Origin of the sequence: Caulobacter sp. AP07, assembly GCF_000281955.1 — a bacterium.
Lineage (GTDB): Bacteria > Pseudomonadota > Alphaproteobacteria > Caulobacterales > Caulobacteraceae > Caulobacter.
Window position 1 is genome coordinate 1 of record NZ_AKKF01000123.1, and the last position, 54,314, is coordinate 54,314.

A 54,314-nucleotide genomic window follows, 5' to 3' on the forward strand; every position below is an offset into this window, starting at 1 on the left:
GGGGTCGATGGTCGGTTCAGCCGCGAGGCGCGGTCAGATCCGCGCGACCCCTCATCCGGCGCTTCGCGCCACCTTCTCCCGCAAGGGGAGAAGGAACAGGGGTCAGGAACTCACCCCCTCATGCGCCAGCAGCCAGCGCTTGCGCGCGATCCCGCCGCCGTAGCCGGTCAGCGATCCGTCGGCGCCGATCACCCGGTGGCAGGGCACGACGATGGCGATCGGGTTGGCGCCGTTGGCCGCGCCCATGGCCCGTATCGCGTTCGGTCGGCCAATGCGCGCGGCGAGGCGGGCATAGGTCGTCGTCTCGCCGGCGGGGATGTCGACCAGGGCGTTCCAAACCTCGCGCTGGAAGACCGTGCCGCCGATCGTCCAGGGGATGGTCTTCAGCGCGCCCAGCTGGCCGGTGAAATAGGCCGCCAGCCCCTCGCGCACCGCCGCCGGCGCCATGCCGGTCTCCACCGCCTGGTCGCGATGGTGCAGGCGCAGGGCCCGGGCCAGGCGCTGGGGCTCGTCATGGAACTCCAGCACCCGCAGCCGCCCCTCGGCGTCGGTGACCACGTCGATCTCGCCGATCGGCGTAGCCAGGCGATCCAGCCTCAGGCGCTCAGGCCGCACGCGCCGTCCTCCGAACCGGCGGCGCCCCTTCGTCGGCCAGCGAAGCCCAGAGGTGCAGGGCGGCGTAGGCCCGCCACGGCCGCCAGGCCTCGGCGCGGGCCAGCAGCTGTTCGGCGGTCGGCCGCACGCCGTCGGCGTCGGTCAGGGCCCGCATCAGGGCGACGTCGGCGGCCGGGAAGGCGTCGGGCTCGCGCAGCTGGCGCATGGCGATGTACTGGGCTGTCCATTCGCCGACGCCCGGCAGGGCGCGCAGCCGCTTGACCATGTCGTCCAGGCCGGCGTTGGGGCTGAGCAGGTTGGGGTCGTCGGCGATCGCCCGGGCCATGGCCGACAGGCAGCGGATGCGGGCCCCGGGCATCTTCATGCCGGTCAGGTCGGCGTCGGCCAGCCGGGCGGCCGCGGGGAAGGTGTGGGTCAGGCCAGGTTCCGCCCAAGGCGCGGCCAGGGGCTCGCCGTGGACGGCCACCAGGTCGCCGGCCAGCTTGCGGGCCGCCACCACGGTGATCTGCTGGCCCAGGATCGCCCGCACCGCCAGCTCGAAGCCGTCCCAGGCGCCCGGCACCCGCAGGCCAGGCCGGGCGGCGACCATCGCGGCCAGGTCGGGGTCACGCGACAGCACCTCGCCGATGCCCACCGGGTCGGCCGACAGGTCGAACACCCCGCGCACCCGGGCCAGGATGCGCGGCAGGGCCGAGGGCCTGGGGAAGCGCACCGCCACGCTCAGCCGGTCGTCGCCGATCGGCCGCACGGCGATGGTCCCGGCCGCGCCGTCCAGGGCGATGGCCCGGCGGTAGACGCCGTCCCGCACCACCTCGACGCCGGGGATGGCCCGCATCGCCAGGAAAGCCAGCATGCCGTCCCAGTCGTAGGGGGGGCGGTAGCGCAGGGTCAGGACGATGGCGTCGTTGGCTGGCGCGCTGATCGCCTTGCGGCGGCGAAGCGCGGCGGGCGGCCGGTCGTAGAGCTGCTGGAAGGTCTCGTTGAAGCGCCGCACGCTGCCGAAGCCGGCGGCCAGGGCCACCTCGCCCATCGGCAGGTCGGTCTCGTGGATCAGCTGCTTGGCCAGCAGCACCCGCCGGGTCTGGGCCACCCCGACCGGCGTGGCGCCCAGGTGCTGCAGGAACAGCCGCCGCAGCTGTCGCCCGCCGACGCCCACGCGCTCGGCCAGGCTCTCGACGTCGCCCCCGTCCTGGTTGGCGTCCAGGGCGCCGGCCTCGATCAGGGCCAGGGCCCGCGACACGGTGTTGGACGCCCCGTTCCAGGCCCCCAGCTGCGGCGAGGTCTCGGGCCGGCAACGCAGGCAGGCGCGGTAGCCCGCTTCCTGGGCCGAGGCGGCGGTGGCGTGGAAGGTGACGTTCTGGCGCAACGGCGTGCGGGCCGGGCAGACCGGGCGGCAGTAGATGCCGGTCGTCCGGACCGCCACGAACAGCCGGCCGTCGAAGCGGGCGTCGCGGGTCTGAATGGCGCGGTAGCAGGCGTCGGGGTCGAGATCCATGCGGCGATCATAGCCCCCGCCGCAGCGGCGTCTCGCGGTTTTCGGACGTCACCACTCGCCATCCCCGGAACAGGTCCGAGAATGACGGGCGCGGAATTGCAACCTTGAAGGTAAAGTATTCGCGTCACGGTGAAGCTGTCGAGTGCTCGGTACTTTGTGATCACGATGGTGTCGATCCGAAATCATGGCCAATGGTCAAGATTGGGTGCGACAAGATTCGCATCGAAAACGGTCCAATACACGAACCTTAACGCCGGATTCGGCATGAACATTAGAAACCGGTCAACCGAGATGGTCGCCCAATAGGCCTCGGGTTGGGGTTTGGGGCATGGTCATGAAGTATCCGGTTCTCTGGGCGGCGAGCGCGCTGGTCGCCGTCACCGCCGTCTCTGGTTTCGCGACGGCGCGGCAGGAGCGAAGCGCGCCCGGCGTCAGCCTGGCCCGCGACGTGGTCGCCGCCGCCAGCGCCTTCGAGACCTATACCCGCGGGGCGGGGACGATCTCGGCGGCGTTCAGGAACGGCGACGGCGTCGCGCAGGCCCTGGCCACCGGCGCGGCCTACCAGGCCGACCAGATGGACGCCGGCATGGTCGCCTACGGGGCCATCGCCGCCTTGCAGGAGACCGCCTTCATCGACGGCGTGCGGCGGGCGGCGCGCGACACGCCGCCGGAGGCGCTGATCGCGCGCCTGACCGAGAACCCGGAAAGCGTCATCGAGATCGACGGCGTCGGGGCCGCCGTCAGCCGGGCCCAGGCCGCCCTGCTCCGGCGGGCCACGCCGCTGGGCGTCGCCGGCCGCGCCGTCAAGCAGTCGGCCTACGACGTCCAGCACCAGGACTGGTCCAAGGCCCCGATCGCCGACGGCGCCGGCCGCCTGGCGCGGATCAAGGCGATGTCGGCGGCGCTGTTCGTCCCCGGCGACGAGGACGGCGGCCGATTGATCCAGGCGGCGACCGCGCCGCGTGACGACACCGGAACCGGCGCCGAGGGCGGGGCGGCCTTCACCCCGGTCACCGTGCGGGCCGCGGCCCTGGCCGCCCTGGCGGTGCTGGGCGCGGCCGGGGACGACGACGTCGCCCGGCTCGACGCCGTCATGCACGAGAAGAAGAGCGGCTTCTGCATGAAGATGGCCAAGCTGAACCTCTACCAGTGCCTGGCCGTGGCCGGCCCGCACTATGAGGACGTGTTCTGCCTGGGCCAGCACGCGCTGATCGACACCGCCCAGTGCGTCACCGAAGCTGCGGGCGGGGCGCGGGTCCCGGCGGCGCCTCCGATGATGACCGCCGCGCCGCGCCGGGCGCCGGGGCTGTTCATCCCGGTCGGCGGGACGGGGGCCGAGGTGGCGGCGATGTCGCCGGTTCCGGGGAACTGATCCTCCACCTAACACTATAACAACCGTCATCCCGGGCCTTGTGCCCGGGATGACGGTTGAAATGGGGATGCGTTGGATTTGTCATCCCGGACAAGCGCGTAGCGCGCAGGTCCGGGACCGCCGGAAGCGCAGGTGTTCACGCCCCGGTCCCGGGTCTTGGCTGCGCTTCGCCCGGGATGACAACCGCATAGGTGAGAACGAAAAAGCCTCCCGGTTCGCACCGGGAGGCCCTCGTCGTTCAACGGTGATGGCGTCCTAGCGAATGCCCGCCACTTCCCGCGCGGCTTCACGCTCGACCTTCTGCTGGTAGGCCAAGTCGCCGTACTTGCCGTATTCCATGCGGGCGATGGTGCGCTCGTGCACTTCGTCCGGGCCGTCGGCCAGGCGCAGGGTGCGGATGCCGGCATAGGCCTTGGCCAGGCCGAAGTCGGTGGTGACGCCGCCGCCGCCGTGGGCCTGGATGGCGTCGTCGATGATCTTCAGGGCCAGGCGCGGGGCCGCGACCTTGATCATCGCGATCTCCAGGCGCGCGGACTTGTTGCCGGCCTTGTCCATCATGTCGGCGGCCTTCAGGCACAGCAGGCGGCACATCTCGATGTTGATGCGGGCCTCGGCGACGCGCTCTTCCCACACCGAGTGGTCGGAGATGTACTTGCCGAACGCCTTGCGGCTCATCAGGCGCTTGCACATCTTTTCCAGCGCCACCTCGGCGGTGCCGATGGTGCGCATGCAGTGGTGGATGCGGCCGGGGCCCAGGCGGCCCTGGGCGATCTCGAAGCCGCGGCCCTCGCCCAGCAGCAGGGCGTCCTCGATCGGCACGCGCACGTCCTTGAGGATGACCTCGGCGTGGCCGTGCGGGGCGTCGTCATAGCCGAACACCGGCAGCATACGGACGATCTCGATGCCGGGGGCGTCCATCGGCACCAGGACCTGGCTCTGCTGGGCGTGGCGGCTGGCGTTGTTGGGGTCGGTCTTGCCCATGACGATGGCGACCTTGCAGCGCGGGTCGCCGACGCCCGAGCTCCACCACTTGCGGCCGTTGATCACATAGTGGTCGCCGTCGCGCTCGATGCGGGTCTCGATGTTGGTGGCGTCCGAGCTGGCCACCGCCGGCTCGGTCATCAGGAAGGCGCTGCGGATCTCGCCGTTCATCAGCGGGCGCAGCCAGCGCTCCTTCTGCTCCAGCGTGCCGTAGCGCATCAGCACTTCCATGTTGCCGGTGTCGGGCGCCGAGCAGTTGAAGACTTCCGAGGCGAAGCCGATCTTGCCCAGCTGTTCGGCGATCAGGCTGTATTCCAGGTTGGTCAGCTGGACGCCTTCGAACTGGAAGCTGTCGTCGACGTGGGTCTGGCCGCTGTGCGGCGGCATGAAGAAGTTCCACAGGCCGGCGGCCTTGGCCTTGGCCTTCAGCTCCTCGACCACCTGGACCACCTTCCAGCGCTCGGCCCCGAGCACGTTCATCTCGGCGTCGTAGCGCGGGACGGCCGGGACGATGTGCTCTTCCATGAACGCGGTGACGCGGTCGAGGAAGCTGCGCTGCGTGGCGGAGATTTCGAAATCCATGGCGTTCCCGATCCCGTTATGTCGCTGTCAAACACTTGTTTGAAAGCGTTCTAACACCGAAGTGACGCGGACGGCAAGCGGGGTTGGAGGGGCCTGGCCCTGGGACGAGCCGATGGGGTCAGGCGGCCGGCGACAACCAATGCCTGGCCTTGGCCAGCCAGGCGGTCGCGATGTCGCCGCCCCCGTCGCGATCGGCGGCCAGCACCGCCTGCGTTTCGGGGCGGGCGACGAGGTCGTCCAGCCACGCCAGGCCGCCGTGCTGGCGGCAAAGCGCGATCATCGCCGCCAACTGCTTGGCGTCGGGGCCGCCACGCATCGTGGTGTCGGGATGCTGGTGTCGCCACTGGACCGGATCGACCCTGCACAGGGCCTCGATCCGTCGCCGGGCCCGGGAGGCGAAATCGGGGTCGAGCAGGAACGCGGCCACGGCCAGTTGCGGGGACGCCCAGCTGGGTTCGTCCAGCGCCGCCCACAGGGCCTGGATCGTCGGCTCCGACGGGGCGGCGGCGACGATCGCCGCGCTGGCCCCGACGACCTGCGACCGCCAGCCGTGGACGGGCGAAAGCGAGGCCGTGATGTCCGCTTCCAGGCTGAGCGCCGCGGCCTCGACGATCGCCTTCAAGGCGGCGACGCTGTCCTCCGGCTGATGGCTGAGATTGAGGAAGGCGAGATAGCGCGTCCCGTCGAACAGCGGCGCCAGGGCACCGAACTCGGCGAAGGGCGACTTGTCGGGCTGCGGGGCGTCGGTCATCGCGGGCGCTCGGTCGCTGGGGGAACGCTCTCTACTACGGGACGAGCTCGTTCCGGCAAAGGCGCGGGACGAAACAGGGACACACACTCACGGCAAGGCCCGCGCGGGTCTGGCGAAGGTCGTGGGGTGAGTGTGTGTCCCCATCCGCGCCCGTCGCTCTACAGCACGTAGTTGACCGCGATCACCGGGGTCACCGAGGCGGTGGTGTTGCGGCCGGCCGGGATGATCCGGGCGCCGGCGATCACGCCGAGGGCGGGGCTGATGTTGTACTCGACGGCCGGGGCCAGGATCAGCGCCTCGCTGACCGGCGAGCGCCGCTCGAAGGCGGCGCCGGCCCCGTCGACGCCGGAGACGCGGGTCGAGGCGTCGCGCTGGTAGCCGATGTCCATGGCCGCCACCCACTTTTGGGTGATGCTGTATTCGAAGGCCAGGTCGATGTTGAAGGAATCGCCCGGCTCGGCCCGTCCCGAGAAGCCCGTCGGGGTGCCGTAGACGCTGGTGTCGCGGACCTTGGCGTGGCCGGACCGCGTATAGGCCAGGTTCAGGCGCGTGCGCAGGATCCGGCCGTTCGGCGTCCAGAAATAGGTCTGGGAGTTGAGCCCCAGCGTGGTGGCGTAGGCGCCGCCGCCGAACCCGTCGTTGGCGCGGCCGTCGAGCTGGTCGTGGCGGCCGATGGGCAGGGTTTCCTGCAGAAGCACGGAGATGGTCGGCGTGCGGCCGCCCGGCTTGTACTGGGTCAGCCGGTACTGGCCCTGGACGGTCAGGTCGCCGACCTGGACGCCCGAGCTCGACCGGCCGCCGGCCCGGCGATAGCCGAAGCGAGGGATCAGGCCGGCGGTGAAGGTGTCGGTGACGCCATACAGGAGATAGGTCTGCGAGCCGAAGGTGTCGGCGTCCGGCGCGGGGTGGCGCTTGCCCTTGTCGTCGAGCACGCCATACGGCTTGGCGTCGTAGAGATAGGGCTCGATCAGCATGTGGCCCTTGGGCAGGGTCGAGGCGCCCGAGGCCAGCAGCGGCCCGGTCCACCAGGCCTCGTCCAGGGCTTGCCGGCCGGGCGTCGCGTCGGAGGCATGGGCGGGAAGGGCGACGCCGCCGATCAGCGCGGCCAGAAGCGCCGTGAGCCAGGCGCCACGGCCGGCCTGTCGCGGATTTGATCTCATGGTTCCTGCTCCCCGTTGCGATCCGATCAATCGTCGGACCGTCCTTAGGCCGCGCGCGCGGCCGCGACCGCCCGGAACTTGCGGCGCCGATGTGTCAGTTTCTGTCAGCAGTCGTCGCGCGTCGAGACGAGGTTCTCGTGCTGCGGTGCAAAATGAGAAAAGCCCGCGAACCAGGTTCGCGGGCTTTCTCGAAGCCGCTCCCCGAAAGGGCGGCGATCCGGTCGCTTCTGACCTTAGGCGGCGGCGCGCGAGGCCTTGATGGCCGAGATCGTCAGGACGATGAGGCTGAACATGGGAAATCCGTCTGTGAAAATAGGGCGGCGTCGAGCGCCTCCGATGTTCGCCACCATACATGACAACGTTGTCATTGCAAGGATTATGTTGCGGTGCAGCGTCGCGGGCTCTTTCCCGGCCGAGACGGGGACGCACACTCACGGCAAGGCCGGTGTCCGCCCGGTCAAGGCGTTGGGGTGAGTGTGTGTCCCCATTCGCACCCCCGGCCCTTGCCGACTTGAGCGCCTTGCGTCGAACCGTCCGGAGAGGCCATTCTGCGGCTCATGAACATCCAGATTCGCCCCCTCGAAGGCCGCTATGTGCGGCTGGAACCGATTACCGCAGAACTTCGCGACGAGCTGAAGGGGGCGATCGACTGCGACCCCGAGAGCTGGGAGATCATGTCGACCAACGGCTGCGGCGAGGGTTTCGCCGACTGGTGGGGCGCGCTGAAGGGCGAGACCGAGCGCGGCGAGCGCATCGGCTTCGCCATTCGCCGGCTGAGCGACGGCAAGGTGGTCGGCACGTCGAGCTATCTGAACATCCGCAAGCTGCACAAGGGCCTGGAGGTCGGCTCGACCTTCCTGCACCCCGACGCCCGCTCGGGCCCGATCAACCCGGAGTCCAAGCTCCTGCTGCTGGGCCACGCCTTCAACGCCGGCGCCATCCGGGTGGAGTTCATGGTCGACGTCCGCAACGCCCGCAGCCAGGCGGCGGTCGAGAAGCTGGGCGCCGACAAGGACGGCGTGCTGCGCAACCACAAGATCACCTGGACCGGCCATGTGCGCGACACCGCCGTGTTCTCGATCACCGACGCCGACTGGCCGGGCGTCAAGCAGCGGCTGGATTTCCGCCTGATGGAGACCTTCGTCTAGGGGACGCGCCGTCCCCTCCGCGCGAGAGGTGCAGACGATGGATCACCAACCCGGCTCGCCCTTGCTGAACACCGAAGACCTGCGCCAGATCGCGCTGTGGGCGGCCGACTGCGCCGAGCGCGTCCTGCCGGTCTTCGAGGCGAAGGCTCCAGACGACACCCGGGCGCGCGAAGCGATCGCGGCGATCCGCGCCTTCGCGCACAGCGGAACGCGGACCGCCTATCTGCGCAAGGTCGCCTGGGCGGCGCACGCGGCCGCGCGGGAGGTCGGTGATCCGGCCGCGGCGGCCGCCGCGCGCGCGGCGTCCGCGGCCGCCGCCTCGGCCTACACCCATCCGATCGCGACCCCACACCAGGTGAATCACATCCTTGGTCCGGCGGCCTATGGCGCGCACGCGACCGCGCTGGGGGCGGCCGACGAGGCCGGCGTCGGCGAAGCGGAAGTTCGCTGGGCGGTCGAGCAGGCGCCGCCCGCGGTTCGAAACGTCGTGCGACGGATGCCAGGGCGCGCGCCCAGCCGGGGCCGGTTGGGCGCGCTGTTCCACCAGCTCGACATCGGCTTGCGCCGCTGATCCGCGCTCCGTCGTCGCGACTTCTGAAGACCGCCGATCTTCGAGGTAAAGATCGCGTTTTTTCCTTTCCCGTAAAGACTTCGCCAAGCCTTCGCCTGTAGGTTTCGGCTCCATGACCGCTATCGCCTGCTTGAGAATTCTGGTCGCCGGGATCCCTCCCGAGCCTGGTCGGAACATCCTGGCCTCCCAGGTGGAGGCCGCCGCCGACCTGTACCTTAAGCATCGCTGGAAGGCGCCGCGTCGCTATGGGGCGGTCGCGCCCCTGGCCTTCGTGCTGGCCGACAACCGCGCCGAGCGGCTGGATCCGGTCGAGATGCAGGCCCTGGCGGTCGAGCTGGAGGCCACGCTGTTTCCCGGAAAGGCCGCCGGCCAGGTGTGCCTGATGACCTTCGAGGGCGACGAGAGCGCCGTGCTGCAGTTCGCCAGCCTGTCGCAGGCGCAGCTGGCCGGGCTGATCGCCGGCCGGGGCTATGACGGCCCGCCCGGCCACGTCCAGGTGATCACCGCCGACGAGATCCGCGCCGTCCCCAGCGCTCCGGTCGAGGCCGCTCCCGCCGCGCCGGCCGCGCCGGCTCCGGTCGTCGCCAAGGACGCCGCGCCGGTCCAGGCCGCCCCAGTCGCGCCGGCCAAGACCGCGCCCGTCCAAGCCGCTCCGGCCAAGACCGCCGCCAAGCCCCCGGCCGCTGCTCCGCCGGTGGTCAAGCCGCCGCCGCCGCCCGCCACGGGCTGGTGGGGTCTCTATCATCCGCCGTCGGAATCCTTCGTCGGGGCCGCCATCGGTCTGCGCGCCGACCTGGAGACCGCGCGGCCCACCGACGACGCCGCCCTGCTGACCCGCGACCTCAACTGCCTGAACGACGCCCAGGCCGCCTTCGCGAAGGCCGGCGACGCGGGGATGCTGTTCGTGCCGTTCAGCTTCTGGAACCTGACCAACCCCGCCTCGCAGGAGGCCTATAAGCGCCGCCTGTCACGCTACCCCATGGCCCTGCACGGCCGGCTGGGCGCGACGATCTACGACACCCCGCGCGAGCCGTCGCTGGGCCTGCTCAGCCAGATCCGCGCCTTCCTGCAGCCGACCTTCGCCTTCATCGACCTCAACATCACCGAGCCGAATTTCCCGGTCGCCACCCTGCCGGGCGAGCTGGCCACCAGCATCACCCTGTCGCTGCCGGACGACGAGCCGCGCCTGCGCATCGAGGCCATCGCCCGGTTCGCGTCGAGCCAGGGCGCCTGCCGCGCCAAGGGGGTTCGACAAGGGGTCGCGGGGGTGCGCGACGCCAAGGAGCTGGAAGCCTGCCGCGCCGCCGGCCTGCGCTACGTCTCCGGGCCGGGGATCACCGACATGATGGCCGGCCCGATCGGTGCGGCGCCAGCGGCGCAGCTACCGCTGAAGGTGGCATAGGGCCAATTCAAACCACCTAAGGCTGCGTCAGTCAGCCGCGGCATGGCGCCCTATTTTGTCAACCTTGCCCGCGCGATAGTGGCGGCATGACAGCGATTGCATGCCTCAAGGTCTTTGTGGGCGACGAACTGCGGTTCGCCGACAACGACACCATGGCGACCCTGGTCGGCAAGGTGGCGGGCGCTTACCTGGAAACCACCTGGCTGTGGCCGCGTCGCTACGGCCTGGTCGCGCCGTTCTCCTTCGTGCTGGCCGACCCGCGCGCCACCCAGCTGGACGCCCGCGAGCTGCAGGCCCTGGCCCGCGACCTGCAGTTCAAGCTGTTCGGCGACAAGGGCGTGGGCGACATCGCCCTGCTGATGTTCGAGGGCGACCAGACCGACGTCATGCGCTTCGCCGGCATCCATGGCGCCCAGCTCAAGGCCCTGCTGAACGGCGAGGACGACGGTTCGCTGGTCGGCCGGGTCTGCCGCATCACCCCCACCGAGGTCAGTTCGGTCGTGCCGCCCGGCGGGCCGGTGTGCGGCGCGCCGCCGATGGAGCAGCTGGCCCCCATCGAACGGGCCCCCGTCGCCGCCAGGGTCGGCTATCGCGGCGTCTATCACACCGCCCGCGAGGTGTTCATCGGCAGCGTCGCGGTCTGGCGCCAGGACGGCGCGCCCGACGTCTTCGGCCTGACGCCGCTCCGCGCCGACGCCGACCGCCAGGAAGACGACATCCCCACGCTGCTGGGGGCCAAGACGGCCCTGGCCGGCCTGGAGGCGGGGGTGATGTTCCTGCCGATCAGCTTCTCGACCATGGTCAAGCCCAGCGCCCGCGCCGCGCTGCTGCCGCATCTGGAGGCCCTGCCGCGCGCCCTGCGCGGACGCCTGGCCGCCGCCGTCTACGACACGCCGCGCGCGCCGTCGTTCTCGGCCCTGTCGCAGGTCAAGCGCTTCCTCGACCCGTTCTTCGGCCGCCTGGACCTGCGGGTCAGCGATCCGGCCTTCCAGATCGACGACCTGCCCGTCGACCTGGCCAGCAGCGTGACCCTGATCCTGCCCCGGGTCAGCGAGAAGGCCAGGCTGGCGGCGGTGACCCGGTTCATGCGCGAAGGTCCGGCCTATCGCCGCAAGCACGTCTGGCAGGGCCTGGCGGACGTGCGCACCCGGCGCGAGCTGAACCACTGCATCGACCAGGAGGCGCCGTTCCTGACCGGCGCGGCCGTGACCGACCTGCTCGAGGCCCCGGTCGGCAGCGCCTCCCTGCCGTCCCTGCACCTGCCGATGCACGACTGGTCGACCTTCCCCGACAACGCGCCGATATCGTCGGTGGCGTAGGGGGTTCGGACAGTTCGCTGACCCAGGCGCTGGGGCGCGTCTTCAACTCAAACTTCGTCATCCCCCGCTTTATGCGGGGGACCCAAGCGGCGCGGACAAGGCGTCAAACCCCATTCGTCATCCCCCGAACAAGTCGGGGGATGACGAATGGGGGCGGTTCAAAATTGTCGCGCCCTAGATCGGCGGGTGTTCGCCCTCGCCCAGCTGCTTCTCGAGCACGCTGGCCAGGCCTTGCAGGATGACGTCGTGCATGGCGGGGTCGGCGTCGGCGCGGTGCAGCAGCTTGATCGAGGCGACGTGCACCTTGACCCCGGCCAGGACCGAGGGCGTCAGGCCGCCAGCCCCGTCCAGCAGGTCGCACAGCGAGCGGGCGGCGACCTGGACGGCCGCGTTGCGCTCGGCGCCGCACAGGCTGACGATGTCGGCGGCGCGGGCGTACAGGCCTTCGATCCTGGCGTGGTCCCCGGCGTCGGAGGCCAGCAGGGCGTCGAGCGCGGCGATGTAGCCGTCGATCCCGGTCAGCGACGGTTCGCGCAAGGTCTCCAGGGTGGCGTCGGCGCGCTTCAGGGCCTCGGCCACGTACATGCCGCCGCTCTTCTGGGCCATCAGCTGGCCGAGGCGGGGCCGCATGCGGCTTTTCTTGACTTGGCTCATATCAGCGATCTTTGCGGTTTGATCAGCATGTCCAGCTCGTCCTGGCTCATGTCCTGGCCCTGGCCGTCGCCCAGTTCAATGGACCGATCGTCGCGGCGGCGGCCGTCGGGGAATTCGACCGGCGGGCCGGCGTTGCGCCAGCGGCGGTCCGGGCCGGCATAGGCGTCGCACTCGATGAACAGCCGGTCGCTCCTGGCCACCCAGAGGATGCGCTCCAGCATCACCGCGGGCGAGATCGGCTTGGTGATGATGAAGTTGGCGCCGCAGTCGCGGGCCTTTTCGACGTGGGCGCGGCGGGTGTGGGCGGTGACGATGATGGCCGGCGTCTGGCGGCTGGCCTCGTCGCCCTCGCGGCGCAGCCAGCGGATCAGGTCGTAGCCGTCCATCTCGGGCAATTGGGCGTTGGCCAGGATCAGGTCGACCGGATGGTATTGCAGCTCTTCCTGAGCTTCCCGGCCGCTGGCCTTGCGCACGATGTTGCGCAGGCCAAAGCTGGTCAGCACGCCGACCAGCAGGTCGAGCGACTGGTGATTGTCGTCGACGATCAGCGCCCGAGCCTTGTCGAGATTGATGTGCTGACTGGGCTGCAACCCTGAACGCTCCGGCCGCCCGGCGAACCGCTGGACCGCCAACCTGTGCCCCGGGGACGGTTAAGAAACCGCTGTCTCGCCTTAGCTGAAGGCCGTGGTGCGCAGCATCTCGGCCTGCTGGGCGCCGAGCCGTCGGACGACCCGGATCAACACGAGGCAGAGCGGGATCCAGAGCGCGTCGCTCACGGCGTCGAGGCCCGCCGAGATCATCGCGTCGCTGACCTGGTGGGTGCGCAGTTGCAGGCGGAAGCTGGCGTTGTCGAGGAACGAGGCGACGAGCCACAGGCCCCACCACCAGCGCAGCAGGGACGGCGTGTCCCGGGCCCGCCAGGACTCCGGCGAGAGGCTGACCGCCCAGGCGTCGCTGATGGCCTGGAACGGCTTGTAGAGGTTGGCGAACGGCACGAAGAACCAGCCGATCGACCACGGCGGCGACACCCTCAGGTCGCTGGCCAGGGTTTGGCTGTTCATGGTGACGCGATAGATCCACTTCAGCGTCAGGAAGCCGCTGACCAGCAGCGTGACCAGCAGCAGCAGGCTGCTCAGCCCGGTGGCCAGGTCCGCGGTCTCCATGCCCGGCAGGGTTTCGGTCATCGAGACCGGCGTGTCCGCGGGAAACCGCGACAGGGCCTGGAACTGGAAGAGGTCGGTGAACAGGCTGACGGCCGAGGAGGCGATCCGAAGGTAGAGCCAGACCACGACCATCCGGCCCAAGGCGCTCGGATCGCGCGCCACATAGGCCTTCTTGCTCTTCGCCATCGGTCAGTCCCCCAAACGCCCCGCTCCGCGTCTAGGGGTTTTCGCGCCGGCGGACAACCTTAGGGCGCTCGGGCGGCTCACACCGCGTCCAGGCCGATGTCCAGCACCAGGGCCGAGTGGGTCAGGGCGCCGACGCTGATGACGTCCACCCCGGTCTCGGCGATGGCGCGCACGGTGGTCAGGTTGACGCCGCCGGAGGCTTCCAGCACCGCCCGGCCCTTGGCCAGGGCGACGGCGGTCTTCAGGTCGTCGAGGCTGAAATTGTCGAGCATGACCACGTCGGGACGGTGCCGCAGGGCGTCTTCCAGCTGGTCCAGGCCATCGACCTCGACCTCGACCTTGACCAGGTGGCCGGCGAAGGCGCGGGCCCGGCGGACGGCTTCGCCGACCCCGCCGCAGGCGGCGACGTGGTTGTCCTTGATCAGGATGGCGTCGTCCAGGCCGAAGCGGTGGTTGATCCCGCCGCCGCAGCGCACGGCGTACTTCTCCAAGGCCCGCAGGCCTGGCGTGGTCTTGCGGGTGTCGACGATGGTCGCGCCCGTGCCCTGCACCAGGCGGACATAGGCCCGGGTCAAGGTGGCGACGCCCGACAGCTTGCCCAGCAGGTTCAGGCCCGTGCGCTCGGCGGCCAGCACGGCCCGGGCGTTGCCCTGGGCGCGGGCCAGGATCGCGCCTGGCGCGGCGTCGGCGCCATCCGGCGTCACCACCTCGAAGGCCGCGGTCGGGTCCAGGGCGGCCAGGGCCAGGCGGGCGCAGGACAGGCCGGCGACGCGGCCGTCCTGCCGCGCGGCATAGACGACCGACAGCCGGGCGTCAGCGTCGATGCAGGCCTGGGCGGTGATGTCGCCGGCCCGGCCGAGATCCTCGGCCAGGGCCATGTCGATGATCGGGCGGACGAGGAGGTCGGGGAGGGGGGTGATCAAAACAGCTCCGACAGCGGAATGTGAAAGTCCGGCGAGAACAGCGGCGAGACGTAGACATCGCCGTCGAAAACCTCGGTCGAGGTCCAGGTCCCGTCCGGGCGCGGTGCGCGGAAGATGGTCACGCGACGAGCCTTGGGTTCGATCACCCAGTATTCCGGCACGCCGGCCTGGGCGTAGAGACGGCTCTTCTCGGTGAGATCGTAGCGACGGGTCGCGATCGAGACCTCGACCACCAGCACGGCCTGCGCCGCCTGGGCGAATTTTTTGGAAGCGCCGGCGTGGATGACGAGGAGGTCGGGCAGCGGCGCATTGTGATGGTCGATATGCAAGGTGGAGCCCGCAAGCACCTTGAGCTCTTGAACCGCCAGGACCGCTCGTGCGGCGTTCTTGATGGCGGCGCCAACATTGACGCTGACTTCGCCATGATCCGCTGAGGCCGGCGCCATCTGGATGATCTTCCCCTCGACCAGTTCGAAGCGACCTGGAACGCCCTCAAAGACCCCGGCTTCATCCATCCGTTCGAACTGGTCGAAGTCGAACAGGAAGTCCCTGCGTCCTTGCTCATCGATCCACGGCGCGTCGAAGTCCCACGTGAAGTCGCCGCGCTCCTCGAAGCCTGGGTTCGTCGCCGTCATGGTCACGTCTCCGTTCCCGTTATGTGCCCCTATTCCGCCGCGTAGCGCAAGCCGGCGGCGGCGTTGTCCAGGGTGACGAAAGTGCGCTCCGGCAAGGCCGTGGCGAGGAAATCGGCGCGGAAATGGCCGCCCCGGCTTTCCTGGCGGGCCAGGGCGGCGCGGGCGATCAGGCCGGCGGCGACCAGGGTCGGCGCCGCGCCGTGGACGGTCTCCAGGGCGTCGAGCGCCGCGATCAGCCGGGCCAGGCCGTCGGCGTCGCGGATCACCCCGGCGTCGCGGCTCATCGCCTGGCGCAGGCCTTGGAGGGCCGCATCGGGCAGGTCCGGCGCGGGCGCGGCCGCCAGCGGCGGCTCACCATCAAGGGCCAGCTCGCGCGCCACCCGGCCGGCCCGGGCCCCGAACACCGCCGCCTCCAGCAGGCTGTTGGAGGCCAGGCGGTTGGCGCCGTGCACGCCCGTGCTGGCGCATTCGCCGGCCGCCAGCAGGCCGGGCAGGCTGGTGCGGCCGTCGAGGTCGGTGGCCACGCCGCCCATGTGGTAGTGCACCGCCGGGGTCACCGGGATCGGCTGGACGCGGGGGTCGATCCCGGCGCTCATGCAGGCGGCGAACACGGCCGGGAACTCGTGCGGGAAATGCGCGCCGACCGCCGTCGTGGCGTCGAGGAACGCGCCGCGACCGGCCGCCCGTTCGGCGTGGATGGCGCGGGCCACCACGTCGCGCGGAGCCAGTTCCCGGGCCGGGTGGTAGTCGGCCATGAAGGCGCGGCCGTCCTTGTCGCGCAGGATCGCCCCCTCGCCGCGCAGGGCCTCGGTGGCCAGGGGGGCGGGGTCGCGGCCGATGTCGATGGCCGTGGGGTGGAACTGCACGAACTCGGGGTCGGCGATCACCGCCCCGGCCAGGGCGGCCAGGCCCAGGCCCTCGCCTCGCACCTCGGCCGGCGTCGTGGTGACGGCGTAGAGGCCGCCCACCCCGCCGGTGGCCAGGATCACGCTGGCGCAGCGGATCTCGACCAGCTTGCCGTCGATCTCCGCCAGCACGCCGACCACGCGGCCGGTCGCGTCCTGGAGGAGACGGCGGGCGCGGGCGTTCTCGCGGACCTCGATGGAGGGCGCGGCGCGGACGGCGGCGATGACCGCGGCCATGATCGCCGCCCCGGCCCCGTCGCCGCCGACCCGGGCGACCCGGGCCTTGGCGTGGGCGGCCTCGAGGCTGAGCACGAAGTCGCCGTTGGTCTGGCGGTCGAACGGCGCGCCCAGGGCGGCGAGGGCGCGGACGGCGGCGGGGCCTTCGGTGGTCAGCAGGGCGACCGCCTCGGGATCGCAGAGCCCGGCCCCGGCCGCCATGGTGTCGGCGGCGTGCAGGGCCGGCGCGTCCTCCTCCGACAGGGCCGCCGCCATGCCGCCCTGGGCCCAGGCGCTGGAGCAGCCGGTGGCCAGCGGGGTCGGCGACAGCACCAGCGCCCGGCGCGGGGCGCAAGCGAGGGCGGCGGTCAGGCCGGCGAGGCCGGCGCCGAGGATCACGGGGCCGTCGAAGGTGATGCGGTCGGTCATTTCACACTCCACTCCCTTTCCTGAAGCGGGAAAGGGTCGGGGATGGGGCGCGGGCGGCGCTCCATCGGAGAAAGGCGAGGCGGGCAGGCGGCTAGATCAGTTCGACATCCACGTGGTGCCGGGCCTTGACCAGGTCGTACCGCGCCGGGACGGCCGGCGGCGGCAGGTCGATCATCCGTTGCACGGCCAGGCGGGCGCGGGCGGCGATAGCCGGATCGACCGTCACCTCGTAGCGGTCGTGGACCAGGGCGTCGTGGATGTTCTGCAGGCTGATCCGCTTCATGTGCGGGCACAGGTTGCAGGGGCCGATGAACTGGGTGCCGGGCGACTCCGCCTGGACGTTGGAGGCCATCGAGCACTCGGTGATCAGCACCACCTGCCGGGGTTTCCGCAGCGCCACATAGTCGTTCATCGCCGCCGTCGAGCCGGCGAAGTCGGCGGCTTCCAAGATCTCGGCCGGGCACTCGGGGTGGGCCAGGATCTCGGCGCCGGGATAGGCGGCGCGCATGTCGGCGATGTCGCCGGCCGTGAAGCGCTCGTGCACCTCGCAGCGGCCGGCCCAGGCGATGATCCTGACGTCCGTCTGGCGGGCGACGTTGCGGGCCAGGTATTCGTCGGGGATCAGGATGACCTTGTCGACGCCCCATTCGCGGGCCGCCCACTCCACCACCTGCACGGCGTTGGCGCTGGTGCAGCAGATGTCGGTCTCGGCCTTCACGTCGGCGGTGGTGTTGACATAGGTGACCACCGGCACGCCCGGATAGCGCTGCTTGATCAGCCGCACGTCGGCGCCGGTGATCGAGGAGGCCAGGCTGCAGCCGGCCAGCAGGTCGGGGATCAGCACCCGCTTGTCGGGGGCCAGCACCTTGCTGGTCTCGGCCATGAAGTGGACGCCGGCCTGGATGATCACGGCGGCGTCGCTCCTGGCGGCCTCGCGGGCCAGGCCCAGGCTGTCGCCGACATAGTCGCCGACCCCGTGGAAGATCTCCGGCGTCATGTAGTTGTGGGCCAGGATGACGGCGTTCTTCTCGCGCTTCAGCCGGTTGATCTCGGCGATCAGTGGCGCGTGCAGACGCCATTCCATGGGCGTGACATGGTGTTTGACCTTGTCCCACATCGCGGCGGTCTGGGCCTCGACGTCGGGCGTGAAGGTCAGGGGCGCGAAACCGTCAGCCATGTGATCCTCTCTTATGCTCAAACTGAGCATTTCCAGGGCCTCAAAAAACGCCGGGAGCGAGGGTGGCCTCGAAAGGAACTCCGCTCCGGCGTCGCCCCTTTTGCTGAAATTGAGCAAAAGGGATGAAAGACATATAGACCCTCCGACGCCGATTGCAAAGCGCTGGCGGAAAATTCAATGGGCGGCCGCTAGGCGGGGTCGATAACGTCGACGAATGCGGAGAACCCGGTGACCGTCGTCGTTGGACGTCACGCGTCCAGGAACGCCAGCGCCTTGTGCACGAAGGCCTCGTGGTGCTGGAAAATGCCGCCGTGTCCGGCGTCGTCGTAGAGGACGAGTTCGGCGTTCGGCAGGCGCTGCGCCAGGTCGACCGAGTTGCGACTGGGGACCATGATGTCATGATCGCCATTGGCGACCAGGACAGGGTTGCGGATCGCGCCCAGATCCTGCGGCGCCTGCTTTCCCCAGGCCTCGATCGCTTTCAGTTGCCGGCGAAACGCGGCTATCGTGACCGGCTTGTCGCGATCCGCCTCGCGCTCCTTCAGCCGCGCCAGAAAGACCTTCGCGGCGCGACGGCCGTTCGCGGTCGAGGTGAAGAACAGATAGAATTTCGGATCCCGGAAGGTCAGCATGGCCTTGGCGATGAGGGGCCAGGACACCCGCCCGACGTTCTCGATGCCTGCGCCGCCGGCCGGGCCCGTGCCGGTCAGGATGAGCTTGCGGATCAGCTCGGGCGCCTTGAGCACGATGTCCTGCGCCACGAACCCGCCCAGGGAGAAGCCGAGCAGATCGACCGGCTGGAGGCCCAGCGCGCGGATCAGGGCGATCACGTCCCGGGCCATCTCCGCCACCGTCAGCGGCGCTTCGCCGCCCGAGGCGCCGACGCCGCGATAGTTCACGGCGATCACGGGTCTCGTCGCCGCCAGGCCGTCGACGATGCGCGGATCGAAGTTGTCCAGGACCGCGCCCCAATGGTTGAGCAGGATCAGCGGGACGCCGGTCGCGGGCCCAAGGCGCCGGTAAACCAGCGTCGTCCCCGCGACATCGACGGTCCGGGTCGACGCGTCTTTCCACGTCGTCGTCTGACGGGTTTGCGGCGGAAGGGGTGAGTTCACGATCGTTTCCTCGGATATTCGCGGGCGGACTGGTGATCCGGGCGCGACCTCATTTCAGTTTGACGACGACCTTGCCCTTCGCCCGTCCCGTTTCGACGTAGGCCAGGGCTTGGTTGGTGGCTTTGAAGGGGAAGATCCGATCCACCACGGGGCGAATGATCCCGGCTTCGATCAGCGCGGTGATCTGGCTCAGTTGCCGACCGTTCGCCCGCATGAACAGGAACGAGTAGGCGACCTGGCGGCTCCTGGCCTTCTTCCGGATGCCCGAGCTCAGCTGGCCCAGGACCTGCCGCAAGACCCAGTTCAGGCCCTGCTCCCTGGCGAAATCGGGATCCGGCGGGCCCGAGATCGAGATCAGCTTGCCGCCGGGCTTCAGCACCTCGAGGGATTTCTGGAGCGTATCGCCGTCCAGGCTGTTGAGGACGACGTCGTAGCCGGACAGGACCGTCGCGAAATCCTGTGTCTTGTAGTCGACCACGACATCGGCCCCGAGGCTTTTGACCAGGTCGATGTTGGCGGTGCTCGTCGTGGTGGCGACCGTCGCGCCCAGATGCTTGGCCAGCTGGATGGCGAAGGCGCCGACCCCGCCGGAGCCGGCGTGGATCAGCACCTTCTGCCCCTTCTGGAGCTTGGCGCGCTCGACCAGCACCTGCCAGGCCGTCAGTCCGACCAGGGGGATGGAGGCGGCTTCCTCCATGCTGAGGCCCTTGGGCTTGAGCGCCACGTCGGCTTCGCTGATGGCGATGAATTCGGCGAAAGTCCCGATCCGGCCGTCGCGCGGCCGGGCATAGATCTCGTCGCCCGGCTTGAAGTCGCGAACGCTCGGACCGACGCGAACCACCGTGCCGGCCACGTCATGCCCCAGGATGAACGGCGGGCGATAGGGCAGGATCGGCTTGAACTCGCCGTCGCGGATCTTCGAATCCAGGAGATTGAGGCCGGCCGCGTGGACTTCGACCAGGACCTCGTCATCCCCCAGCTTCGGCTGCGGCATGTCGCCGAGGCGCAGCGCGCCCTTCTTCTCATACCGATCGAGGATGAAGGCCTTCATGAGGGTGTTCTCCTGCCTGTCGCCCGTATTCATGATAGTCATCATGATTGTTGCCAAATATGATGGCCGTCATGTATGTGTCAAGCAGGCAAACGGAGAATTCTGGGATGAGGGTCAGTCGAGACCAGATGCAGGCCAACCGCCTCCGGATCCTTGACTCCGCCAGCCGGCTGTTTCGGGAGAAGGGTTTCGAGGCGGTCAGCGTGGCCGAGGTGATGAAGGCCGCGGGCCTCACCCACGGGGGATTCTATGGCCATTTCGAATCCAAGGACGATCTCATCGCCCAGGCCATCGGGCACATCTTCACCGCCCAGGACGACGGTCAGGGCGACCTTGGGGCCTATCTGAACGCCTACCTGTCGTCCCAGCATCGCGACAGTGTCGGAGAAGGTTGCCCGACGGCCGCGCTGGTCGCGGACATCCGCCGTGAGACCCCCGCCGCGCGGCTGGCCATGACCGAAGGCTTCAGGTCCCAGATCGATCGCATGGCCAAGGCGATCGCCGAACCGGGCGCGGCCGCCTCCCGCCGCCAGGCCGTCGGCGCCTGGGCGGCCATGGTGGGCGCGGTCGTCCTGGCCCGGGCGATCGACGATCCGGCGCTATCCGACGAGATCCTCGATGAGACGCGCTCCTGGATCGAGGGAAACCTGGGCGAGACGTCGAAGACCTAGGCGATCCGTCGCTCAGCAGCCCAACAGCGTGGCCAGTTCGGTCAAGCTGTCCGCCGTCCAATCCCACGCCTGCGCGGCGTCGGCGTCGGGGGCCGGGCGTCCGCCATATTCGTCGGGCCGATCGACATAGGCCGTCGAAAGGCCGCAGGCGCGCGCGGCGGCGAGGTCGCTGTGGTGCGCGGCGACCAGACACAGCTCCTCCGGCGCGATCGCCAGCACTTCCGCCGTGCCCAGATAGGCGCGCGGATCGGGCTTGTAGGCGCGCGTGACCTCGGCGCCGAGCAGCGCGTCCCACGGCAGGCCGGCCTGACGCGCCATTGCGAGCATCAGCGAGATATTGCCGTTGGTGAGCGTAACGATCGGAAAGCCGGCCTTCAGCCGGGTCAGTCCCGCCACCGAATCCGGCCAGGGCGCGAGCCGGCTCCACGCGTGGTTCCAGTCGTCGAGCAGCGCGTCGTCGAGCGTCGAGGGATCGATGTTTTCGGCGCGCAGCGCCTCGTCGAGCATCTCGCGGTGCAAGACGTCGAGCGTCACGAAACCACGGCCAGACGCGGCGAAGGCGGCCATCACGTCGATATAGCGAAAGCGCCAGGCGTCGGCGAAGGCGGCCGGATCAATGTCCCGACGGCCGATCCGATCGAGGAAGGTCGCTGAGTCTCGGGCGATGCTCGATCGCCAATCGACGACCGTGCCGAACACGTCGAAAGCCAGGACCCTGGGCTTGCGGGGGGGCTTGCCGCGGGCTGTCATGCGATCAATTCGCGGCCTGGGTCGTCGGCCGTCGGTCCCAGGCGTCGGCCATGGCCTGGGCCAGGGCGTCGAGGGCGTAGGGCTTGCGCAGCAGGGGCCAGGGCGTTTCGTGGGCCCGGACCAGTTCCTGGCCGGTATAGCCGGAGCTGAGCAGGATCGGCAGTTCCGGCCGCTCCTGGGCCAGGATCACGGCCAGGTCGACGCCGCTCTTGCCGCCGGGCATCATCACGTCGGTGATCACCAGGCCCAGGGTCGGGTCGGCGCGGGTGATGTCCAGGGCCTGGTCGGCGGTCGCCGCCCGGCTGACCATGTGGCCCAGCTCGCAGACCATGGCCTCGATCAGGTCGCCGACCTCGACGTCGTCCTCGACCAGCAGCACGTGCGAGGTGGCCCGGGTGGCGGGCGGCTGGGCGGTGAACACCTCGATCGGCGTGAAGGCCTCGCGCACCGGCAGCAGCATGGCCACGGTCGTGCCCTCGCCGACCACGGAGTCGATGATCACCTCGCCGCCGCTCTGGCGCACGAAGCCGTAAACCTGCGACAGGCCCAGGCCCGTGCCCTTGCCGACCGGCTTGGTGGTGTAGAAAGGCTCGAAGGCCCGCTCCAGGGTCTCGGCGTCCATGCCCGCTCCGGTGTCGCTGACGGCGACGCGCAGATAGCGGCCGGGCGGCAGGTCGCCCTTCGGCGTGACGAGGTCGACGCCTTCGGAGGTCACGGTCAGCCGGCCGCCGGCCGGGGTGGCGTCGCGGGCGTTGACCACCAGGTTCAGCAGGGCGGCCTCGAACTGGCCGGAATCGGTGAGGGTGGTGCGGTCGCCGGCCTTGAGCTCGAGGCGCAGCTCCAGCCCCTCGCCGACGGCGCGGCGCAGCAGGCTCTCGCTCTCGGCGATCATCGTGTCGATCCGGCAGATCTCCGGATGCAGCGGCTGGCGGCGGGCGAAGGCCAGCAGGTGCTGGGTCAGTTTCTCGCCACGACGGGCCGCCGACTGGGCCGCGCTGAGCATCCGCTCGCGCCGCGCGTCGTCGGCGGGGTTGCGCTGCAACACGTCCAGCGCGCCGATGATCACCGTCAGCAGGTTGTTGAAGTCGTGGGCGACCCCGCCGGTCAGCTGGCCGATGGCCTCCAGCTTCTGCGACTGGGTCAGGGCGGCCTGGGCGGCGTCGCGCTCGGACAGCGCCTCCTGCACGCGGTCGGCCAGCAGTTCGTTGAGGCCGGTCAGCTTGGCTTCGGCCTCCTTGGCGTCGGTGACGTCGAAGGCGATGCCGATGAAGCCGTTGAACACCTGCCCCGGGGCGTAGCGCGGCTGCGAGAAGGATTTCAGCCAGCGGAACTCGCCGTCGGACCGCCGGTAGCGCCCCTCCAGGCTGAACGGCCGCCGCGAGGCCTCGCCGGAGATCTGGGCCTTGAGGATCGCCGGCAGGTCGTCGGCGTGCAGCCGCGAGCGCCAGTCCAGCACCAGGGCCTCGTCATAGGTCACGCCGGCGAACTCGACATAGGCGGCGTTGACGAACACGCGCAGGCCGTCGCCGCCGGTGATCCACATCAGGGCCGGGGCGCTGTCGGCCAGGGACCGGAAGCGCGCCTCGCTCTCGCGCAGGCTCTCTTCGGCCTGGCGGCGCTTGGTGACGTCGAAATTGACGCCGAGCAGGCGGGTGGCGCGGCCGTGCTGGTCGCGCAGCACCTCGCCCCGGCCGTGGATCCACCGCTCGCCGTTCGGGTGCTTGGCCAGCCGGTACTCGACCTCGTAGAGCGGACCCACCCGGACCGCCTCGCGGATGCGGGAGGTCAGCATGGCGCGGTCGTCGGGGTGGACCGACTCCAGCAGGGCCGTCAGGTCGATCGGCCCCTCGGTGGCGATCCCCAGGTTCTGGCGCGCGGCGGGCGACAGTTGCAGCTCGTTCTTGTCGACGTCCCACTCCCAGGGACCGACCCCGGCGGCGCTCTGGGTCACCTGCAGGCGGACCTCGGCCTCGGTCTGCAGGCGGCGGGCCTCGGCCAGGTTGACCAGGGCCAGGCGCAGCCACTGGACCACCCCCAGGGTGATGGCCGAGGACAGCAGGAACAGCATCAGGGTGGCGACCTCGCCGTCGTCCAGCGCCTCGCCGCGGCCGCCGCCCCATATCCACCAGGCGAAGGCCGTCCCGGCCAGGATCGGGCCGCAGCCCCAGCGCCAGCCGGCATAGAGCGTGACCAGAATCATCGCGGGGAAGAAGGCCTGGGTGACGCCGATGCCCCCGTTCAGGCCCAGCAGGATGATTCGCAGGCCCATCGCCACGGCGATCGCGGCCAGGGTCACCAGGGCGGCCTTCCAGGCCGGCGGCGGAACCCTCGGCGCCAGCCACGCGCTCAGCACGTCGGACGAAAGGCGCCCGCGACCTGTTGCGAGTGGTTGTTGTGTCTTCATCATGGTCCACGCGCACATACGTCTTGCCATGAGCATGGACACGCTTACCTAGGACACGCAACACGGGAGATGACGATGGCCGCGAACCTGAACACCGGCTTCACCGCCAAACAGCGCGCCGACATCGTCGCCGGCCTGAACAAGGTTCTGGCCGACAGCTACGCGCTGTATCTGAAGACCCACGGCTACCACTGGAACGTGCGCGGCCCCAACTTCCAGGCGCTGCACGTGCTGCTCGAAGGCCAGTATACCGAGGAGTGGACGGCGCTGGACGCCATCGCCGAGCGCATCCGCGCCCTGGGCGAACTGGCCCCGCAGGGCTATGGCGCCTTCGGCAACCTCTCGAGCATCAAGGACGGCGACGCCGAGCAGGACTGGGAAGGCATGTTCAAGGAACTGCTGACCGACAACGAGACCGTGATCGCCACCCTGCGCGCCGCCTTCGGGGCGGCCGACGAGGCGGGCGACGAGGCCACCGCCGATCTCTACACCCAGCGCCTGGCGGCTCACGAGAAGCACGCCTGGATGATCCGCTCGACGCTCGGCGGAAAGTAGTCTGCCGACCCCAGGTCAAACCCGGGCCGCCAAGGCCGCCGTGGCGCTGGTCGCCATCGGCGGCCTTTCCGCGTGCGCCACCTACTACATCCCGTGCGGCGCCGGGCGGGTCGGCGGGATGGCGACGATCGCCGGGACGCTGTCGGACGCCGGCCTGGCCCGCTACGTGGCCGACATGGACCCGGCGATGCTGGCCCTGGCCCGCCGGCACGATCCCCGTCCGCACAAGAACTATTGGGGCCGCGTCCGGGGCTGGGAGCGGCTGGACATCCACCTGATCCCCCGCCTGGGCGACCGCGACCCCGATTTCGAGGAAGCCCGGCGGATCAACGCCTACAAGCTGTCGGCGCCGCTGGCGATCGAGGCCGCCCGACCGTTCACGATCAGCGGCCCGGCCGTCGAGCGCGACAAGGCCCTGCGCTGCCTGACCCAGGCGGTCTATTTCGAGGCCGGCTACGAGCCGGTGGCCGGCCAGCAGGCCGTGGCCCAGACGGTGCTCAACCGCATGCGTCACCCGGGCTATCCCAAGTCGATCTGCGGCGTGGTCTACGAGGGCGCGGCGCGCGGCACGGGCTGCCAGTTCAGCTTCACCTGCGACGGCTCGCTGGCGCGGACCATCAGCCCGACCGTGTGGGACAACGCCCAGCTCATCGCCAGGCGGGCCCTGGCCGGCTTCGTGATGAAGGACGTGGGCACCGCCACCCACTATCACGCCAACTATGTCTATCCGTACTGGGCCCCGACCCTGGTCAAGCTGAGGACGGTGGGCGCCCATATCTTCTACCGCTGGACCGGGCCGTCGGGCGCGGTGGCGGCGTTCCGCGGCCGCTATTCGGCCCACGAGGACGTCTCGGCCGAGATCATGATGGGGGCCGACCCGCGCACCCTGGAGGCGGCCCCGGCCGACGTGCTGGCCCAGGCCCAGGCCGAAACCCTGGCCGCCGCCCAGGCCATGGGCGTGGCCCCGGCCCCGACCGGCGAGGCGGCCAGGATCGTCGGTTCCGACGGCGTGGTCGAGGTCCTGGCCCCGCTGGCCGGCGACCCGACCGCAATGCGCGGCGGCCGCCGCCTGCCGACCCCCGAGGAGATCGCCAAGATCAACAAGGCGCTGGAGGCCCTGCCCGAGGTCGCCGCTCCGCCGGCCCAGCCGGTCGTCGCGCCCGCCGCTCCCGCGCCGCCGCCCCCGCCGCCCAAGCCGAAGGCCCGGCCGCCGAGCCTGTTCAACCCGCTGAGTTAGGGGCGAGCGGAGGTAGGTCCTAAAGCCCGAACGCCTTGGCGTAGGTAATGCTCACCGGCCGATCCAACGCCCCGTCCTTCAGCGCCAGGGCCATGAACGACGGGCCGGAGAACGGCGCCGCCACCCGCAGCGCGGCGTCCGCCGAATAGCCGACTCGCGGATAGTAGCCGGGATGGCCGAGCACGATCACCGCCTCGATCCCGGCCGCCCGGCAAAGCTCGTGGCCGACCTGCATCAGGGCCATGCCCAGCCCGTCCTTCTGGCGTCCGGGCGCGACCGACAACGGGGCCAGGGCGGCGAAGCATCGGCCGGTGTCGGTGGCCAGGAGGCTGAACAGCACATGGCCGACCAGGACGCCGTCCTCTTCGGCCACCAACTCGACCAGGGCGTCGCCGTCGGCGCGCAGGGCAACGACCAGGTCGGCCTCGTCAACCTGCCCGAACGCGGCGGAGACCACGGCATGGATCGCCGGATGGTCCTCCGCCGTGGCCGGCCGGATCAGCATGCGCCGATCACCAGACCCCGATCTTCTCGGCCTCGTGGTGGCTGATCGGGTGATGGGCCTTGGCGTGGTCTTCCTCGGCCAGGAAGCGCACGGCCTCCAGGGCGGCCATGCAGCCCATGCCGGCGGCGGTGACGGCCTGGCGGTAGACGTCGTCGGTGACGTCGCCGGCCGCGTAGACGCCCGCCACGGCGGTGGCCGTCGTGCCCGGCTTGACCTTCAGATAGCCGCCCGGACCGGTTTCCAGCTGGCCGGCGAACAGTTCCGACGACGGGGCGTGGCCGATGGCGATGAACACGCCGTCGCAGGCGACGTCCTGGGTCGCGCCGGTCTTGACGTTCTTCAGCCGCACGCCGGTGACCCCCATCGGGTTGCTCTCGCCGATTACCTCGTCGATGGCGCTGTCCCAGATCACCTCGATCTTCGGATTGGCCAGCAGGCGCTCCTGCAGGATCATCTCGGCCCGCAGCTCGTCCTTGCGGTGCACCAGGGTGACCTTGCTGGCGAAGCTGGTCAGGAACAGGGCCTCCTCGACGGCGGTGTTGCCGCCGCCGACCACGACCACTTCCTTGTTGCGGTAGAAGAAGCCGTCGCAGGTGGCGCAGGCCGAAACGCCGAAGCCCTGGTACTTGCTCTCGCTCTCCAGCCCCAGCCATTTGGCCTGGGCGCCGGTGGCGATGATCAGGGTCTCGGCGAACCACTCCTGGCCGCTGTCGGTGGTGAGGTGGAACGGCCGCTTGCTGAGGTCGGCGGTCAGCACGATGTCGCTGACGAACTCGGTGCCGACATGCTCGGCCTGGGCCTTCATCTGGTCCATCAGCCAGGGGCCCTGGATGACGTCGGCGAAGCCGGGATAGTTCTCGACGTCGGTCGTGATGGTCAGCTGGCCGCCGGGCTGGATGCCGGCGATCAGCACCGGCTTCAGCAGCGCGCGGGCGGCATAGATGGCGGCGGTGTAGCCGGCGGGGCCTGAGCCAATGATCAGGCAGCGGGTGTGGCGGGGTTCGGGGCTCGACATGACGGCAGATATAGGGCCGATTCCGGTTCGGCGCGATGGCGTCGGGGAACTTTTGGGGGTCGTCATGCGTCCTGGAACGCCATTGGGGATCCTGCTGGGCGGGCTGATCGGCGGGCTGGTTGATTGGGTGTTCGGGTTGTCCGGTTTCGTGGTCGCCGCCGGCCTGATCGCCGGCGGTTTCCTGGGCCATCTGGTGTCGCCGCCCGGTTCGCGGTCTGCGCGGGCGGGCGCGGAGAGCGGCGGCGGCGACAGCGGCGGCGGTTTCTTCGATTTTGGAAGCAACGGCGGATCGGACAACTGCGATTCCAGCAGCTCGGACAGCGGAAGCTGCGGCGGGGGCGGGGGAGACGGCGGCGGGGGTGGCGACTGATGCCCCGTCTCACCGATTGGCTAACTCGCTGGGGACCCTGCATCTGGCTCGCGACGTGTGGCCTGATGGTGGACCTGTGGACCGGCGTCTGGGGCCCTGGGCTTGTCGTCGGCGGATTGATCGGCTTCGTGGGCGGGCGCCGGCGTTGGCGGGTCGAGCAGCAGGAGCGGTGTTTGCAAGCGCGCGCGGCCGACGGCCTGAATGGCCTCTACGAGCCGGAGCCCTTCGACGACTGGGAACTGGAGGACGACGAGCTCGATCCGAGGCAGCGTCCCGGCGATTGACGCCTCGTCCACGATTTCAGGGTTAATGTGCGCGGAACGAACATCGAGCCCCCGCCCATGACCGCCCCCTTCATCGAGATCGCCGGCCGCCGGATCGGCGCGGACTATCCGCCCTATCTGATCTGCGAACTGTCGGGCAATCACAACGGCAGCCTGGAGCGCGCCCTGTCGATGGTCGACGCGGCGGCCGACACCGGCTGCGACGCCATCAAGCTGCAGACCTACACCGCCGACACCATCACGCTGGACGTCGACCGGCCGGAGTTCAAGATCCACGGCGGCCTGTGGGACGGGCGCAGCCTGCACGAGCTCTACCAGGAGGCCCAGACCCCCTATGAATGGCACGGGCCGCTGTTCGAACGAGCCCGGGCGCGCGGCGTGACCCTGTTCTCCAGCCCGTTCGACGAGACCGCCGTCGACCTGCTGGCCGGGCTGGACGCCCCCGCCTACAAGATCGCCTCGTTCGAGGCCGTCGACCTGCCGCTGATCCGCCACGCCGCCCGCCAGGGCAAGCCGCTGATCATCTCGACCGGCATGGCCAACCTGGCCGAGATCGAGACCGCCCGCGACACTGCCCTGGAGGCCGGGGCGGCGGGGGTGCTGCTGCTGCACTGCGTGTCCAGCTATCCGGCCAGTTTCGAGGACGCCAACCTGCGCACGGTGATCGACATGGCCCAGCGCTTCGGCTGCCCGACCGGCCTGTCGGACCACACGCCGGGCACGGCCGCCTCGGTGGCGGCGGTGACCCTGGGGGCCTGCGCCATCGAGAAGCACTTCACCCTGGCCCGGGCCGACGGCGGCCCCGACGCCGCCTTCAGCCTGGAGCCGGCCGAGTTCCGCGCCCTGGTCGACGACACCAGGAACGCCTGGAAGGCGCTGGGCGGCGTCAATTACGACCTGCTGGGCTCCGAACGCGGCAACCGCCAGTTCCGCCGCTCGCTGTACGTCACCGCCGACGTCGCGGCCGGCGAGGCGTTGACCAAGGCCAATGTCCGCTCGGTGCGGCCCGGCAACGGCTTGCCGCCGGCCGACTACGAAGCGGTGCTGGGCCGTCCGGCCGCCCGCGCCCTGACGCGCGGCGAGCCGCTGGCCTGGGACATGGTGGGGTAGGCTCCGGCCCGTTCGCGGTCGGGTCAGGTCTTCGGCGCGCCGGCCGGGGCTGGAGCGGCGGGCACCGGCGCCGTGTTCGGGGCCGAGGGCGTCGTGGTCGTGAACAGGTGGGTGTCGGGAGCGCCGGCCTTGAGCTTGGTCGCGTCGGCGCAGAACTGGTCCTTGTCGTCGATATGGTCGGCGATCATCGCGCCGGAGCCCATGCCCAGGAACATCAGCAGGGCGTCGTGCTGGTGCTGCTTCTGCGCGTCCGTCGCGCCGGCCGCGTCGACGTCCAGCACCGCCTGCACGGCGCGCCCCATCTTCTGGCTGTCGACCTCGAGGGTCGGGCACAGGGCCGAGGCGGCCATGTAGTAGCTCATGTTGATGATGCGCCCCTGCTGTTCGGGCTTGAACGACGGCGCCATCAGCTCGGTCAGGAGCTTGCCGGTCTCGACATGGGCGGCGTCCTTGCCGGTCGGGGGCGCGGCCTTGTCGGCGGGGGCGGGCTTGCAACCAGCGAGCAGGGCCGCCGCGGCCAGGGCGAGGGTGGTGCGGATCGCGTTCATCGGACGACGCCCTCTCAATACCGGTAGCGGAATTCGCGGTTGGTCCAATAGGCCGAATAGCCCCGACCGCGCTCGTAGCAGGCCTGCTGGGCGGGGTAGCAGTCGACGTTTCGCGCCGGCGAGTAGGTCCGGTCATCGGGCCGATCGTCGTCGTAGCGGTCGTTGTCGTGCTTCTTCTTCGAGGAGGCGATCGCGGCGGCCAGGATGCCGACCGCCAGGGCCCCGGCGACGATCGCGCCGGTATTGTCCTTCTTGCCATTGCCGCGGCTCAGGTTGCAGTCGCCGGCGGAGCGGCGACCCACGTCCTGGTACCGGCCGTTGGCGACATAGAGGCTGATGCACTCCCGATCGCCGGCGTTCCACCAGTACTGCGTGCCGCCGGCCGTGTGGTCCAGGGCGTAGCCGCGGTTCTGGAGGCTCAGCTCGCCCTGGCCGGCGCGCGCGCCGTTGAGGTCGAAGGGTTGCGCGACGGCGGGAACGGCGCCGGCCAGAAGGCTGGAGATCGCCACCATCGAAACCAGCGCCCTGCGGGATCTGATCAACCTCGTCTCCTTCGGTTCGAGGGGCCCGGCGGCCGAGCGACGGAGCGGAGACTGCACCCATAGGTTATGTCGGTCAACGACACCGCGCGGCGCGCGCGGCTAGATCCCCGCGAGCAGCTTTTTGAGAAGCGCGTTGAGCCTTTTCTGCTCGGCCTCGGTGAGGACCGAAAGCATCTTGGTCTCCATCTCCACCATGCGGCCTATCATGTCGTCGATCACCTGCTTGCCCGTCGCGGTGAGCGCGATCTGTCGGCCGCGGCGATCGCGGGGATCGGGCCGGCGCTCCACCAGTCCGGCGCGCTCCAAGCGGTCCAACCGGTCGGTCATGCCGCCGGAAGAGATCAGAGCCGCCTCGTAGAGTTGAGTGGGGGAGAGGACGTAGGGCTCTCCGGAACGCCTGAGCGGCGTGAGGACGTCGAACTCGCCCACATGCAGACCGACCTCGGCGAGCAGCGGGTTCATGTGGTCTCGGGTCACCCGCGCGGCGGCGTCCAGCAGTCGCCCGAAGACCTCCACCGGCAGCATGGGAAGATCGGGCCGCTCACGAGCCCATTGTTTTGCGGCGGCTTCGGCACGATCCAAGGCGCATTGATCCCTCGGCGGAAAGTATCTTGATATCGAGATACTTTCCGCCTACAAAAACGACAGCGAGACAATAGCTCGATGCGCCTCTTCCGGGAAGGCGTGCGCCGCTCCAGTCAAGGGACGACAATGTCGAAGATGCTTTTCGTGAACCTTCCGGTCACCGACCTGGCCAAGTCGACGGCCTTCTACGAGGCGCTGGGGCTGAGCAAGAATCCGCAGTTCAGTGATGAGACGGCGGCCTGCATGGTCCTGTCGGACACCATCTTCGTCATGCTGCTGACCCACGCCAAGTGGCGCACGTTCACCAGCCGCCCCATCCCGCCGGCCACGGCGAGCGAGGTCATGCTCGCCCTGACCTGCGAGAGCCGAGCCGCGGTGGACGCCATGGCCGCCGCCGCCGGCGCGCATGGCGGAACGGCCGACGTCGATCCCGTGCAGGATCTCGGCTTCATGTTCAACCGTCACTTGGCCGACCCCGACGGGCACGTCTGGGAAGCGGTGTGGATGGATATGGCGGCCGGCGCGAACTGACGCGTGGGCTCCACAAAACGACGTGAAAACAAAAGCCTAGAGCAAGCCGTGCGATTTCCACATCGCGCGGCTTGCTCTGGGGAACGTTCGGAGCGGCCGCTTTCGGCGGCGGCCCGGCCCTAGTTCGGCAGCAACCCCAGCCGCTTGCCGACGATCCGGTCCAGCGTCCGCTTGGGCAGCACCTGGCTGATCAGGAACTGCATCGGCTGCGGGGTCAGGGTGTAGCGCACCTTGGGCTTGGCCACCGTCAAGGCCGTGTGCACCGCCTCGCCGATCCGCTCGGGCGGCAGGCCGGTCTTGCCGATCGACAGCATGAAGGCCCGCAGGCGTTCCATCGGCCCGGCATAGATCGTGCCGGCGTAGCGGGCGGTGTCGATCTCGTCGGCCTTGTCCCAGATCGGCGTGGCCACCGCGCCGGGGGCGATCACCACCACGTCGACGCCGAACGGCAGCAGTTCGCGGCGCAGGGATTCCGACAGGCCCTCCAGCCCGAACTTGCTGGTGCAGTAGGGGGCCATGAACGGGTTGGCGTTGCGGCCGCCGACCGAGCCGATGTTGACGATCCGGCCCGGATTCTGGGGAGCCGTCCCGCGCGCCCCGACCAGCGGGCCGAAGGCCTGGGTGGCGATGACCACGCCGGTGAGATTGACCTCCAGCTGCTTGCGGAACTCGTCGATCGGCAGGTGCAGCAGCGGTCCGGCCACCGCGATGCCGGCGTTGTTGACCAGGCCGGCCAGGGTCTGGCCGCCCAGCACCGCCTCGACCTGCAGGGCCGCCTCGCGCACGGCGGCCTCGTCGGTGACGTCGAAGGTCAGCGGGGTGACGGCCTCGCCGAACGCGGCGACCAGCGCTTGCGCGTCGGCGGCCTTGCGCACGCTGCCGAAGACGTGGAAGCCCCGCTCGGTCAGGACCTTGGTCACGCCCCAGCCGATGCCGGTGGACGCGCCGGTGACGACGACGGATTTCCTGGTTTGGCTCATGCGCCCGCTCCCCTGGCCCTAGCTCATGGCCAAGATGGGATAGGTGAACGCTGTTATCTAGCCTGTTTCTGTTCGATCACCGCCAGGAAGCGCGCCGCGACCCGCGCCGCGCCGCGCCCGTCGCACACCGCCGCCGAGGCGGCCGACAGCCGGTCGCGCAGCAAGGGGTCGGCGATCAGGCGCTGGAGGTCGGCCGCGAAGGCCGCCGCGAAGTCCGGCGCGGCGACGTCCAGGGCCAGCACGGCGTCGGCCCCGGCCAGGGCCTGGGCGGCCTCGCGCTGGTTGCCGGCCAGGACCAGCAGCAGGGTCGGCAGGGCCAGGACGCAGCGCTCCCAGCTGGTGGACCCGCCGGCCCCGACGGCCAGGTCGGCCTCCAGGGTGAGTTGCGGCATGTCCTGGGCGTCGACGTGCAGGGCCAGGCGCGGCTGGGTCCGGGCCAGGTCGCGCAGGCGCGGCAGGCTGGGCGCGCCGGCCCCCAGCACGACGTCCAGCGCCGCCCCGCCCCCTTCTACCTGGTCGAGCATCGGCAGCATCAGGTCCACGACCCGGCCGGTGATCCCGCCGACGTCGGTCAGGCCCAGCGAGATCAGGATGCGTCGCGCCGGCGGGGCTTCCGCCCGGCGGGCCAGGGCGTCCTTGCGCAAGGCGGCGAAGGCCGGGCGGACCGGCGCGTTGTTGGGACCCAGCAGCAGTTCGGTTTCGGGGGCGACCAGGCCGTCATAGTCGCCGGCCTTCCGGGCGGGGCCGGAGTCGAGGACGAGGTCGGCGGCGAGGGGGCGATTTGCGAGGTCGTCGATGACCAGGATGGGGCGGGGGCCCGCGATCTGTCGGTGCTCGGCCGCCGACAGCCCGTAGTGGTCGATCACCACGGCGTCGAAGCCCTTGGCGAAATCCGATGCGACCTCGACCAGTTCGGACGTCGAAACCGCGCCGGTCTCCAACCGCCCCATGTCCGGCCCGAAACTCTCCAGCACCGCCCGCACCGCCGGCGGCGCGACGAAGGCGCAGGCCGCGCCCTCGGCCTCCAGGGCCTGGGCCAGGGTGAGGCTGCGCATCACATGGCCGCCGCCCACCGCCGGTCCGGCGTCGACCACGAACAGGATGCGGGGCGCGCCGCTCACAGCCGCCGAGCTCCGCCGAAGGTGGCCAGGTCGGCGCGCCCGGCCAGCAGCGCGCGCACGTCGGCCGAGGTGAAGGCCCGGTTGGCCGGATAGAGGGCGTCATAGATCGCCGCCACGAAGGCGTAGTCGGCCGGCGTCTCGACCGCCCACCGGACCTCGCCCTGGTCGGGCTGGGCCAGCAGGGCCAGCGACGACCAGCGGACGGCCGGCGGCGGGGTCTCCGGTCCGTCGCCCGCCCGCAACCGCAACGCCGCGCTCTCGGCGGCCAGGCGGCGCAGGCCCTCGGCGGTGATCACCTCCACCCCCTGGCCGGCGGGCCAGGCCGCGCCGGGCGAGCGGTTGGTGGTGTGGTCGGCCTGTTCGGACAGGTGCAGATCGATGGTCGCGTCGATCAGGTCGGGATCGATCAGCGGACTGTCGTCGCCCACCCGCACCACGTGGTCGGCCGGATAGGCGGCCAGGGTCCCGGCCAGCCGGGCCAGTTCGTCCTGGGGCGGACCGCGATGGACGGCGATCGCCTCGCGCCGGACCACGGCCTCCAGCGTGTCGTCGATCGGATCGGTCGTGGTCGAGACCACGATTTCGTCCACGCGCCGGGCCCGCGCCATCCGCTCGATCTGGCGCACGATCAGCGGCGCCCGGGCCAGCGGCATCGACGGCCGGCCCGGCAGGCGTTCGTCGCCCATGCGGGCCTGGATGACGGCGAGGATCAAGGGGGGAAGGGGAGCGGCGTCAGCGGTCGAAGAACTTGCCGACGGCCCAGGAGGCCCCCAGCGTGAGCGCCATGGCCCCGACGGCCAACAAGGACATGTAGACGAGGGGATCCATCGCTAGTCCTCCACCTTGCGCAAAACATAGTGGGCGGCGCCTTGCAGCGCAACGAAGACCAGGGTCGCGAGGGGAGCGGCGAGTCCCGCGGGACGACCGGACAGCACGGGTTGCAGCCAGATCGTCACCAACAGCGTAATCGACAGCGCATTGGCGGTGGCCGCGATCGCCTTGCGGGTTTCGTTGCGTGCGGCCTTCCCGACGGGTGGCGTAGGATCGATCGGATCTGTCATGCTGGTGAACATAACAAGAACAACCGACACGCGCGACGGTCGATCCAGCTCGTCCCATGCGCTTATCGAGGCGTCGGCTTCCCGCGCCCGTCCATCCGCGCCACCACCTCGGCCGCCGCCCGTCCGGTCTCGTCGACCGGCTCGTAGGTCCAGCCGTGGAAGGCCCCGCCATAGGGCCGCGCGGCGCCCTGGCGTTCCAGTTCCTGGTGGAAGAGGCGGAACTTCAGGCTCTGGCCGTCCATCTTGAGGATGAACACCGGCTTGCCCGTTGAGGCCGCCTCGGTGGCCATGTTGGTCGAGTCCTCGGAGACCATGATGTAGTCGGCGGCCGCCAGGAAGGCGAAATAGGGATTGGCGCCCTCGCCGTCCCAGATGATCCCCGGCAGGTGGCGCAGGCGGGCGGTCAGCAGGGCGCGGGCCGGTTCGGGCGTGCGGCGCGAGAAGGTCATCAACAGGCTGCCGCCCTCCTGCTCCAGCGGCAGCTGGATCTGGTGGGCCATCTGGGCGGCGCGCTCGACCGAAAGGTCGAAGGCCTTGGACTTGCCGCCCAGCAGCACCGCCACGCGCGGGTGAGGCAGGGCGTCGATCTGGTCCTTGAACTTTTCGTATTCGCTGTCGAGCCGCGCAGCTGTCACCCGATGCGGCGAGCCGGTGATCGCCAGGACGTTGTCGCCGGACAATCGGTCGTGCTTGGGCGGGATCACCAGGTCGAACATGTTGGCCGGCACGCGCGGATCCTGGATCTGCACGACATAGGTCTTGCCGCCCGACCAGCGCCGGGCGCGGATCGACAGCGGCAGGGTGGCGCGGCCGGCGGCGATCCACAGGTCGGGCCAGGGGGCGTGGATCTCGCTTTCGGGGGTCAGCCAGCGGCGCGGCAGCCAGTTGGCCCACCAGGGCAGGCGGCCGGTCCTGCCGCTCCAGCCCACGCGCTTGACGACGACCTTGGCGGGGACCTGCCGGGCGACGGCCTCGGCCAGGCCCACGGCCTGGGCCTCGATGCCGGCCCGCCCGTCCGAGATCGCCCAGATGGTGATCGGCGGCCGGGCAGAGGCTTCGGGGGCGGGGACTTCGGGTTCGGGAGCCGGCGCGGGGGCGGTCTCGACGACGACCTTGGGCGCGGCCTTGCGAGGCGTCCGGGCCTTGGGCGTCGCCTCGGGCGCGACGACGACGGCCGGCGCGGCTTCGACGGTCTTGGCGGCGTCCGGCCGTGCGCGCGGCTTGGCGGCGGCCCGGGGTTTGGCCGGAGCCTTGGGGGCGGGCGGCTTCGGGGCGGCCTTGGCCGCGGGGCTCGCGGCCTCGACCGCCGATGGCGCGGCGGCCTTCGGCTTGCGCGTGGTCTTCGGCTTCGCCGCCTTGGGCTGGGCCGCCGCGTCCTGCTTGTTGTTTTCAACCACGTCGGTGATCCCGGCCATAGCGAAGCGATGCGCCGACCCGCGTCAGGGCCGGCGTTCGTTGTGTCATGACCACGGAATGGGGCCTAAGCTAGACCCACTCGACCTTGAGGATCTCGTAGGCCTTCACGCCGCCGGGCGTGTTGACCTCGACCACTTCGCCGACTTCCTTGCCGATCATGGCGCGCGACAGGGGCGAGCTCAGCGAGATGCGGCCCGACTTCACGTCGGCCTCGTGCTCGCCGACGATCTGGTAGCGGGCCTCTTCCTCGGTGTCCTCGTCGACGACGCTGACCGTCGCGCCGAACTTCACCTGTTTGCCCGACAGTTTCGACACGTCGATGATCTGGGCGCGCGCGATCTTGTCCTCGATCTCGGCGATCCGGCCTTCGATCCAGCCCTGGCGTTCCTTGGCCGCGTGGTACTCCGCGTTTTCCGACAAGTCGCCATGCTGGCGCGCCTCGGAGATCGCGGCGATCACCGCCGGCCGTTCGATCGTCTTCAAACGCTTCAGTTCTTCGTCGAGGGTTTGGTAACCCCCGGCGGTCATCGGCACTTTTTCCATTGCGGATTTTAGCTCGGTTCGCCCTAGGGGAGGAAGTACGTCCCGGACGCTGGCGCGCACGACCGGGGGCTGAGAGGATAGGAGGCGCGTTTGCGATAAGCAAGAGCCCCACGGTCGACCAGGCGCATAGCCAAGCTTGATTTGTCCGTCACGGCCCCGTTTTGCGCCCTAGGCGGATCGCCGGAGCGGCCCGCCCAGGGCCGGAATGGCCGAGCCGGGCGGCAGTTCGAACTCGGAAAGCAGCTGGCGCAGGCGTCGGGCGTCCTCGTCCAGGGCCTGGGTCGCCGCCGAGGTTTCCTCGACCATGGCCGCGTTCTGCTGCAGCACCTGGTCCATCTGGTTGACCGCGACGCCGATCTCGGCGAGGCCGCTGGCCTGCTCCTGGGCGGAGGCGGCGATGTCGCCGACCAGGTCGTCGACGGCGCCGATCTGGTGGGTGATGCGCGCCAGGGCCTGGCCCGTCCGGTCCACCAGCGCGACCCCGACCCCGACCTGTCGGCTGGAGGTGGTGATCAGGGTCTTGATCTGCTTGGCGGCGTCGGCCGAACGCTGGGCCAGGGCCCGCACCTCCTGCGCCACCACCGCGAAGCCCCGGCCGGCGTCGCCGGCCCGGGCGGCCTCGACCCCGGCGTTGAGGGCCAAAAGGTTGGTCTGGAAGGCGATCTCGTCGATCACCCCGATGATCTGGCCGATCGACTGCGACGACTCCTGGATCTCGCCCATGGCGGCCACGGCCTCGGAGACCACCGCGCCCGACCGCTCGGCGTCCTCGCGGGCCTTGCCGACGGCCTCGGCGGCCTGGCGGGCCCCGGTCGAGGTCCGGTCGACCGTGGCGGCGATCTCCTCCATGGCGCCCGCCGTCTCCTCCAGGCTGGCGGCCTGCCGCTCGGTCCGCCGCGACAGGCTGACGATCGCCTCGGCGATCTGGCCCGAACCCAGGTGGACGCCGCCGACGCTGTCCTCGACCCGGGTCAGCGCGGCGCCCAGGCGGGCGACGGCGGTATTGAGGTCGGCGCGCAGGGGCTCGTAGGCGTGATGGAAGGTGTCGTTCAGCGTGAACGACAGGTCGCCGCGCGCCAGCCGCGCCAGGGCGTCGGACAGGGTGTCGACCACCGCCTGCCGCTCGCGGTCCGCGTGGGCGTCGGCCTCGGCGCGGGCGGCCCTGGCGTCGTCCTGGCTGCGGCGGTTGGCCTCGGCGGCCGTCGCGTTGGCGGCCTGGGCGGCCAGGGTCGCCTGTTCGGCCCTGGCCAGGGCGTCGCGCGAGACCGCGAACATGCGGTTGACGCTGGCGGCCACCCAGATCAGCGTGCCGGCCTCGACGATCAGGATGCCGGCGTGGACCAGCACCCGGCCCAGGCCCGCCGCGCCGGGGAACACCAGGGCCGGCAGCAGGTAGCTCAGCCCCAGGTGATGGACCGCCACGGTCAGGGTGGCGGCGGCGATGACGCGCCAGTCGCAATAGATCACCAGCAGGGCCAGGGCCGCGAAATAGGCCATGTGCATGTCGATCTGCCAGGCGTGACGGCTGGTGACGGCGACCAGCAGCGAGACCTGGGCCATCAGCAGCACCCCGGTCAGGGCGCGGCCGACCGGCGCGACGGCGCCCCAGCGCGCGGCCAGGGCGGTCAGGCCGGCCGTGCAGCCGGCGGCGACCAGCGGCCCGCCGACCTCGCCGCCCAGCAGCAGCCGGGTGGCGACGATCGCCGCGACCATGATCCAGCTCAGGGCGGCCACCAGTATGCCGCCGGCCCGGCGTTGGTCGTCGAGGGTGGCGAAGGAGAAGCTCATGAACGAGGCTCCTGAACGGGCGGGGCGCAGACGCCGGCCGCCGCGGGGTCGAGCAGCAGCAGGGCGCCGGCCCGGCGCGAACGGGCGTCGAGGCCGGCGCCGTCGCCGCGCAGGATGAGGATGAACGGGGCGCTTCCGGCCCCGACGATGTCGCCGGCCGAGGCGGCCGCGGCGGTGACGTGGGCGCGGCTCCACCACGGCGGGAACACCACCGCCAGGCGATCCGGCTTCACCGGCGGCGGCGCCGCGCCGGCCGCCATGGCGAGCGTGCCGACAATGCCCAGCCCGACCAGCAGGGCCCGCCAGGCGGTCCTGATCATCAGCCGAGCAGCGAGCGGTCCTGCACGCATGTGAAGCTTCCGCCGAGGGCGCGGCGAGATGGCCACGCGCCCCGGATCGGACGATCTTTCACGGGGAGGGTGTCCAAGACCTTAAAAAATCGCGCAAGCCGTGCGATGTTCCATGTCACGTTGCATAGTTGTATGGCCCGCCGCGCTCCAGGGCCTTGCGGTAGGCCGGCCGGGCGTGAATCCGCTCCAGGAAGGCTGCGACCTTTGGTCGCGAGGCGGCGCTCGCCCGGGCGGCCCCGGCCTCGAGCGGGAAGCTCATCATGATGTCGGCGGCGGTGAAGGCCGGGCCGGCGAACCATTCGGTCTTGGACAGTTCGGCGTCCCAATAGTCGATGTGGCTCTTCAGCTGCGGGTCGACGAAGCCGGCCTGGGCCTTGGCGGCGATGGTCTTGACCAGGCCCCGCAACAGGCCGGGCGCGCGGGCCGGCAGGGCGGTGAACACCAGCTTCAGCAGCAGCGGCGTCATCGCCGAGCCCTCGGCATAGTGCAGCCAGTAGGTGTAGCGCAGGCGCTCGGCGCCGCCGGCCGGCGGGATGAGGCGACCCTGGCCGTAGGTGTCGATGATGTATTCGATGATCGCCCCGGTCTCCGCCAGGACCTTGTCGCCGTCGGTGATCACCGGCGACTTGCCCAGCGGATGGATGGCCCGCAGCTCCGGCGGAGCCAGCATGGTGGCCGCGTCCCGCTCGTAGCGCTTCACCTCGTAGGGAACGCCCAGTTCCTCCAGCAGCCACAGCACCCGCTGCGAGCGGGAATTGTTCAGGTGGTGGACGACGATCATGGCGGGCTCCGCGAGGCAAGCGCGCAGGTTGGCACGGTGACGGGCGCGTCCGTCAAGCTTCGCGAGCGTCCTAGAGCCCGAGCAGGCCCGCCAGCGTGGCGCGGACGCCGGGAATGACCAGCAGCCACCCGGCGATCAGCTCGACCAGCACGATCAGGAACAGCCGGGTGCGGAACGGCTGCTTGCGGGTCTTGTGGCGCAGGATCTGCTGGGCGAGCAGCGCGCCCAAGCCGCCGCCCAGGGCCGCGACCAGCAGCAGGGTGCGTTCGGAAATCCGCCCCAGCCCCCGGCGCGCCGCGTCCTTGTCCAGCCAGAACAGCAGGAAGGCCGCGACGTTGATCAGCGCAAGGATGGCCGCGACCTGGACCACCATGGTTCAGACCGCCTCGAGCGGTGCCAGGTCGGGCGCCACCCAGCCGCGCCGGGCCTCGACGCTGAACAGCCGCTCGCGCGACCAGAAGCTCAGCGGCCAGGCCTTGTCGCCCATCGGCGTGGCCAGCAGGCGCGCGGCGGCCTCGCCGTCGCCGAGCCCGGCCGGCAGGGTGGCGACGAAGGCGCGGATGGCGGCGAGGTACGCCTGGGTGATGGTCTCGTGATAGCCGTTGTGGTCGTCGTTCACCCCGCCGACCGCCACGTTGTAGGCGCGGATGATGCCGGGCATGTCGCGCTCCAGGCCTTCGTTCCGGGTGCGGACCAGACGCAGGGTGGCGGTCAGGTGCGCGGCGTGGGTCCACTGGGCCTTGGGCAGGCTGTGGTCCAGCAGGCGCTCGGCGAGGTCGGCGATCTGGGCGTCGGTGTAGGGGGCGGTCATGTCTTCGGCGCTTGCTCTAGGCTTTTGTTTTCGTATCGTTTTTCGGAAAACCGGTGTCCACTTTTCCGCACGGTGCTCTAGAAGTCACGCGTGAAGCCGAATTCCAGGCGCTGACGGGTGTAGCGGCCCAGGGCCACGTTGGAGGTCGCGCGCGCGACGACGGCCTGGGCGAACGGGAAGGCCCCCATCACGCGCCAGTCGCGCCGGGAGACCCGGAAGGACACGCCGATCTCGCGATCGGCGCGGCGCACGCCGAACACCGAGGAGCGTCCCACGAACGCTCGCTGCTGACCATAGGGTTCGACATAGCCGAGCGTGGACAGGGGCAGGGCGAACAGGCGGCCCACCGCCAGGCGGGCGTCGCGATAGCTCAGTTCGGCGCTGGCCAGATCGTGGGCGTCGAGGTTGACGCTGGCGCGCCACAAGGCGCTGGGGCCGAGGAACCGGGTGCGGTTGACCTGGAGGCCGTAGGTCCAGCCGTCGAAGGCCTTGGCGCGTGCGTTGTCGATGCGGTCCAGGTGAGTCGACCCGTCCCATCGGGTGTGGGCGTCGCTGTAGACCTCGCCGCCCAGCTGCAGCCCGCGCCAGGTCTCCAGGTCAGCGCCGCCGAAGTCGATGTCGCGATAGGTGGCTAGCAGGGCCAGCCGGGCATGGTCCGCCAGCCTGATTTCCGGGCCCGCGAACAGGCTGATCTGGCTCTGATCGAAAGCCCGCCCGGAGGCGTCCAGCACGACGGCGGAGGCGCCCAGGCTGACGGAATAGGGTCCCGAAACGTGGATTCGGCGTTCCAGCGAGCCGCTGAGCGTGGCCGTCACACCGGCCCGGCGCCGGGCGTCTTCCGACAGGGTGAAGGGCAGGCCGTACAGGTCGATGGTCGTGGCGCGGGTCGCGCCGTTGAGGTTGCTGTCTGGAGCGATCGAACCGGACAGGGTGATCCTCAGGTCGCGCCGGGCCTCGATCGCGTCGAGCCGGGCCTGGACGACGCCGCGCCGCACGGGGTCCAGCGCCCCCGCCAGAGCCAGGCGATAGGCCAGGGTCGCGGAACGGTCGCGATGGGCGGCGAAGTGGAGTTCGCCGATCTGGAAGCGGGCGAGCGCGTCTGTGGTGTCCTGGACCAGATGGCCCTCCAGCAGGGCGATCGCTTCGGAGGTCCGGCCCAGCTTGGCCAGGAGCTCGGCGCGCAGGCGCACGCCCGCCGGCAGGGCGGCGATGTCCGGCCGCGCGTCCAGCAGCGCCAGGGCCGCGCCATAGTCGCCGCCGCGCAGCGCGGGCGTCAGGGCCTCGGCGAAGGCTTGGTCGCTGATGGCCGCGGGCTCCTGGGCGCGCACCGTCTCGCCCGGGGCCAGGGCGCCCAGGGTCATCAGGGCGAGCGCCAGGACCAGCGCCCGCGAAAGGGCCGGGGTCACTAGTTTTTCTTGAGGCCGCCGACGCCCATCATCGAGCCGCCGCCCGTGCTTGAGACGAGGTTGTAGCTCAGGCCCGCCTCGACGGGCGCACCGGCGGGCTCGCCATAGAAGGCGCCGCTCACGTTGCCGGTCATGCCGGTGTTGCTGGCCGCGCCGGTGAAGCGCGAGCCGGCGACGTTGCCGTTGAACGTGAAGGCCAGGCTGGCCGGCGCCGTCACGGTCGCGCCCGCGGCGTTGGTCATCTTGAAGTTCGAGGTCGATCCGTTCACGGCGCCCGTGCCGAAGTTGGCGGTCATGGTCACGTCGCTGGCGGTCGAAAACACCGCGTTCGAGCCGTCGACATAGACACCGCGCGTGCCGCCGTCGTAGCGGGCCGAGCCGGTGGCCGGCATGGCGGGCGCGCCGGCCGAGCGGCCGACCGCGAAGAAGGTGTAGGCGCCGTTGACGGGGTTGGGCGCGACCTCGCCCAACTGGACGTAGTCCAGGCCGCCCTGCAGGACGTTGGTGATGTCGAACAGCGTCAGAGCGCCCGTGCCGCCGGGTTTGAAGCCGCTGATGTCGTTGATGTAACTCTTTCCGACGCGCACCGGACCCAGGCCGTCGTTCTTGCTCTCGAAGTCGCCGAAATAACGATAGTTGACGCTGACGCCGCCCAGGTAGCCGATGACCCAAAGCTCCTGGGTGATCTGCGGCAGCGTGTCCTTCCGAAGAATCTGGAACGTGTCGAACGTGGCGGCGCTGACCGTCGAGTCGAAGCGCAGGCCGATCTGGGGGCCGTCCATCTGGAGCGTGCCCGTCTTGATGCAGGAGATCGCGCCCGGCGTCGTCGTGCAGTTGGAGGCATAGGGCGGGGGTGGCGTTACCGGTGGCGTCACCGGAGGCGTCACGACGCCGCCGCCTGGTCCGCCGCCGCCGCCGCTGGCGCAGCCCGAGACGGCCAGCATCGCGGCCAGGACGAAAAACGAACGCTTACGCAACATGAATGCATTCCCCTAAGAACGGGGCCATAGCAAAGCACCAGTGTTGATGCAACCTTCAGGCGTGGACGACGCTCAGGCGCCGCCGGTCCGCTCATCCGCATGGGAGAGGCGAGCCTCTCACAGCCGCCCGCGCCGGCCGCCCTTGAGCTTGTCGAGCGCGCGGGGCGCGCGGATGGCCGTGCCGAGGTCACCGACCGCCTGGGTGGCATGCAGGGCGGCCGCGGCGGCGTCGAGCATCGAGGGCGGCGAAACCTTGGCCCGGGCGGCCGGCACGATCAGGGCGATCTTGCGGGCCACGGCGGCCAGTTCGCCGCAGGCCTTGGCCCGGTCGCGGGCCGCGCGGATCTGGGCGAGGTCGTGGCTGTTCTCCAGGATCGCCCAGGCCGCGTCGAGGGCGGCCATAAGCTTTTGCTGGAAGGTGAAGCACCAGGTGGGGATGTCGGCTTGGGTCATGCCCCAAGGATGCGGCCGTTTCAGAGGGGGGGGGGATCGGAAACGTGCGTTTTTCTGTAGCGCGTTGATTTTGTTTGGGCTGGGTTCGGAAATCGCGGGGATAGAGGTCGGGGACGCGCCCTCGCGGCGTGTCCCCAAGGAGGGCGCGGCGGTTCTGGTCCTGGGCCCTTGGCGCGGCTGATGGGACACGCCACGAGGGCATGTCCCCGGTCGCGCCCCTGTGGATAACTTCAACTCGAGATCAATCCACGTTGTGGTTCGGCGGCCCCGCCTCGCTGGCGATCAGGATCACGCCGTCGGCGACGTAGTGGCAGTAGCCGGCGACAAACGGCCTGCCGCCGCAGAGGGCGACCTGGCCGACGATCTCGGTCGGCGTGGGATCTTGCGGCAGGGCGTCCAGCAGGGCCGGATCGCCGTAGAGGCCGATGCGGGCGACGGGGGCGGCGGCCTGTCCGGCCATGGACAGTTCGTATTCGACCTGGCTGTCATAGAGGACCGTCCCGGCCGAGACGCCCATGACCCGGACGCATTTCCCGTTGAAGGCGTCCGGAGCCACGATCAGGGCGCCCAGGGCGACCGGTTGGGATTTTCCGGCGGTGCAGACGCCGGGCTTGAGCTGGATCGAGCCGATCCCCTCCTCCTGCGCTGCGACGGGCGCGGCGATCGACAGGGCGAGGCAGGCCAGCATGAGGCGGATCGGGGTCATCCGCCCAGGCTAGGCTTGAACGAAGGTCTTTGTCACCAGCGGTGGGCGCGGCGGTCCAGAGGACGTCGGGCGAGGGGCCTCTCAAACGAAAACCGCCGCGACCGGCCTTTCGGCGGATCGCGGCGGTTCTGGTCTCCAACCCCTCATCCGTCAGCTTCGCTGACACCTTCTCCCGCAAGGGAAGAAGGGAAGAGCCCTACTGGTAGCTCTGCAGCGGCCGCACTTCCAGGGTCTCGGCGGGGGCCGAGGAGATGGCCTGGGCGGCGGCCAGGGCGCCGGCCGAAGTGGTGTAGTAGGGCACCTTCATCATCAGCGCCGTGCGGCGGATCTCGAAGCTGTCCTCCAGGGCCTGCTTGCCCTCGGTGGTGTTGAACACCAGCTGCACGCCGCCGTTCTTCATCACGTCGACGATGTGCGGACGGCCTTCCAGCACCTTCTTGACCAGCTCGACCGTGACGCCCTGCTCGGCCAGATAGGCCCGGGTGCCGACCGTCGACAGCACCTTGAAGCCCGCCGCCTGCAACAGGCGCACCGGCTCGACGATCCACGGGCGGTCGCTTTCCTTGACCGAGACGAAGGCCGTGCCAGCAGTGGGCAGGGTGACGCCGCCGCCCAGCTGGCTCTTGGCGAAGGCCCGGGCGAAGGCCGGGGCCAGGCTGTCCTCGCCCTCGCGGATCCAGTCCAGGCCCATGACCTCGCCGGTCGAGCGCATTTCCGGGCCCAGCACCGTGTCGACGCCGGCGAAGCGGGCGAACGGGAACACCGCTTCCTTGACCGCGATGTGGTCGTAGGGCTTGTCGACCAGGCCGAAGCTGGCCAGCGTCTCGCCGGCCATCACCTTGGCGGCGATGGCGGCCACCGGCTGGCCGATGGTCTTGGCCACGAACGGCACGGTGCGCGAGGCGCGCGGATTGACTTCCAGCACATAGATGCGCGGGGCGTCCGAGTGCGGCTCCTCGATGGCGAACTGCACGTTCATCAGGCCACGGACGTCGAGGGCCAGGGCCATCTTGACGGTCTGGCGCTTCAGCTCCTCCACCGTCTCGGCGCTGAGCGAGAAGGGCGGCATCGAGCACGCCGAGTCGCCCGAGTGGACGCCGGCTTCCTCGATGTGCTCCAGCACGCCGGCCACGAACACGTCCTTGCCGTCGCACAGGGCGTCGACGTCCACCTCGGTGGCGCGGCTCAGATAGTGATCCAGCAGGATCGGGTGCTCGATCGAGATGTCGCCGGCGTTGGCGATGTAGCGTTCCAGGTGCTCGTGGTCGCGGATGATCTCCATGCCCCGGCCGCCCAGCACGTAGGACGGGCGCATCACGAACGGGAAGCCGATCTGTTCGCCGGCCGCGCGGGCCTCGTCCCAGGTGCGGGCGATGGCGTTCTCGGGCTGGGCGATCTCCAGGCCGTTCAGCAATTGCTGGAAGCGCTCGCGGTCCTCGGCCAGATCGATGGCGTCGGGGCTGGTGCCCAGGATCGGGACGCCCGCGTCCTGCAGCGCCTGGGCCAGCTTCAGCGGGGTCTGGCCGCCGAACTGGACGATGACGCCGGCCAGTTCGCCCTTGCTCTGTTCAACAGCCAGCAGCTCCAGCACGTCCTCGGCGGTCAGCGGCTCGAAGTACAGGCGGTCGGAGGTGTCGTAGTCGGTCGAGACGGTCTCGGGGTTGCAGTTGACCATGATCGACTCGACGCCGATGTCGGCCAGCGCGAAGGCCGCGTGGCAGCAGCAATAGTCGAACTCAATGCCCTGGCCGATGCGGTTGGGACCGCCGCCGAGGATCACCGCCTTCTTGCGATTGGTCGGCTCGCTCTCGCACTCGGGAACCTGGCCCAGCGCGCCGGTCTCGTAGGTCGAGTACATGTAGGGGGTCTCGGCCCGGAACTCGCCGGCGCAGCTGTCGATGCGCTTGTAGACCGGGCGGACGTTCAGGGCCTGGCGCTGGGCGCGCACGGTCTTCTCGTCGGAGCCGACCAGCTTGGCCAGGCGGGCGTCGGAGAAGCCCTGGGCCTTCAGGGCGCGGAACGCGGCGGCGTCGGTCGGCAGGCCGCCGGCCCGGACCCAGCCCTCCTGGCGCACCAGCTCGGCGATCTGGCGCAGGAACCAGGGCTCGTAGGAACAGGCGGCGTTGACCTCGTCCACGGTCAGGCCGTGGCGGAAGGCCTGGGCGATGACCCGCAGGCGGTCGGGGGTGGGGGTGCCCAGGGCGCGGACCACGGCGGCCCGGCCGGTGTCCGGGTCGTCGGCGCCGTGGATCTCGATCTCGTCGAAGCCGTTGAGGCCGGTCTCCAGGCCGCGCAGGGCCTTCTGGACGCTTTCCTTGAAGGTGCGGCCGATGGCCATGACCTCGCCGACCGACTTCATGGCGGTGGTCAGCAGGGCCTCGCTGCCCGGATACTTCTCGAAGGCGAAGCGCGGAATCTTGGTGACCACATAGTCGATGCTGGGCTCGAACGAGGCCGGGGTCGCGCCGCCGGTGATGTCGTTCATCAGCTCGTCGAGGGTGTAGCCGACGGCCAGGCGGGCGGCGACCTTGGCGATCGGGAAGCCGGTGGCCTTGGACGCGAGCGCGGAGGAGCGCGACACCCGGGGGTTCATCTCGATGACCACCATCCGGCCGTCGGCGGGGTTGACCGCGAACTGGACGTTGGAGCCGCCGGTCTCGACGCCGATCTCGCGCAGCACGGCGATCGAGGCCGCGCGCATCCACTGGTACTCTTTGTCCGTCAGGGTCAGGGCCGGGGCGACGGTGATCGAGTCGCCGGTGTGGACGCCCATCGGGTCGATGTTCTCGATCGAGCAGACGATGATGCAGTTGTCCGCCTTGTCGCGGACGACCTCCATCTCGTACTCCTTCCAGCCCAGCACGCTCTCCTCGATCAGCACCTCGGTGGTGGGCGAGAGGTCCAGGCCGCGGGCGACGATCTCCTCGAATTCCTCGAGATTGTAGGCGATGCCGCCGCCGGTGCCGGCCAGGGTGAAGCTGGGGCGGATGATGGCCGGCAGGCCGACGAACGCCAGGCCTTCGCGGGCCTCGTCCATGTTGTGGGCGGCCTTGGACTTGGGGCTTTCCAGGCCCAGCTTGTCCATGGCGTCGCGGAACTTCTGGCGGTCCTCGGCCTTGTCGATCACCTCGGCCTTGGCGCCGATCATCTCGACGCCGTACTTGGCCAGGGCCCCGCTGGCTTCCAGGGCCAGGGCGGTGTTGAGGGCCGTCTGGCCGCCCATGGTCGGCAGCAGGGCGTCGGGGCGTTCCTTGGCGATGATCTTCTCGACCATCTCCGGGGTGATCGGCTCGATATAGGTCGCGTCGGCCACGTCCGGGTCGGTCATGATCGTGGCCGGGTTCGAATTGACCAGGATGATCCGGTAGCCCTCGGCGCGCAGCGCCTTGCAGGCCTGGACGCCGGAATAGTCGAACTCGCACGCCTGGCCGATGACGATCGGACCCGCGCCGATGATCAGGATCGAGGAAATGTCTGTGCGTTTGGGCATGGTAAACTCGCGCGTAGACACGGTCGCGCACATCCGCGCGCCCGCTGCCGACCATCTTGCAGGTTAAGCCGCCCGTTTAGAGACGGAGTCGGATCGGCGCAACCCCGGAGTCGGACCTCGTCCGGGGACAGGCGCATGCGCCCGTCCCCGTTCGCGTTCAGTGATCGCCGGTCGCCGGCGGGGCGGGCACGACGGGGGGCGCGCCGGCGGTCTCCTCCGGGCTGTCGGACAGCGCCCAGGCCCAGCCGGCGATGGCGCGCTCGTAACCCAGCTTGAACAGGGCGTTGCGGTTGTTGGACGCGAAGTCCAGGCCCGAGGCGTCGACGTCGGCGGTGTCGGGGATGGCGCTGTAGAACAGCTGGCCGCCGTTGCGGCGGGCAAAGGCGCTGCTGGCGGCCAGGTGGGTGCGCATCAGGGCCTTGCTCATGGTGTCCCACGAGCGGCCGACGATCGACACCGCCCCGCCCTTGGTGAAGCCGAAGGCGCCGCCGACCTTGCCGTTGACGATCACGAACATCCGGCCAGGCCGGGCCGAGCCCTTGTCGGCCGTCCACAGCAGCAGGGATTCCGGGGCGACGAAGAACGGAATGGTCACCCCGCCGTCGACATGCATCTCCGACAGGTGGCGTCCCTCGCCCCCGATCTCGATCAGGGTGGGCGGGAACACGCCGGGGATGCTGGCCGAGGCCACCATGACGTTCTTGAACAGCTCGCGCGACTCTTCGCCGCCGCGGCTGGCGATCGCGCCCATGTCCCAGATCACCGTCTCCTCGGTGTCGAGGTTGGTGGTGGCGATCAGCAGGCGGCGGCCGCGTTTGTGCTCGGCGACGATGGCCTGCAGCATGTCGTCGGTGACATAGGTGTCGACCAGGCTGTGCAGGGCGGCGTTGCTGTAGAAGCTGGGGTGGAACAGCACGCCCAGCCCGCGCGATTTCAGGACCCGGCCGGCGGCCGGGCCCGTGGAGGCCTCGGTCAGGCGCTCGTCCCAGGTGGAGCCCAGGAAGGCGAAGGGGGCGGCGAGGGCCCCGGTGCTGACCCCGGTGACGATGTCGAACTCGGGACGTTCGCCGCGCTTGCTCCAGCCGACCAGCACGCCGGCCCCGTAGGCCCCGTTCGAGCCGCCGCCCGACAGGGCCAGGACGTCGAAGCTCTTCTGGGCCTGGGCGCGCTTGCGGGCCGGGCCGCCGAAGCGGATGGCCGCCTCGCTGTCGCTGGCGTTGAAGCGCAGGTCCGCCAGGCCGTTGGGCGGGGCCAGGGCCAGGTCGCTGGCCTGGAAGGTGTCGCGCGACAGCGAACCGCAGGCGGCGAGGCTGAAGGTCAGGCAGAGCAGGGCGAGAAGGCGGATGGGACGCATGGGCTGGGAACCGCTGCCTGAACGTTCTTGGGTGTTACGCCGCGCGGCGCCGGCCGTCCATGGCGGGGCGCCCGGAACACCGTCTTGCAGGCGGTTTCGTACAAAGATGAGGCGCAAAGAAAATGGGCCGGCGCGTGAGCGCCGGCCCATTCCAAATCTCGAAGGCTGAAGGCGATTAAGCCTGCAGTTGGCCCGCCGACATCTTGCCCGAGCGGTTGTCGCGCTCGAGTTCGTAGGTGATCTTCTGACCTTCGTCCAAGCCGCGCAGGCCGGCGCGTTCAACGGCCGAGATGTGCACGAAAACGTCGGCGCCGCCGTCGTCAGGTTGGATGAAGCCGAAGCCCTTGGTGCCGTTGAACCATTTCACGGTGCCGGTAGCCATAGTTCGTAGTCCTTGTAGTCAATATTCGTCGGCGGAGTCGTTCCGCGCGACGATCAAATTTCGTTGGGGATCGGTGGGCGCGTCCGGCGCTCTCACAAGGAGAGCATGGAATAGCAGGCCGAACGGCAGCGAATTCGATGAGCCACCATGAGCCTCGGAAAGGGCCACGGCAAGTGAATTCGTGAATCGCCGTGATTCTCAAATGAATCTCGCTGAATCCAAAATAGTTTTGGACCCCAAGCGTCGCTTTGAACGTTAATGAACTCTCTCGCGCTACTGCGGGAGTTTTGTGATTTCCAAGGAGCAGCCCATGACCCTGATCGAGCGGATTCCTCTGCTGAACGACCAGGAGCTGGTCTCGCTCCTCGCAAACGCCCGCCGCCTGGACATCGTCGGCACCCCGGACCAGCGTCGCGGCGCCGCCGAGGTCCTGCCGGTGCTTGAACTGGAAGCCTCCAAGCGCCGTCAGGTCACCCTGGAAGCGGCGACCAGGAAGCGCTCGGCCACCAGCGCCGCCAAGCGCAAGGCCGCCACCGTCGAAGCGGCCTGACGCCGCCCTGACCCCCGATCGAAAGACGCCTTGCCTCCGCCGTTATTGAGAGTCATTCTCATTAATAGCGGAGCGCTTCGGAGGCGATCATGGTGTTTCTGACGACCGGGGTCACATGGCTGGCCCTGATGATGCAGGCCGAGCGCACCCGGGCCGGCGCGCCCGCGCCCGACACCGAATGGCTGCTGCACGGTCCGACCGATCCCGACGCGATCGAGGACGATGGCGCGCCGATGCTGCTGGCGGCGGAGTAGGGGGTCTTCAAGACTTGCCCCCACCTGACCGCTTCGCGGTCTGTCAGCGGCGAGGGGGCGGAGCCTCGCACACCTGAACTCTTCCCCCTCTGGGGGGAGACGGCCGAAGGCCCGTAGGGGGCAAGTGCCGGCTAGGCCAGCGCCTTACGCGCCGCTTCCCAGTACTGCGCCCCGGTGATCAGCGTCACCACCGCCGCCACCCACAGCAGGCCGTGGGTGACCAGGCTGGCCGGGCCGAACACCGCCGGGTCGTTGGGCAGGCCGAAGGCGCTCCACGACACCAGGACGATCTCGCCGGCGATGGCCACCAGCTGCAGGGTGGTCTTCCACTTGGCCAGCAGGGTGACCGGCAGCTTGATGCCCTTGCCCGCCCCGACCTCGCGCAGGGCGCTGACGGCGAACTCGCGGAACAGGATCAGGCCGGCCGGCAGGATGACCAGCGGGTTGGGCCCCAGGGCCATCAGGCCCAGCAGGCCGCCGCAGACCAGGATCTTGTCGCCGATCGGGTCGAGGATCGCCCCCCAGACGCTGACCGCGTCCAGCTTGCGGGCCAGCCAGCCGTCGAAGAAGTCGGTGATCGCCGCCACCACGAACGCCCAGAACGCCCAGCGTTGCAGCGAGAACTGCTGGTCGGCGGTCAGCCGCTCGCTCAGCCACGGCACGCCGCCGGCCGCCGCGGCCAGGGCCACGAACATGAACAGGGCGATGACCAGGCGCGCGCCGGTCAGGATGTTGGGCAGGTTCTTCATGGCGCCGGTTCTAACGCATGAACCGCCTGAAGGGCTATGGGGCCGCCGCGCCGGCCCTGGCCAGGACGGCCGGCGGCGCGGTTACCCGGGCCCGGGTCGGGTCTTTCGACACGGGGCTCAGCCAGTATTCGCCAACGAAGGTCCACAGGCGGGCGCCGCCGTCCGGCCCTTGGGGCAGCCTGTAATTGAAGACCTTGCGGCCATTGTCCCAGCGCTCGACATGGGCGTAGCCGCGCTTCCAGCCGACGAAGTGGTAGACCATCCGCAGGTCGGCGGGGATCTGGACCGGCTTTTCCTCGATCTCGGGCAGGTTGACGTATTTCGGCTCCCCCAGGAGGGCCGTGCCGTTGTCCATTTCGAACGGATCGGTCAGGGGCAGGACGGTCGCCCGCTCGGCTCCCAGCATCAGGCACAGCGGCCTTGCGTTGCGGGTGGGCGGGTAGAAACACCAGACATCACCGCCAAGGCGGGACGCGGACCCGAAGGCTCCCACCCGGAAACCGACCGTGCCGGCCGGGGCCTGCACGCCCTTGTAGGGCGAACTGATGCCCACAAGATCGGCCTTGAGCGCGCCGGCGCGCCGGAATTCGTAAGGAATGGTGACGAACGTCTCGCCGGGGGCGACGGTCTCGGCGACGATGGGCGCCGCGCCGGTCGCCAGGCGGCGGCGCTCGTCCGGCCGTTCCGAAGGCGTCTGGGCCGCCGCACCGGCGCAGAGGGCCAGCGTCAAGATCAAGGTCGGAATCGTCGCGCGCGCCATCTTCGACATGTCTTTCCCCCGTAGGCGCGAACGCTAGCAGCGTGGCGCAACCTATGGAAGAGCCTAAGGCGTCGTCGCGCCATGGACGCGACGAAGGCGCCTTTGAGGCTGTTCCGGTACGTCCTTCCCGCTTGGTCTGGTTTGCTGGATCGAAATGGTCGTCGCCGCCACCTATTGGCTTGAGGCGAGGGTTGTTTTCCCCTTCGGAGTTGACGCCAGGTCTTCATGACGCCAAGCCATGGCCGGGTTTTTCGAGGGGCGTCATGAGCGAAGTAGCCAAGCCGGCCGGCGGCAATTCCAACCGCCGCGTGCTGACCGCCAGCCTGGTCGGCACGGCGGTGGAGTTCTACGACTTCTACATCTACGCCACCGCCGCCTCGCTGGTGTTCGGGTCGCTGTTCTTCCCGTCGAAGTCGGCCAGCCTGCAGCAGATGGCCGCCTTCGCCAGCCTGGGCGTGGCCTTCCTGGCCCGGCCGATCGGCGCGGCGGTGTTCGGCCATTTCGGCGACCGGATCGGCCGCAAATCGACCCTGGTGGCCTCGCTGCTGCTGATGGGCGGCTCGACCCTGGCCATCGCCTTCCTGCCGACCTACGCCATGGCGGGGTGGCTGGCCCCGGCCCTGCTGTGCCTGCTGCGGTTCGGCCAGGGCTTCGGCCTGGGCGGCGAGTGGGGCGGGGCGGCCTTGCTGGCGGTCGAGAACGCGCCCCCCGGCTGGCGGGCGCGGTTCGGCATGTTCCCGCAACTGGGCGCGCCGGTCGGCTTCATCGCCGCCAACGGCCTGTTCCTGATCCTGGGCATGGTGCTGACGCCGGAGCAGTTCATGAGCTGGGGCTGGCGCCTGCCGTTCCTGGGCAGCGCCGCCCTGGTGGGCGTGGGGCTGTGGGTGCGGCTGAAGCTGACCGAGACCCCGGCCTTCGCCGCCGCCATCGCCCACGAGCCGCCGCCGGCCGTGCCGCTGGGCGAGCTGCTGCGCGACCACTGGCGCGCCACCGTCTGCGGCACCCTGGCGGCCATCTGCTGCTTCGCCGTCTACTACCTGATGACCGCCTTCGCGCTGGGCTATGGCGTGACCACGCTGGGCTACAGCCGCACGGCCATGCTCAGCGTGCAGCTGGGCGCCATCCTGTTCATGGCCCTGGGCATCGTGGCCGCCGGCTACTGGTCGGACGCCACCAGCCCGCGCCGGGTGCTGATGGCGGGCTGCGGCATGACCGTGGCGGTGGGCGCCCTGCTGCCGGCGATGATGGGGGCCGGCTCGCTGCCGCTGATCGGGCTGTTCCTGGCGATCGGCCTGCTGGTCATGGGCTTCGTCTACGGACCGCTGGGCGCCTTCCTGCCCGACCTGTTCCCGGCCCGGGTGCGCTACACCGGGGCCTCGGCGGCCTTCAACCTCGGCGGCATCCTGGGCGGCGGCCTGGCCCCGATGATCGCCCAGGCTCTGGCCGAGCGCGGCGGGCTGGCGCCGGTCGGCCTGTACCTGGCCGTGGCGGCGCTCCTGAGCTTCGGCGGGCTGTGGGCGTTGAAGCCTGCGCTCACACCCGCTCATTCCGGCGCCTGAACGGCAAACACTTGTTTGCCGTTGCCACGCATTCGCGCCACTCTCCCGCCCAACGATAAAACCTCGGGAGGCGACCTCATGAACCCGTCGGCGGAATTCGACGTCATCGTCCACGGCGCCAGCGGCTTCACCGGCCGGCTGGTGGCCGAGCATTTCGCGACCCATCACCCCGACGTCAGATGGGCGATGTCCGGCCGCAACGCCGACAAGCTGGCCGCCGTGCGTGACGAGATCGGCGCCCCGGCCGACACGCCGCTGATCGTCGCCGACGCAGACGACCCGGCCTCGCTGCGGGCCCTGGTCCAGCGGACCAAGGCGGTCCTGACGACCGTCGGCCCCTACCAGCTCTACGGCTCGGACCTGGTCGCCGCCTGCGCCGAGGCCGGGACCGACTATCTCGACCTGTGCGGCGAGCCGGCCTGGATGCGCCAGATGATTGACGCCCACGAGGCCGCGGCCAAGGCCAGCGGCGCGCGCATCGTCTTCTCCTGCGGCTTCGACTCCATCCCGTTCGAGCTGGGCGTCTGGTTCCTGCAACAGGAGGCGACCCGGCAATTTGGCGGTCCCGTCGCTCGGGTGAAGGGCCGGGTGCGGCGGATGCAGGGCGCGTTCTCGGGCGGCACGGCGGCCAGCCTCAAGGCGACCATGGCGGCGGCCCGCGACCCGTCGGTGATCGAGCTGCTGAAGAACCCCTTCTCCCTGACCCCTGGCTTCGCCGGCCCCAAGCAGCCGCACGGCGCGGCCGTGGCCTATGACGAGGACCTGGAGGCCTGGACCGCGCCGTTCGTGATGGCGGCGATCAACACCCGCAACGTCCACCGCTCCAACTGGCTGATGGGCCAGCCCTATGGCGAGGGCTTCGTCTATGACGAGATGATGCTGACCGGTCCCGGCGAGCAGGGCGAGGCGGTGGCCAAGGCCATCACCGCCGCCAACGCCAGCATGGGCGCCGAGGGCGGGCCCAAGCCCGGCGAGGGGCCCAGCAAGGCCGAGCGCGAGGCCGGTTTCTACGACGTGCTGTTCGTCGGCCTCACGCCGGACGGACAGCAGGTGCGGGCCTCGGTGGCCGGCGACAAGGACCCCGGCTACGGCTCGACCTCGAAGATGATCGCCGAGACGGCCCTGTGCCTGGTCCAGCAGTCGCCGGAAGTGGCCGGCGGGATCTGGACGCCGGGCGCAGCGATGCAGGGACGGCTGGTCGAGCGCCTGCGGGAACGGGCGGGGCTGAAGTTCGCGGTGGAGTGAGGGCGGCCCTCGACGTCGCGCGTGGAGGGGAGCGCCTTCGGGACGGTTCGGAGCAGGTCGGCCTCCCAGGCCGCAAATGCGCTCGAACGCCTAGGTGATCCCCTGTAGCCTGTCCCGGCCCCGGGTCCTGGCCCCGGCGCGGAAATTCGATCTGGTATGGACCCGCCCTTGACACCTTCCGACCTTCTTGTTCAACGCGACGCCGGCTCGCCCAACCTCTGGGACCGGCTTTTGGCCGGCATGACGAAGCAACGACTCCAGCCGGCCGAGCCTTCCCGGGGCGAAACGCTCGACGCCGACGAGGTCGTCTTCCTGATCTGCGTCGAGGCCAACCCGCTCGAGGTCCAGGCCCATCTGCTGTGCGCCAGCCTTCGCCGCTTCGGCGGGCGCTACAAGGACGCGCCGATCGTGGCGGTCTCGCCCCGCCCCGCCCTGGCCCTGTCGCCGACGTCCCAGGCGGCGCTGGAGGCGCTGGGCGTCACCTATGTTTCCATGCCCCTGAACGAGACCGGCAGCCCCTACGGCACCATCAACCGCATCGTGACCGGCGCCTGGGCCGAGGCCAACCTGCCGCAGCCCTATCTGGTGGTGCTCGACACCGACATGATCTTCACGGCC

At 70.1% G+C, this 54,314-nt stretch carries 58 protein-coding genes (1 of these 58 running past the window's edge); 17 read left to right on the forward strand and 41 right to left on the reverse strand.

Translation table 11 applies throughout. From position 1 onward, the window contains the following. Nucleotides 1-102: 102 nt before the first annotated feature. Together PMI01_RS07395 and PMI01_RS07400 are read right to left on the reverse strand one after the other, a co-directional pair. Nucleotides 103-615 carry a methylated-DNA--[protein]-cysteine S-methyltransferase gene (locus PMI01_RS07395; RefSeq protein WP_007666290.1) on the reverse strand — a complete coding sequence of 171 codons (513 nt, stop codon included), beginning with the start codon at nt 613-615 and terminating at the stop codon, nt 103-105. Then, entirely contained in the window at nt 605-2,110 is a 1,506-nt protein-coding gene (locus PMI01_RS07400) for an AlkA N-terminal domain-containing protein (protein ID WP_007666291.1), read from the reverse strand. Before PMI01_RS07400 ends, PMI01_RS07395 begins: the two co-directional genes overlap by 11 nt. A 334-nt stretch (nt 2,111-2,444) precedes the next feature. Here PMI01_RS07400 and PMI01_RS07405 point away from each other — a divergent pair, with 334 nt between their 5' ends. Then, nucleotides 2,445-3,482, forward strand: a complete 1,038-nt coding sequence (locus PMI01_RS07405) for a hypothetical protein (RefSeq protein WP_157223707.1) — start codon at nt 2,445-2,447, stop codon at nt 3,480-3,482. 255 nt (nt 3,483-3,737) lie between these two features. On the opposite strand, the gene PMI01_RS07410 is transcribed toward PMI01_RS07405, so the two are convergent. From PMI01_RS07410 to PMI01_RS07420, 3 genes are all read right to left on the reverse strand, one after another. Then, nucleotides 3,738-5,045, reverse strand: coding sequence for an acyl-CoA dehydrogenase family protein (locus PMI01_RS07410; protein WP_007666295.1), 1,308 nt, complete (start codon nt 5,043-5,045; stop codon nt 3,738-3,740). A gap of 118 nt (nt 5,046-5,163) precedes the next feature. Continuing rightward, nucleotides 5,164-5,796 (reverse strand): hypothetical protein, encoded by a 633-nt coding sequence (locus tag PMI01_RS07415; protein WP_007666297.1) that lies wholly within the window; start codon nt 5,794-5,796, stop codon nt 5,164-5,166. Nucleotides 5,797-5,954: 158 nt separating this feature from the next. Next, nucleotides 5,955-6,956 carry a transporter gene (locus PMI01_RS07420; protein WP_007666299.1) on the reverse strand — a complete coding sequence of 334 codons (1,002 nt, stop codon included), beginning with the start codon at nt 6,954-6,956 and terminating at the stop codon, nt 5,955-5,957. Nucleotides 6,957-7,513: 557 nt separating this feature from the next. Between PMI01_RS07420 and PMI01_RS07425 the strand changes: the two genes are divergently transcribed. The 4 genes from PMI01_RS07425 to PMI01_RS07440 all read left to right on the forward strand — a co-directional run bounded on the left by PMI01_RS07425 (nt 7,514) and on the right by PMI01_RS07440 (nt 11,396). Further along, entirely contained in the window at nt 7,514-8,104 is a 591-nt protein-coding gene (locus tag PMI01_RS07425) for a GNAT family N-acetyltransferase (protein ID WP_007666302.1), read from the forward strand. A 61-nt stretch (nt 8,105-8,165) separates the two neighbouring features. Continuing rightward, nucleotides 8,166-8,675 carry a putative immunity protein gene (locus PMI01_RS07430; RefSeq protein WP_202948071.1) on the forward strand — a complete coding sequence of 170 codons (510 nt, stop codon included), beginning with the start codon at nt 8,166-8,168 and terminating at the stop codon, nt 8,673-8,675. Between the two features lie 112 nt (nt 8,676-8,787). Continuing rightward, nucleotides 8,788-10,077 (forward strand): hypothetical protein, encoded by a 1,290-nt coding sequence (locus PMI01_RS07435; RefSeq protein ID WP_007666305.1) that lies wholly within the window; start codon nt 8,788-8,790, stop codon nt 10,075-10,077. Nucleotides 10,078-10,163: 86 nt separating this feature from the next. Continuing rightward, complete coding sequence (locus PMI01_RS07440) at nt 10,164-11,396, forward strand: hypothetical protein (RefSeq protein ID WP_007666306.1); 1,233 nt, start codon at nt 10,164-10,166, stop codon at nt 11,394-11,396. A gap of 174 nt (nt 11,397-11,570) precedes the next feature. On the opposite strand, the gene PMI01_RS07445 is transcribed toward PMI01_RS07440, so the two are convergent. From PMI01_RS07445 to PMI01_RS07485, 9 genes are all read right to left on the reverse strand, one after another. After that, entirely contained in the window at nt 11,571-12,026 is a 456-nt protein-coding gene (locus PMI01_RS07445) for a hypothetical protein (RefSeq protein ID WP_238537018.1), read from the reverse strand. Nucleotides 12,027-12,046: 20 nt separating this feature from the next. Continuing rightward, nucleotides 12,047-12,640 (reverse strand): response regulator, encoded by a 594-nt coding sequence (locus tag PMI01_RS07450; protein WP_007666308.1) that lies wholly within the window; start codon nt 12,638-12,640, stop codon nt 12,047-12,049. An 81-nt stretch (nt 12,641-12,721) separates the two neighbouring features. Continuing rightward, nucleotides 12,722-13,399 (reverse strand): DUF4328 domain-containing protein, encoded by a 678-nt coding sequence (locus PMI01_RS07455; RefSeq protein WP_007666309.1) that lies wholly within the window; start codon nt 13,397-13,399, stop codon nt 12,722-12,724. 77 nt (nt 13,400-13,476) lie between these two features. Beyond that, the gene (nadC, locus tag PMI01_RS07460) at nt 13,477-14,277 is read right to left on the reverse strand and encodes a carboxylating nicotinate-nucleotide diphosphorylase (protein ID WP_051989927.1); all 801 of its coding nucleotides are present in this window, start codon (nt 14,275-14,277) and stop codon (nt 13,477-13,479) included. A gap of 41 nt (nt 14,278-14,318) precedes the next feature. After that, nucleotides 14,319-14,957: a Uma2 family endonuclease gene (locus PMI01_RS07465; RefSeq protein ID WP_007666320.1), complete on the reverse strand. Its 639-nt coding sequence runs from the start codon at nt 14,955-14,957 to the stop codon at nt 14,319-14,321. 29 nt (nt 14,958-14,986) lie between these two features. Then, nucleotides 14,987-16,507, reverse strand: a complete 1,521-nt coding sequence (locus tag PMI01_RS07470) for an L-aspartate oxidase (protein ID WP_007666322.1) — start codon at nt 16,505-16,507, stop codon at nt 14,987-14,989. Between the two features lie 91 nt (nt 16,508-16,598). Further along, nucleotides 16,599-17,684 carry a quinolinate synthase NadA gene (gene nadA / locus PMI01_RS07475; RefSeq protein ID WP_007666323.1) on the reverse strand — a complete coding sequence of 362 codons (1,086 nt, stop codon included), beginning with the start codon at nt 17,682-17,684 and terminating at the stop codon, nt 16,599-16,601. 248 nt (nt 17,685-17,932) lie between these two features. Continuing rightward, nucleotides 17,933-18,799: an alpha/beta fold hydrolase gene (locus PMI01_RS07480; protein ID WP_007666324.1), complete on the reverse strand. Its 867-nt coding sequence runs from the start codon at nt 18,797-18,799 to the stop codon at nt 17,933-17,935. A 49-nt stretch (nt 18,800-18,848) separates the two neighbouring features. Then, nucleotides 18,849-19,850 carry an NADP-dependent oxidoreductase gene (locus PMI01_RS07485; protein ID WP_007666325.1) on the reverse strand — a complete coding sequence of 334 codons (1,002 nt, stop codon included), beginning with the start codon at nt 19,848-19,850 and terminating at the stop codon, nt 18,849-18,851. Nucleotides 19,851-19,957: 107 nt separating this feature from the next. Here PMI01_RS07485 and PMI01_RS07490 point away from each other — a divergent pair, with 107 nt between their 5' ends. Further along, a complete protein-coding gene (locus PMI01_RS07490; protein ID WP_007666328.1) occupies nt 19,958-20,521 on the forward strand; it encodes a TetR/AcrR family transcriptional regulator in 564 nt (187 codons plus the stop codon). A gap of 12 nt (nt 20,522-20,533) precedes the next feature. Here PMI01_RS07490 and PMI01_RS07495 read toward each other — a convergent pair whose 3' ends face one another. Next, on the reverse strand, nt 20,534-21,271 hold the full coding sequence (locus PMI01_RS07495) for a haloacid dehalogenase type II (protein WP_007666330.1): 738 nt from the start codon (nt 21,269-21,271) through the stop codon (nt 20,534-20,536). A 4-nt stretch (nt 21,272-21,275) separates the two neighbouring features. Further along, entirely contained in the window at nt 21,276-23,624 is a 2,349-nt protein-coding gene (locus PMI01_RS07500; RefSeq protein WP_238537019.1) for a hybrid sensor histidine kinase/response regulator, read from the reverse strand. Nucleotides 23,625-23,750: 126 nt separating this feature from the next. Here PMI01_RS07500 and PMI01_RS07505 point away from each other — a divergent pair, with 126 nt between their 5' ends. Both PMI01_RS07505 and PMI01_RS07510 read left to right on the forward strand, forming a co-directional pair. Next, nucleotides 23,751-24,230, forward strand: coding sequence for a Dps family protein (locus PMI01_RS07505; RefSeq protein ID WP_007666333.1), 480 nt, complete (start codon nt 23,751-23,753; stop codon nt 24,228-24,230). Nucleotides 24,231-24,270: 40 nt separating this feature from the next. Beyond that, on the forward strand, nt 24,271-25,467 hold the full coding sequence (locus tag PMI01_RS07510) for a cell wall hydrolase (protein ID WP_007666335.1): 1,197 nt from the start codon (nt 24,271-24,273) through the stop codon (nt 25,465-25,467). Nucleotides 25,468-25,486: 19 nt separating this feature from the next. Here PMI01_RS07510 and PMI01_RS07515 read toward each other — a convergent pair whose 3' ends face one another. Further along, nucleotides 25,487-25,972 carry a GNAT family N-acetyltransferase gene (locus PMI01_RS07515; RefSeq protein ID WP_007666337.1) on the reverse strand — a complete coding sequence of 162 codons (486 nt, stop codon included), beginning with the start codon at nt 25,970-25,972 and terminating at the stop codon, nt 25,487-25,489. Between the two features lie 7 nt (nt 25,973-25,979). After that, the gene (trxB, locus tag PMI01_RS07520) at nt 25,980-26,987 is read right to left on the reverse strand and encodes a thioredoxin-disulfide reductase (protein ID WP_007666339.1); all 1,008 of its coding nucleotides are present in this window, start codon (nt 26,985-26,987) and stop codon (nt 25,980-25,982) included. Between the two features lie 64 nt (nt 26,988-27,051). Here trxB and PMI01_RS07525 point away from each other — a divergent pair, with 64 nt between their 5' ends. The 3 genes from PMI01_RS07525 to pseI all read left to right on the forward strand — a co-directional run bounded on the left by PMI01_RS07525 (nt 27,052) and on the right by pseI (nt 28,751). Further along, on the forward strand, nt 27,052-27,357 hold the full coding sequence (locus PMI01_RS07525) for a hypothetical protein (RefSeq protein ID WP_007666341.1): 306 nt from the start codon (nt 27,052-27,054) through the stop codon (nt 27,355-27,357). Nucleotides 27,358-27,422: 65 nt separating this feature from the next. Beyond that, the gene (locus tag PMI01_RS07530) at nt 27,423-27,641 is read left to right on the forward strand and encodes a hypothetical protein (RefSeq protein ID WP_238537020.1); all 219 of its coding nucleotides are present in this window, start codon (nt 27,423-27,425) and stop codon (nt 27,639-27,641) included. 57 nt (nt 27,642-27,698) lie between these two features. Then, nucleotides 27,699-28,751: a pseudaminic acid synthase gene (pseI, locus tag PMI01_RS07535; protein WP_007666345.1), complete on the forward strand. Its 1,053-nt coding sequence runs from the start codon at nt 27,699-27,701 to the stop codon at nt 28,749-28,751. A 23-nt stretch (nt 28,752-28,774) separates the two neighbouring features. On the opposite strand, the gene PMI01_RS07540 is transcribed toward pseI, so the two are convergent. The 3 genes from PMI01_RS07540 to PMI01_RS07550 form a co-directional block, all read right to left on the reverse strand. After that, on the reverse strand, nt 28,775-29,299 hold the full coding sequence (locus tag PMI01_RS07540; protein WP_007666346.1) for a hypothetical protein: 525 nt from the start codon (nt 29,297-29,299) through the stop codon (nt 28,775-28,777). Nucleotides 29,300-29,313: 14 nt separating this feature from the next. Next, nucleotides 29,314-29,841 carry a hypothetical protein gene (locus PMI01_RS07545; protein WP_157223708.1) on the reverse strand — a complete coding sequence of 176 codons (528 nt, stop codon included), beginning with the start codon at nt 29,839-29,841 and terminating at the stop codon, nt 29,314-29,316. Between the two features lie 99 nt (nt 29,842-29,940). Then, nucleotides 29,941-30,423: a MarR family winged helix-turn-helix transcriptional regulator gene (locus PMI01_RS07550; RefSeq protein ID WP_035035227.1), complete on the reverse strand. Its 483-nt coding sequence runs from the start codon at nt 30,421-30,423 to the stop codon at nt 29,941-29,943. A gap of 129 nt (nt 30,424-30,552) precedes the next feature. Here PMI01_RS07550 and PMI01_RS07555 point away from each other — a divergent pair, with 129 nt between their 5' ends. Continuing rightward, entirely contained in the window at nt 30,553-30,957 is a 405-nt protein-coding gene (locus tag PMI01_RS07555) for a VOC family protein (protein WP_007666349.1), read from the forward strand. 119 nt (nt 30,958-31,076) lie between these two features. Here the strand turns inward: PMI01_RS07555 and PMI01_RS07560 are convergent, their stop codons facing one another. The 18 genes from PMI01_RS07560 to PMI01_RS07645 all read right to left on the reverse strand — a co-directional run bounded on the left by PMI01_RS07560 (nt 31,077) and on the right by PMI01_RS07645 (nt 48,579). After that, nucleotides 31,077-31,937: an SDR family oxidoreductase gene (locus tag PMI01_RS07560; RefSeq protein WP_007666350.1), complete on the reverse strand. Its 861-nt coding sequence runs from the start codon at nt 31,935-31,937 to the stop codon at nt 31,077-31,079. A 53-nt stretch (nt 31,938-31,990) separates the two neighbouring features. Next, nucleotides 31,991-33,058: a UDP-2,4-diacetamido-2,4,6-trideoxy-beta-L-altropyranose hydrolase gene (gene pseG / locus PMI01_RS07565; RefSeq protein WP_007666351.1), complete on the reverse strand. Its 1,068-nt coding sequence runs from the start codon at nt 33,056-33,058 to the stop codon at nt 31,991-31,993. Beyond that, nucleotides 33,055-33,771 (reverse strand): cytidylyltransferase domain-containing protein, encoded by a 717-nt coding sequence (locus tag PMI01_RS07570; RefSeq protein ID WP_035035230.1) that lies wholly within the window; start codon nt 33,769-33,771, stop codon nt 33,055-33,057. Before PMI01_RS07570 ends, pseG begins: the two co-directional genes overlap by 4 nt. Before the next feature lie 117 nt (nt 33,772-33,888). Next, nucleotides 33,889-34,119 (reverse strand): hypothetical protein, encoded by a 231-nt coding sequence (locus tag PMI01_RS07575; protein ID WP_035035256.1) that lies wholly within the window; start codon nt 34,117-34,119, stop codon nt 33,889-33,891. A 62-nt stretch (nt 34,120-34,181) separates the two neighbouring features. Beyond that, nucleotides 34,182-35,156 (reverse strand): mitochondrial fission ELM1 family protein, encoded by a 975-nt coding sequence (locus PMI01_RS07580; protein WP_051989929.1) that lies wholly within the window; start codon nt 35,154-35,156, stop codon nt 34,182-34,184. Nucleotides 35,157-35,604: 448 nt separating this feature from the next. Beyond that, the gene (greA, locus tag PMI01_RS07585) at nt 35,605-36,078 is read right to left on the reverse strand and encodes a transcription elongation factor GreA (protein ID WP_035035233.1); all 474 of its coding nucleotides are present in this window, start codon (nt 36,076-36,078) and stop codon (nt 35,605-35,607) included. 168 nt (nt 36,079-36,246) lie between these two features. Continuing rightward, a complete protein-coding gene (locus tag PMI01_RS07590; RefSeq protein WP_007666359.1) occupies nt 36,247-37,866 on the reverse strand; it encodes a methyl-accepting chemotaxis protein in 1,620 nt (539 codons plus the stop codon). Further along, the gene (locus PMI01_RS07595; protein ID WP_051989926.1) at nt 37,863-38,216 is read right to left on the reverse strand and encodes a hypothetical protein; all 354 of its coding nucleotides are present in this window, start codon (nt 38,214-38,216) and stop codon (nt 37,863-37,865) included. The genes PMI01_RS07590 and PMI01_RS07595 overlap by 4 nt, the downstream gene beginning before the upstream one ends. A 115-nt stretch (nt 38,217-38,331) precedes the next feature. After that, complete coding sequence (locus PMI01_RS07600; RefSeq protein ID WP_007666362.1) at nt 38,332-38,997, reverse strand: glutathione S-transferase family protein; 666 nt, start codon at nt 38,995-38,997, stop codon at nt 38,332-38,334. Nucleotides 38,998-39,067: 70 nt separating this feature from the next. Further along, nucleotides 39,068-39,370: a DUF1294 domain-containing protein gene (locus tag PMI01_RS07605; RefSeq protein ID WP_007666363.1), complete on the reverse strand. Its 303-nt coding sequence runs from the start codon at nt 39,368-39,370 to the stop codon at nt 39,068-39,070. 3 nt (nt 39,371-39,373) lie between these two features. Beyond that, the gene (locus tag PMI01_RS07610) at nt 39,374-39,808 is read right to left on the reverse strand and encodes a hypothetical protein (RefSeq protein WP_007666364.1); all 435 of its coding nucleotides are present in this window, start codon (nt 39,806-39,808) and stop codon (nt 39,374-39,376) included. A gap of 77 nt (nt 39,809-39,885) precedes the next feature. Beyond that, nucleotides 39,886-41,214 carry a surface lipoprotein assembly modifier gene (locus PMI01_RS07615; RefSeq protein WP_007666365.1) on the reverse strand — a complete coding sequence of 443 codons (1,329 nt, stop codon included), beginning with the start codon at nt 41,212-41,214 and terminating at the stop codon, nt 39,886-39,888. Beyond that, complete coding sequence (locus PMI01_RS07620) at nt 41,214-42,194, reverse strand: transferrin-binding protein-like solute binding protein (protein WP_007666366.1); 981 nt, start codon at nt 42,192-42,194, stop codon at nt 41,214-41,216. The genes PMI01_RS07615 and PMI01_RS07620 overlap by 1 nt, the downstream gene beginning before the upstream one ends. Before the next feature lie 117 nt (nt 42,195-42,311). Continuing rightward, the gene (locus PMI01_RS07625) at nt 42,312-42,647 is read right to left on the reverse strand and encodes a hypothetical protein (RefSeq protein ID WP_007666367.1); all 336 of its coding nucleotides are present in this window, start codon (nt 42,645-42,647) and stop codon (nt 42,312-42,314) included. 241 nt (nt 42,648-42,888) lie between these two features. Next, nucleotides 42,889-43,335 (reverse strand): hypothetical protein, encoded by a 447-nt coding sequence (locus PMI01_RS07630; RefSeq protein ID WP_157223709.1) that lies wholly within the window; start codon nt 43,333-43,335, stop codon nt 42,889-42,891. Nucleotides 43,336-43,549: 214 nt separating this feature from the next. Then, entirely contained in the window at nt 43,550-46,843 is a 3,294-nt protein-coding gene (carB, locus tag PMI01_RS07635) for a carbamoyl-phosphate synthase large subunit (protein WP_007666370.1), read from the reverse strand. Between the two features lie 157 nt (nt 46,844-47,000). Beyond that, complete coding sequence (locus tag PMI01_RS07640) at nt 47,001-48,197, reverse strand: patatin-like phospholipase family protein (protein ID WP_007666372.1); 1,197 nt, start codon at nt 48,195-48,197, stop codon at nt 47,001-47,003. Between the two features lie 175 nt (nt 48,198-48,372). After that, a complete protein-coding gene (locus PMI01_RS07645) occupies nt 48,373-48,579 on the reverse strand; it encodes a cold-shock protein (RefSeq protein ID WP_007666377.1) in 207 nt (68 codons plus the stop codon). A gap of 310 nt (nt 48,580-48,889) precedes the next feature. Here PMI01_RS07645 and PMI01_RS07650 point away from each other — a divergent pair, with 310 nt between their 5' ends. Continuing rightward, entirely contained in the window at nt 48,890-49,129 is a 240-nt protein-coding gene (locus PMI01_RS07650) for a hypothetical protein (RefSeq protein ID WP_007666380.1), read from the forward strand. 89 nt (nt 49,130-49,218) lie between these two features. Continuing rightward, complete coding sequence (locus tag PMI01_RS27455) at nt 49,219-49,383, forward strand: hypothetical protein (protein WP_007666383.1); 165 nt, start codon at nt 49,219-49,221, stop codon at nt 49,381-49,383. Between the two features lie 131 nt (nt 49,384-49,514). Here PMI01_RS27455 and pgsA read toward each other — a convergent pair whose 3' ends face one another. Then, nucleotides 49,515-50,132, reverse strand: coding sequence for a CDP-diacylglycerol--glycerol-3-phosphate 3-phosphatidyltransferase (pgsA, locus tag PMI01_RS07655; RefSeq protein ID WP_007666386.1), 618 nt, complete (start codon nt 50,130-50,132; stop codon nt 49,515-49,517). A gap of 34 nt (nt 50,133-50,166) precedes the next feature. After that, nucleotides 50,167-50,901 (reverse strand): hypothetical protein, encoded by a 735-nt coding sequence (locus tag PMI01_RS26025; RefSeq protein ID WP_007666389.1) that lies wholly within the window; start codon nt 50,899-50,901, stop codon nt 50,167-50,169. 254 nt (nt 50,902-51,155) lie between these two features. Between PMI01_RS26025 and PMI01_RS07670 the strand changes: the two genes are divergently transcribed. The 3 genes from PMI01_RS07670 to PMI01_RS07680 form a co-directional block, all read left to right on the forward strand. Beyond that, nucleotides 51,156-52,451, forward strand: coding sequence for an MFS transporter (locus tag PMI01_RS07670; RefSeq protein WP_007666392.1), 1,296 nt, complete (start codon nt 51,156-51,158; stop codon nt 52,449-52,451). A gap of 78 nt (nt 52,452-52,529) precedes the next feature. Beyond that, a complete protein-coding gene (locus PMI01_RS07675; RefSeq protein WP_007666395.1) occupies nt 52,530-53,696 on the forward strand; it encodes a saccharopine dehydrogenase family protein in 1,167 nt (388 codons plus the stop codon). A 240-nt stretch (nt 53,697-53,936) separates the two neighbouring features. Then, nucleotides 53,937-54,314, forward strand: partial view of a hypothetical protein gene (locus tag PMI01_RS07680; protein ID WP_157223710.1) — the 5' portion only. The gene runs 618 nt beyond the window's last position; the window shows 378 of its 996 coding nt (coding positions 1-378); the start codon lies at nt 53,937-53,939; the stop codon falls past the right edge of the window.

Coding starts and splice junctions, on each gene's coding strand:
- PMI01_RS07400 (WP_007666291.1), bottom strand. CDS start 2,110: ATGGATCTCGACCCCGACGCCTGCTACCGCGCCATTCAGACCCGCGAC.
- PMI01_RS07405 (WP_157223707.1), top strand. CDS start 2,445: ATGAAGTATCCGGTTCTCTGGGCGGCGAGCGCGCTGGTCGCCGTCACC.
- PMI01_RS07410 (WP_007666295.1), bottom strand. CDS start 5,045: ATGGATTTCGAAATCTCCGCCACGCAGCGCAGCTTCCTCGACCGCGTC.
- PMI01_RS07415 (WP_007666297.1), bottom strand. CDS start 5,796: ATGACCGACGCCCCGCAGCCCGACAAGTCGCCCTTCGCCGAGTTCGGT.
- PMI01_RS07420 (WP_007666299.1), bottom strand. CDS start 6,956: ATGAGATCAAATCCGCGACAGGCCGGCCGTGGCGCCTGGCTCACGGCG.
- PMI01_RS07425 (WP_007666302.1), top strand. CDS start 7,514: ATGAACATCCAGATTCGCCCCCTCGAAGGCCGCTATGTGCGGCTGGAA.
- PMI01_RS07435 (WP_007666305.1), top strand. CDS start 8,788: ATGACCGCTATCGCCTGCTTGAGAATTCTGGTCGCCGGGATCCCTCCC.
- PMI01_RS07440 (WP_007666306.1), top strand. CDS start 10,164: ATGACAGCGATTGCATGCCTCAAGGTCTTTGTGGGCGACGAACTGCGG.
- PMI01_RS07445 (WP_238537018.1), bottom strand. CDS start 12,026: ATGCGGCCCCGCCTCGGCCAGCTGATGGCCCAGAAGAGCGGCGGCATG.
- PMI01_RS07455 (WP_007666309.1), bottom strand. CDS start 13,399: ATGGCGAAGAGCAAGAAGGCCTATGTGGCGCGCGATCCGAGCGCCTTG.
- nadC (WP_051989927.1), bottom strand. CDS start 14,277: ATGGCCCTGGCCGAGGATCTCGGCCGGGCCGGCGACATCACCGCCCAG.
- PMI01_RS07465 (WP_007666320.1), bottom strand. CDS start 14,957: ATGACGGCGACGAACCCAGGCTTCGAGGAGCGCGGCGACTTCACGTGG.
- PMI01_RS07470 (WP_007666322.1), bottom strand. CDS start 16,507: ATGACCGACCGCATCACCTTCGACGGCCCCGTGATCCTCGGCGCCGGC.
- nadA (WP_007666323.1), bottom strand. CDS start 17,684: ATGGCTGACGGTTTCGCGCCCCTGACCTTCACGCCCGACGTCGAGGCC.
- PMI01_RS07485 (WP_007666325.1), bottom strand. CDS start 19,850: ATGAAGGCCTTCATCCTCGATCGGTATGAGAAGAAGGGCGCGCTGCGC.
- PMI01_RS07490 (WP_007666328.1), top strand. CDS start 19,958: ATGAGGGTCAGTCGAGACCAGATGCAGGCCAACCGCCTCCGGATCCTT.
- PMI01_RS07495 (WP_007666330.1), bottom strand. CDS start 21,271: ATGACAGCCCGCGGCAAGCCCCCCCGCAAGCCCAGGGTCCTGGCTTTC.
- PMI01_RS07505 (WP_007666333.1), top strand. CDS start 23,751: ATGGCCGCGAACCTGAACACCGGCTTCACCGCCAAACAGCGCGCCGAC.
- PMI01_RS07515 (WP_007666337.1), bottom strand. CDS start 25,972: ATGCTGATCCGGCCGGCCACGGCGGAGGACCATCCGGCGATCCATGCC.
- trxB (WP_007666339.1), bottom strand. CDS start 26,987: ATGTCGAGCCCCGAACCCCGCCACACCCGCTGCCTGATCATTGGCTCA.
- PMI01_RS07525 (WP_007666341.1), top strand. CDS start 27,052: ATGCGTCCTGGAACGCCATTGGGGATCCTGCTGGGCGGGCTGATCGGC.
- PMI01_RS07530 (WP_238537020.1), top strand. CDS start 27,423: ATGGTGGACCTGTGGACCGGCGTCTGGGGCCCTGGGCTTGTCGTCGGC.
- pseI (WP_007666345.1), top strand. CDS start 27,699: ATGACCGCCCCCTTCATCGAGATCGCCGGCCGCCGGATCGGCGCGGAC.
- PMI01_RS07540 (WP_007666346.1), bottom strand. CDS start 29,299: ATGAACGCGATCCGCACCACCCTCGCCCTGGCCGCGGCGGCCCTGCTC.
- PMI01_RS07555 (WP_007666349.1), top strand. CDS start 30,553: ATGTCGAAGATGCTTTTCGTGAACCTTCCGGTCACCGACCTGGCCAAG.
- PMI01_RS07560 (WP_007666350.1), bottom strand. CDS start 31,937: ATGAGCCAAACCAGGAAATCCGTCGTCGTCACCGGCGCGTCCACCGGC.
- PMI01_RS07575 (WP_035035256.1), bottom strand. CDS start 34,119: ATGACAGATCCGATCGATCCTACGCCACCCGTCGGGAAGGCCGCACGC.
- greA (WP_035035233.1), bottom strand. CDS start 36,078: ATGGAAAAAGTGCCGATGACCGCCGGGGGTTACCAAACCCTCGACGAA.
- PMI01_RS07590 (WP_007666359.1), bottom strand. CDS start 37,866: ATGAGCTTCTCCTTCGCCACCCTCGACGACCAACGCCGGGCCGGCGGC.
- PMI01_RS07595 (WP_051989926.1), bottom strand. CDS start 38,216: ATGCGTGCAGGACCGCTCGCTGCTCGGCTGATGATCAGGACCGCCTGG.
- PMI01_RS07600 (WP_007666362.1), bottom strand. CDS start 38,997: ATGATCGTCGTCCACCACCTGAACAATTCCCGCTCGCAGCGGGTGCTG.
- PMI01_RS07605 (WP_007666363.1), bottom strand. CDS start 39,370: ATGGTGGTCCAGGTCGCGGCCATCCTTGCGCTGATCAACGTCGCGGCC.
- PMI01_RS07610 (WP_007666364.1), bottom strand. CDS start 39,808: ATGACCGCCCCCTACACCGACGCCCAGATCGCCGACCTCGCCGAGCGC.
- PMI01_RS07620 (WP_007666366.1), bottom strand. CDS start 42,194: ATGTTGCGTAAGCGTTCGTTTTTCGTCCTGGCCGCGATGCTGGCCGTC.
- PMI01_RS07625 (WP_007666367.1), bottom strand. CDS start 42,647: ATGACCCAAGCCGACATCCCCACCTGGTGCTTCACCTTCCAGCAAAAG.
- PMI01_RS07630 (WP_157223709.1), bottom strand. CDS start 43,335: ATGCTGGCCTGCCTCGCCCTGTCGATCGCCGCGCCCGTCGCAGCGCAG.
- carB (WP_007666370.1), bottom strand. CDS start 46,843: ATGCCCAAACGCACAGACATTTCCTCGATCCTGATCATCGGCGCGGGT.
- PMI01_RS07640 (WP_007666372.1), bottom strand. CDS start 48,197: ATGCGTCCCATCCGCCTTCTCGCCCTGCTCTGCCTGACCTTCAGCCTC.
- PMI01_RS07645 (WP_007666377.1), bottom strand. CDS start 48,579: ATGGCTACCGGCACCGTGAAATGGTTCAACGGCACCAAGGGCTTCGGC.
- PMI01_RS07650 (WP_007666380.1), top strand. CDS start 48,890: ATGACCCTGATCGAGCGGATTCCTCTGCTGAACGACCAGGAGCTGGTC.
- PMI01_RS27455 (WP_007666383.1), top strand. CDS start 49,219: ATGGTGTTTCTGACGACCGGGGTCACATGGCTGGCCCTGATGATGCAG.
- pgsA (WP_007666386.1), bottom strand. CDS start 50,132: ATGAAGAACCTGCCCAACATCCTGACCGGCGCGCGCCTGGTCATCGCC.
- PMI01_RS26025 (WP_007666389.1), bottom strand. CDS start 50,901: ATGTCGAAGATGGCGCGCGCGACGATTCCGACCTTGATCTTGACGCTG.
- PMI01_RS07670 (WP_007666392.1), top strand. CDS start 51,156: ATGAGCGAAGTAGCCAAGCCGGCCGGCGGCAATTCCAACCGCCGCGTG.
- PMI01_RS07675 (WP_007666395.1), top strand. CDS start 52,530: ATGAACCCGTCGGCGGAATTCGACGTCATCGTCCACGGCGCCAGCGGC.